We start from the raw sequence: 57671 nt of genomic DNA, 5'->3' as shown, positions 1-57671 counted from the left end.
CAGGTCGCGCACCGCCGCGTTGATGAGCTGGGCGTTGGTCTTCCACAACTCGTAGGTGTTCAGCGGCCGGCCGGGGCTGGTGATGTGGCACTTGGCGCAGCGGGCCTCGTGCACGGGCCGGATGTCGCGCGCCCAGCTGGGGACCGTGGTGAGCGGCTGGTAGAGGAAGGGCATCTGCCGGCGCGCCTCCGAGCCGTCCTCGAAGCGGGACACGACGTTCAGCGTGTGGCCGCCCGGCGCCAGGGAGGAGAAGGAGAACGCCTTGAGCGTCTCGCCGTCCGCCTCCAGGCCGCCCATGCTGAACGCGGGCCCGGTGGCTTCGACATCCTGGTTCTCCAGTTGGAAGTGGACGCTCTTCGGCGCGGTGCCCGGCGGCAGGCGGGCCTGGACCACCAGCCCGTCCTCCACCACCAGCATGCCCTGGTGCATGCCCGTCACGCGCGGCGCCGGAGTCTGGCTGATGGACAGGGACTGCTCGCCCACGCGCACCCACGCGCAGCCGCTCTCGTCCGCGGCCAGCAGCACCACCGAGCCGGACGGCAGCCCCTCCGCGGAGCCCCAGACCTTCGCGTCCGCGTCGTAGGTGAAGAGCCGGTCCCCGGCGCGGGCCCAGAGGAAGCGCCCCGCGCTCATGAGTTGCTCGGGCAGCGCCGGCAGCGACACCGTGCTCCAGCCGTCCGTGTTCCGGCGCAGCAGGCGGGTGCTGGTGAGCACCCAGGTCTCCCCTGCCGTGCCCGTGCCCGCGCTCAGCCCCGCGAGCGCGCGCACCGTCTCACCGCCCGCGAGCGGCGCGTCCGTGCCGCGCACCTGGTAGACGCCCGGCGCGGACGCCACCACCACGTTCAGCTTGCCCTCGCGCGCGAACCACAGGCCCGCGAGGCCGTCCTCCGCGGGCGCGGCCGCCATGGTGGTGATGCCGGAGAGCGGCTGCCCGGACAGCTTCAGCGACGCGAGCACCCCCCCCTGGATCTGGAACAGGCCCGTGGGATGGGCAATCCAGGCGGCGCCGTCCGCGGTCTGCGCGGTGGCGACGATGCCGGTGCCCAGCACCTCCTGCCACAGCGGTTCGATGAGCCAGCCCTGGTCCGCGAGGAACAGGCCACGGTCGGTCTCCACCAGGGCGCTGTGCGGCCCCAGGCGGAAGGTGGCGCGCACGGAGCCTGGCGCCGCCGTGTTCTTCGGGTGGGCGGCGAGCGCGGCCTTGGTGCCATCCAGCCGCAGGCGCACGGCCTCGCCTGTCGCGGTGGCGAAGATTCCGCCGCCGGACTGGTCCGCGAAGCCGGGCACCGCGGACAGGGACTGCGCCGTGGTGACCTGATGGGCCTTGAAGACCGCGGGCTTCGCCGGGTCGCTGCCCGGGGGTGCGTCCTCGCCGCATGCGGTGGACAGCACCGCGGACATCAGCAGGAGCGAGGTGGGGAGGAAGCGCGCCACGGTGGGGGAACCGTGGCGCGGACGGGGACGCATGAGGGGAGTGCTCATCAAGGTTCAGGCAAGGATGAACCGCAGCGGGTCCACCCGCGTGATGCTGTAGTCCAGCTTCGCCGAGGCCAACACCGTGGCGATGATGTGCTCGGGGAAGATGTTGGAGCCGTTCGGATCATTGGCGCCCGTGCGCAGGTCCACCAGACCCGGCGACATGCCGATGTCACCGCTGCGGCCCACCACCAGGTTGTGCTTGATGCCCGCGCCCATCATCAGGCAGCTGTTGGACAGGTGGTGGTCACGGCCGCCCGTGGCGTTGATGGTGGGCGTGCGAGCGAACTCGCTGAACACCAGGATGGTGGTGTGGTCCATGAAGTTGCCGCCGCCCGGGTGCTGGGTGGCGCGCAGGTCCGTCACCAGCAGGTTCAGCGCGTTGAAGCCCGCGCGCTGGTTGGTCGCGTGCGTCTGCTGCGTGCCGAAGTGGGTGTCCAGGCCGCCCGCCAGGTTGATGGACACGCACTGGCTGATGCCCTTCTTCAGGGCGGTGGCCACCATGGCCGCGCGGCCCGCGGCGCTGTTGTACGGGTAGGACTGGCCGTTGAGCCCGTAGAAGTCGCGCACGGTCTGGTTGGCCGCCAGCTGGAAGCGGAACGAGTCCGACAGCTTGTTCTCCATCACCGTCTGCATCTGGCCGCGGCTGCTCTCGTAGGCGGTGCCCACGCCCCGTGCGGTGAGCGCCTGCTCCTCGCAGGTGATGGGCATGCCGTTGAGGTCGATGAGGCTCTTCTCGATTTCGCTGTCCAGCTGGCGCGCGGCGACAGGCGGATCCAGCGTGAGCACCAGGTCCGCCAGGCCGCTCACGCGCAGCGCGTTGGCGTAGCCGCCGTAGCGGTCGTTGTAGGACTCCACGCCCTGGGCAATGGACGGGATGGGCACCGTGGGCTTCATCTGGCCCACGATCTCCGTGGCGGTGGAGGAGCCGCGCGCCGCGCTGCCGATGGGCATCTTCCCGGTGAGGAAGTAGCGGTAGCCCACCTCGTGGGTGAGCGTGCTCATGTTGATGCCGCGCACCACCGTCATCAGGTCGTAGTGGTCCGACAGGTTGGGCACGCGCGGGTCGCCGATGGCCGGCCCGAACGCGATGTTCGACGGGGCCGCCCCTGCCCGGTCCTTGGGGATGACGGGGATCTGCGCGTAGGCCCCGTCGGTGAGCAGGTTGTAGCCCGGCATGATGCGCGTCTCGGAGACGCGGTCGGCGGTGAACACCGCCGGATCACGCGGGTCGAACGCGAGCAACTGGTCCCACCCTCCGCTGAAATACACGAACACGAAGCAGCGGTCGGGCGGCGCCATGTTCGTCGCCTGGGCCACGGCCTTGAAGGGGATGCCTCCCAGCAGGAGGGAGCCCATGAAGCCGGCTCCGGCCTTGAGGAAGTCGCGGCGCTCGGGGGAGCTGAGGTCGTCTTGGCGTGTCTTCTTCATCGCAGGCACCGTCAAGGTCAGTAGGTGATGAAGCGCGAGTCCGTCAGCATGGCGATGCACACCACCGCCAGCGCCTGGTCGCGCTTCTTGAGGGTTTCGGCCCGAGCGGAGGCCTTGCGGAAGAACGTCGCGTAGCGCGTCAGCTCCTCACCGGCGAGGGGCGCGCCCCAGAACCGGGTGGAGAGGTACACGAGCGTTTCGTTCACCTGCGCGTCCGTGAGCTTGGTCAGGTCGCTCATGGGCGTGGGCAGCGTGCGGCCCAGGGTGCGCAGGCTCAGGTCCGCCTGCGCGATGTCCTTCTGCGCCTGGGCGATGCAGACCTTGCGCGCGCCGTCGTCCAGGAAGCGGGCGAAGACGAGGTTGGGCTCCGTGTTCTCGGAGGTGATGAGCGCGTAGTCGGCGCGGCCCAGCGACTGGGCGCGTGCCTCCAGCTCATCCCACTCCATGCCCACGGCGACGCGGATGGACTCCTTGAGCTGCGCGACGGTGAGGCGGCGGGGCGCGCGGCCCACGCTGCCACCCTGGGCCTCCGGGTCCGGCAGCGGGTCGATTTGATCCGTGTTCCCGTGCGGGTTGGGCACGGGGTCCAGCTGGGCGTCCAGCGGGACGGGCTTGGCGGGGACGTCCACGGAGCCCTGGGTGCAGCCCGTGGCGAGCGCGAGCAGCGCGGTCAGCAGAAGGCGGCGCATCAGTCGATCCTCCGGTACGCGTCGGACATCACCACCTGCTCGATGAGGCCCTTGAGGCTGTGGTTGTTCTTGGCGAAGTCCTGCGACAGCGTCTGCAGGTACATCCGCTGCTCCTCGACCGTCATGGCGCGGCCCAGGAACTCGTTCCAGACGCGCTTGACGGTGCAGCGCTCCAGGTCGCCCGTCTCCATCATCCGCTTCACCAGCGTCTGCGGGCCGCCCTCGATGTTCTTCTCCTCGTCCGCGGTGCGGTAGAGGTAGGTCTTCAGGAGGCCCAGCGAGTTGGCGCCGTCGCCGTCGAAGGCCTGCATCACGTACTGGCTGCACTCGTTGTCGCAGCTGGTGTTACCGGCGAGGGCGCAGTCGCGGCACTTCACGTCCAGCTTGGGGAACTGATCCGGGGACAGGAACAGCGCGGAGCGCTCCGCGTAGCGGCCCCAGTGCGCGCCCGTGGGCTCGATGGTGGCGTGGCAGTAGTTGCAGCCGCAGCGCGTGGCCAGGTTGTTACTCCGGTTGCAGATGTCGTCCGGGGACGGCAGGTTCGCGTCCGCGGCCGGGGCGAAGTGCTTGCAGAGGAACGCCTCGTAGAACTCGTTCACGCGGGCGCGCTGGGTGGGGAAGCGGTAGAGGAACGCGGGCGTGGTGAGCACGCCGGAGTGGGTGCCCTCACGGACGTACTCGCTCCACTGGGTGGCGTTCGCGTACGTCACGGCGGGCAGCGTGGCCGCGTCCGCGGGGGACTTGATGCTGAAGACGCCCGCGCCCTGGCGCTGCCGGTAGAACTCCGACAGCGTGCCGTTCACGAAGGAGCGGCGGGTGGTGAGGATGTTGAAGTAGGGCTCGTCGTTCCGCACCACGGAGTCCGTGATGTAGAGCGGCTCCTCGTTGAAGGCAGCGACGCGCGCGGTGTGCACGTCGGTGATTTCGCAGCGGCGCATCTTGTCGCCGCAGCCGCAGCTGCGGTCGCTGTTGAAGCGCGACGTTTCACAGGACGCACCCGTGTAGGGGTTCGTCGCGCGGTCCTGCGCCTCCACGGCACACACCTTCACGGTCTCCGTGGTAGTGGACCAGTAGGGCTGCACCGTGGTGGTGACGTAGCCGTCGCGCTGCACGCACCCTGTTTGCGCCTTCCAGACGCCCTTCTGGTTCGTGGAGATGTCGAACCCGCAGCGTTCCAGCCTCATGCTGGTCGTCGGGGTGGTGGGATGCTCCCAGGCGGTGATGACGCCCGTGGCCGGAAACGGCACCAGGATGTTGGTGGTGTTCTTGTTCGGGTCCGGCAGGCAGAGGTAGCCCACGGACTTGCTCGCGGAGGCCAGGTAGCGGTTGTCGCAGAAGTTCACGTACTTGCCGTACGTCGCGTCGGCCTTCAGCGCGTTGCAGTCCGCGAACTTCAGCTCGGGCGACGTGGAGGCCACGTCCAGTTGGCGGCACTGGTAGAAGTTCGTGTCGTAGTCGTAGCTGACCGGCAGCGGGATGCCCTGCTCGTCCCGACAGGCGGGGGCCGTGGAGTTGCTCTGGTGGGGGTCCTGCGGGTTCGCCTTGCAGCTGTCCTGCGCGATCTCCCCATCACAGCGCTGGCTCTGGCCGCCGCGCAGGGTGTTGGAGTTGTTGCCCGCGAAGCTCAGCGGCGTGCCGGACACGCGGTAGTCGCCGTTGCCCTGCACGCTCGAGTTGATGTTCGAGCGCAGCAGTGCGCGGTGGTAGTTGCGCATCCGCGCGTAGAAGGACTCATCCTTCATCATCGCGCGGACGTCTTCCGCCGTGACGGAGCCCTTGGCCTGGAACGCCTTGTACTCCTCCATGGTCGGAGGACGTCCCAGCAAATCGAGAGAAAGCTGACGGAGATGCCGCTCCAGGGGAACTTTCGCCACGGGCGCGCACACCGCTTCTTCAGCGGCTGCGGGCAGGGCGAGCAGGAGGGCGGCGCTCGCCAGGGGGGCAAGGCAACGCACGCTGAACACGGGGAACCTCCGAGAGGGGGGGTCGGGGGTGACGCAGTGAACCGAAGTATGAAGGAATTTCCGGTTTGAGATCTAGTTGACCTTACCGATTCCATTCAACCGACATGTAGGTATTAGCAGGATTCCGCTTGGAGACCCTGTTGCAAGCCGCCCGGACGCGGTCCACAAGGGGGACATGTCCAACGCTGCTTCCGGGCTCACCCCGTCGTCCTCGTCCGCCAACGACCGCTCCTTCTTCATCGCGATCGGCGTGGTGTCCGCTGGCGCGCTGGCGCTGCTGGCGTGGCTGCTGCTCATCCGGCGCGGAGGCGCGGGCATGGGCGTGGACCTGCGCTTCATGCCGGCGGTGAACGCGGGGCTCAACGCGACGGCGGCGGCGCTGCTGCTGGGCGGCTGGGTGGCCATCAAGCGCGGCGCGCGGAAGGTGCACCAGAATCTGATGGTGAGCGCGTTCGCCGCGTCCGCGCTGTTCCTGGTGGGCTACCTCGCCTACCACTTCGTGCACGGCGACACGCGTTACGTGGGCGACTTCCGCGGGCTGTACCTGACGCTGCTGGCCAGCCACGTCATCCTGTCCATGCCGGTGCTGCCCATGGCGTTGGTGGCCTTCTACTTCTCCTGGCGGCAGCAGTTCGCCCGGCACCGCAAGGTGACGCGGTGGCTGGCGCCCATCTGGCTCTACGTGTCGGTGACGGGCGTGGTGGTGTTCTTCATGCTGCGCGGCGGCGTGCCCGCCGTCTCCTGAAGCGCCGCGCTACCGCGCGGTGTGCTCGGACGTGGACCGCGCGGGCCCCGCGGCGAGCGCGATGCCCCGGGGCAGGCGCACGGTGAAGGTGGAGCCCTGCCCCTCCACGCTGCGCACGGCGAGCGTGCCGCCGTGCAGCTCCACCATGCGGCGCGCGCTGGCCAGGCCCACGCCGCTGCCGGAGACGTCCTGGGATACGTTGCGCCCGCGGTGGAATCGCTCGAAGACGAAGGGCAGGTCCTCCACCGGGATGCCAATGCCCTGGTCCGTCACGGACAGCAGCACGAACTGCTGCGTCTCCCCCTCCTCCATCGCCAGTTGCACGGTGACGGTGGAGCCCGCGGCGCTGTACTTCACCGCATTGCCCATCAGGTTCTCCAGCACGCGCTCCAGGGCGTGCGCGTCCCATTCGCCGGTGAAGTCGCGCCCGTCCGGCGCCTCCAGGACGAGGTGGTGGCGTGACGCGTTGGCCTCCAGCTCGCGCACCTTGCCGCGCACCATGGCCAGCAGGTCCATGGACTCGCGCTTGAGCGGGCGCTCCTGGCCGCGCGTCACCTCCAGGAAGTGGTCGATGAGCTCGCCCATGCGGTGCGCCGCGCGCACGATGTGGCCCAGGCGTGTCTCCAGGGCGGGCGTCATCGCGGCGGCGGGAATCTGCCGGCGCAGCACCTGGGCGTTGAGCGTCATGATTTGAAGCGGGCCCTTCAAGTCGTGCGTCGCCAGCGAGAAGAGCTCGTCGCGCACGGCCAGGGCATCGCGGGCGGCGGCCTCGGCGCGCTCGGCGCGCAGGCGGCGCTCCTCCAGCTCGCGCGTCATCAGCACCGTGTCCACCGCGGCCCGCAGGCTGCGGCGCAGGCGCTCCGGGCTGAAGGCCTCCTTCACCAGGTAGTCCTGGGCGCCGGCCTTCATGGCGTCCACCGCCACGCGCTCGTTGCCGCTGCCGGTGAGCACCACCACGGCGGGCACCCTGGGCAGGCCCAGCTCCGCGAGCTTCTGGAGCATGCTGACGCCGTTCATGCCGGGCAGGTGGTAGTCGAGCAGCATCGCGTCCACCGCGTTGCCGGACAGGTACGCCAGCGCGTCCTCCGCGGAGGACACCGGCACCACCTCCCATTGCATGTCCGGGTCACGCGCCAGCGCGCGGCTGACCGCGAGGCGGTCCGCCATGCCGTCGTCCACCAGCAGCACGCGCAGGCTCATGCTTCCGGCTCCTGGGGCTCGGGCAGACGCGCGGCCTTGAACCAGAAGGCATGGAGCGCTTCGGCGGTGGCCTGCAACTGGGGACCGACCTCCGGCTTGAACAGGTAGCTGTTGGCACCGTCCGCGTAGGCGCCGTCCACATCCTCCGCGGCCACGGACGAGGAGAAGATGATGACGGGGATGGAGCGCAGGTCGGGGTCCGCCTTCAGCGTGGCCAGCACCTCGCGCCCGCCGATGCCCGGCATGTGCAGGTCCAGCAGGATGAGCACCGGGCGCTCCGCGTCCGCGTGGACACCGCGCCGGTAGAGGTAGTCCAGGGCGTTCTCGCCGTCGCGCACGCGCACCACCGGCACGGGCAGCGGCAGACGCTTCGCGATGCGCATCAGCGCCTCCGCGTCCGGATCACTGTCCTCCACCAGCAGGAGCGGCTTCATGATCGCGGTGCCTCGCCCAGTGTGAAGAAGAACGTCGAGCCCCTTCCCAGCGCGGAGTCCACCCAGAGCATGCCGCCGTGCAGCGACACCAGCCGGCGCGCGATGGCCAGCCCCGCCCCCGTGCCGCCGCCGTAGGCCTGCGCGGGGTGCAGGCGGCGGAACAGCTCGAAGATGGCTTCATGGAATTGCGGCGCGATGCCGATGCCGGGGTCCTTCACGTAGAAAAGGTAGGGCACGGTGACATGCCGCGCCGCCTCCGGGCGCGTTTCTCCTGGCCCCAGGAAGCCCACCTCCACCCAGCGCGGCTCGGCTGTCTGGTACTTGGCCGCGTTGCTGATGAGGTTGGCCCACACCTGACGGATGCGGACGGCGTCACACGCCACCGTGGGCAGGCGGCGGGGCAAGCGGACCTCCACCCTGCCCTCCTCCAGCCGCGCGCCCAGCGTCCTCAGCACGTCCTCCACCAGGGCCTGCTGATCCGTCTCCTCCCACGACAGCTCCAGCCGGCCCAGGCGGCTGTACTCGAAGAGGTTGTCGAGCAGTTCGTGCGTGCGCTTCGCCAGCCACGCCAGGGACTCCAGCTGCCCGAGTCCGTCCGCGCCCAGCGTGGGGCCGAAGTCCTCCTGGAGGAAGGAGCTGTACTGGAGGATGCCGCGCAGGGGCTCCTTGAGGTCGTGCGCCACGGTGCCGCCGAACGCGTCCAACTCCGCGTTGGAGCGGGCCAGCTCCCGCGACAGCCGGGCCAGCTCCTCCGCATGCCGCAGCACCACGCCCACCAGCGCGCCCTTGAGCGCGCGCGCCGCCTCCAGGTCCTGCGCGGACCACGGGGTGCAGGCGCCCTTCATCTCCTCACGCCACACGTCGAAGGACGTGCGGGGCCGCAGCCGCGCATGGCCCGGCTCCGGACGCACGGGCTTGTTCGGATTGCCGGCCCACGACACGGTGCGCGCCACCTCCGGGCGGAACCACAGCGCGAAGTGCGGCACGGAGGGGTCCAGGCGCACCGCCAGCAGGCCCGCGGCCACGTCCGCGCGCGAGGCCAGCGGCGGGTACACGGCCCCCAGCCGGTCCACGTGGAAGGCCTCGTCCGGCAGCTCCCGCTCCGAAAGCCACGCCACCAGGGCGCGCACCTCCTCCGCGGACGGCGTGGTGCCGAGCAGCAGGGGCGACGCCTCCGGACCCGCGCTCGCGCCCAGCACCAGCGCCACGCCGTGGGAGCCCGTGAGCTCCATCAGCAGCGGGGCCTGCGCCTCCAGCGCCTTCGCGGGGCTGCGCTCGCCCATGTTCGGAAGAACGAGCGCGTTGAGCAGCGACGCACGACGCGCCTGGGCGGCGGACTCCAGGCTCCGCTCCTCCGCGGAGAGCTGGAGCGACAACAGCCGCGCCAGCACCTCGCACGCCTGCCGCCGCGCGGCGGACACCGTGCGGGGCGCCAGGTGATGGCAGGCCATGAGCCCCCAGAGCTGTCCGTCCTTCAGGAGCGACACGCTGAAGGACGCGCCCACGCCCATGTTGCGCAGGTACTCCAGGTGGATTTCCGACACGCTGCGGAGCGCGGAGCCGGACAGGTCCAACGGGCGCTGGGTGCCGGGCAGCACCGGCGGCACCAGGGGCACGGCCTTCGCGTCCACGTCCGCGATGAGGCGCATGGGGTTGCGCGTGTAGAGGGCGCGCGCCTGCGCGGGGATGTCGCTCGCGGGGTAGTGCAGGCCCATGAAGGAGTCCACGCCCTCGCGCACGCTCTCCGCCACGACCTCGCCGTGGAAGTCCGCGTGGAAGCGGTAGACCATCACCCGGTCGTAGCCGATGAGCTCCCGCACCGCGTCCGCGGCCTCTTGAAGCAGCGCGACCGTGCCCTTCGCGCGAGCCAGCGGCGACACCAGCCGCTGCACCGCGCCCAGCGCGGTCTCCTCCGCGCCCACGTCCTCGTCCGCCAGCGGCTCCAGCTCCAGCACGCGCAGGCCGTCGCTGTCATGCAGGAGCGCGGAGCAGCGCTGTCCCGACACCTCCACGGTGACGGGCCCCGGCCCCGCCTCCACGCGCGCGAGCAGTCCGTGCGGAAGCACTCCGGACAGGGGCTTGCCCACGAGCGCATCCGGCCCGGCGCCGAGCAGCACCTGGACGTTCGCGCTCACGACCGCGACGGCCTCCGTGTCCCGGTGGAAGGCGACGAGCACACCCCGCGGCTGGATGCCGCCCAGCAGGTGGATGGGCTCGCGATCACAGACGCTGAGGTCCGCATCAGAGACGGACGGGGACATCGTGCTCTCGCATCAACCAGGCGGAGAAGGTGTCGAAGGTATCGCGGGCGCCCTGCACGACGGCCGCGTCGAAGGTCTCGGAGGCCGCCCGTTCGGACGCCCGGGTGAGGGCTTCACCGAACGCACGCCACATGGGGCCCACCTGGTCGCCATAGGCCCGGAAGAAGGCGAAGTTCCCCACGCGTGCGTCCGGCCCGAAGTGGCGCGTCAGGTGGCGCAGGATGAGCTGGCCCCCCAGCGTGGAGCCCTCCAGCACGTACGCGCAGCCCAGCGCCTCCGCCAGGCCCGGCAGCGCCGGCAGCGAGGAGGCGCGCGGCAGCCGCGCGAGCGAGGCCATGTCGTGCCCCATGGCGCGCAGGTCCGCGTCCAGCAGCGGCGTCTTCCAGCGCGCCCCCAGGTCCAGCGCTGGCTCCAGGGCCGCCAGGGGACCGGCGAGCAGCGCCTCCAGGGGCAGATAGAGGCCGTAGAAGGCCTCCAACTGGCGCTGGTAGTCCCCGGGCGTCAGGTGCGCGTCCATCAGACGCACCACGCCCTCCGTGCGCTCGTGGTGGGGGCGCGTCTCCGTCTTCAGCCGCTGCATCAGTTCCAAAGTGGCCGGAGGATCGGGAGCGGCGCGGCGGGGGGAAAGAACCAATTGCGCTGAATGTTGGCCGTTCATCGCAGGCGACTGTCGTCCGTTCACTCAGGCATGCGGCGGGGGGGCGCACGGAGCGTGAGGCTTCACGGGGTGCCTGTTTCCCCGGCACCACTCCACGCGGTGACTCAACCCCCTGGACCACCCTGTCTTTACGGGCTGCGACACGACGCGTTAGCCTGGAGGCTCAACAGCTTGGCTTCCCGCGTCATGCGGGAAAGGGGTCCTGACGATGCCGTTCACCCTCCCTCCGCGCTACGGGCTGTATGAGCCGGAGACCGAGCACGACGCCTGCGGCGTGGGATTCGTGGCCCACATCCGGGGACAGCGCTCTCGGGGCATCGTGGAGGACGCGCTGGAGCTGCTCAACCGCCTGAGCCACCGCGCCGCGGCAGGGCGCGACCCGGAGACGGGCGACGGCGCCGGCATCCTGGTGCAGTTGCCGCACCGCTTCTTCAACCATGAAGCGCCGCGGCTGGGTTTCGAGCTGCCGCCGCGCCGCCAGTACGGCGTGGCGCAGGTGTTCCTGCCGCAGGAGCCGGAGGCGCGCCGCGCGTGCGAGGCGCTGTTCGAGGACGTGGTGGAGGAGGAGGGGCAGCGGCTGCTCGGCTGGCGCGACGTGCCAGTGGCGCCGGAGGAACTGGGGCCGCTCGCGCGGGAGGCCGCGCCGTTCATCCGTCAGCTGTTCATCGCTCGGCGCCGCGTGGTGCCCAGCGCCTTCGAGCGCAAGCTCTACCGCATCCGAAAGCTGGTGGAGAACCGCGTGCTGGCGCGCGGCGTGGATCCGCAGGGGCGCTTCCACGTGGCCAGCTGTTCGTCGGAGACGCTCATCTACAAGGGGCTGCTGTTGCCCCGGCAGCTGCCGCGCTTCTACGCGGACCTGCGGCACCCGGAGTTCGTCAGCGCGCTGGCGCTGGTGCACTCGCGCTTCTCCACCAACACCTTCCCCACGTGGGAGCTGGCGCAGCCGTTCCGCTTCATCGCGCACAACGGTGAAATCAATACACTGCGTGGCAACCGCAACTGGATGACGGCGCGGCGAGGGCTGCTCCAGACGGCGAAGCTGGGCGGGAGCCTGGAGCCGCTGTGGCCCATCATCGTCCCGGGCAAGAGCGACTCCGCGCAGTTCGACAACATGGTGGAGCTGCTCTACCTGGGCGGCCGCACCCTGCCCCACGCGATGATGATGATGATCCCGGAGGCGTGGGAGGGTCACAAGGAGATGGGCGACGAGCGCCGCGCCTTCTACGAGTACTCCGCGTCCCTGCTGGAGCCGTGGGACGGCCCCGCGGCCATCGCGTTCACGGACGGACAGCTCATCGGCGCGACGTTGGACCGCAACGGCCTGCGCCCCGCGCGCTACCTGGTGACGGAGGACGACCGCATCATCCTGGCGTCGGAGACGGGCGTCATCGACGTGCCTCCGTCGCAGGTGCGCCGCAAGGGCCGGCTGACGCCGGGCCGCATGCTGCTGGTGGACACCACGGAGGGGCGCATCCTGGAGGACGAGGAGGTGAAGCATGAAATCACCTCGCGCTGGCCCTACCGCCGCTGGCTCCAGCGCAACGTCTTCACCTTCGAGGACCTGCCCGCCGTCCCCGCCCCCGCGCGCCTGAAGGGCGAGACGCTGTGGCGGACGCAGCGCGCGTTCGGCTACACGGATGAAGACGTGCGCACCACGCTGGTCCCCATGGCGGAGACGGGCAAGGAGCCCACGGGCTCCATGGGCACGGACACGCCGCTGGCGGTGTTGAGCGACCAGGCACCCACCCTCTTCAACTACTTCCACCAGCTCTTCGCGCAGGTGACCAACCCGCCCATCGACCCGCTGCGCGAGGCGCTGGTGATGACGCTGGCCACCGCGCTGGGCCCGGAGGGCAACACCTTCGAGGAGACGCCGGAGCAGTGCCACCGGCTCTCGCTGCCCGGCCCCATCCTCACCAACGGGCAGCTGGCGCGACTGGCGAACCTGCGCGGCGACACCGGCCTCTTCGAGCCGCGTCCCTTGAGCCTGCTGTACCCGCACGCGGGCGGCGCGGCGACAGCGCTGGAGGTCGCGGTGGAGCGGCTGTGCACGGCGGCGGTGGATGCCGTCGACGCGGGCGCGAGCATCCTCGTGCTGAGCGACCGGGGCGTGGACGCGGCGCACGCGGCGATTCCGGCGCTGCTGGCCGTGTCCGCGGTGCACCAGCGGTTGGTGCGCGACGGCACGCGCATGTACACGGGCATCGTGCTGGAGACGGCGGAGGCGCGCGAGGTGCACCACTTCGCGTGCCTGTTCGCCTACGGCGTGTCCGCGGTGAACCCGTACCTGGCGCTGGACACGCTGCGCGCGCTGGCGGACGCGGGGGAGCTCAAGGCGGACGCGGACAAGGCGCAGGCTCAGTACCTCCACGGCCTGGAGGAGGGCCTGCTCAAGGTGATGTCCAAGATGGGCATCTCCACGCTCCAGTCCTACCGCGGCTCGCAGCTCTTCGAGGCGGTGGGTCTGCAGCGAAGCCTCATCGAGAAGCACTTCACCGGCACGTCGTCGCGAGTGGAGGGCGTGGGTCTGCCGGAGCTGGGACGCGAGGTGGCGGAGCGGCACGCGCGCGGCTTCGGCGTCGGCGCGGACGGCGAGGAGGACCTGCTGCCGGTGGGCGGTCAGTTCCGCTGGCGCCGGCAGGGCGAGCGCCACAAGTGGAACCCGGCCACCGTGGCGAAGCTCCAGGCGGCGGTGCGCGCGAACGACGCGGCGCAGTTCCAGGAGTACTCGAAGCTGGCGGACGACGAGACGCGCGAGCACAGCAACCTGCGCGGCCTGTTGGACGTGGTGACGGACGGCTGCACGCCGGTGCCGCTGGAGGAGGTGGAGCCCGCGCTGGAGCTGGCGCGGCGCTTCGTCACCGGCGCCATGTCCTTCGGCTCCATCAGCGCGGAGGCGCACGAGACGCTGGCCATCGCGATGAACCGGCTGGGCGGCAAGTCCAACAGCGGCGAGGGCGGCGAGGAGTCCCGCCGCTACACCCAGGACCCCAACGGCGACTCGCGCCGCAGCGCCATCAAGCAGGTGGCCAGCGCGCGCTTCGGCGTGACGGCCGAGTACCTGGTCAACGCGGACGAGCTCCAAATCAAGATGGCCCAGGGCGCCAAGCCCGGCGAGGGAGGCCAGCTTCCGGGCCACAAGGTGGACGAGCGGATTGCGCGCGTGCGCTGGAGCACGCCGGGCGTGACGCTGATTTCGCCGCCGCCGCACCACGACATCTACTCCATCGAGGACCTGGCGCAGCTCATCTACGACCTCCAGTCCGTGAACGCGAAGGCGCGCGTGAGCGTGAAGCTGGTGAGCGAGGTGGGCGTGGGCACCATCGCCGCGGGCGTGGCCAAGGCGGGCGCGGGCTGCGTGGTGGTGGCGGGCTACGAGGGCGGCACGGGTGCCTCTCCCCTCTCCAGCCTCCAGCACGCGGGCCTGCCGTGGGAGCTGGGGCTGGCGGAGACGCAGCAGGTGCTGGTGCACAACGGCCTGCGCTCGCGCATCCGCGTGCAGGTGGACGGCGGCCTGCGCACCGCGCGCGACGTGCTGGTGGCGGCGCTGCTGGGCGCGGAGGAGTTCGGCCTGGCCACCGCGAGCCTCGTGTCCGTGGGCTGCATCATGCTGCGCAAGTGCCACCTCAACACCTGCTCGGCGGGCATCGCCACGCAGGACCCGGCGCTGCGCGAGCGCTACCAGGGCACGCCGGAAAACGTCGTGAGCTTCTTCCTGCTGCTGGCGGAGGACCTGCGCCTGCACATGGCGAAGCTGGGCGTGCGAAAGCTGGATGAACTGGTGGGCCGGGTGGACCTGTTGCGCCAGCGCGCGGCGGTGGACCACTGGAAGGCGCGCAAGCTGGACCTGTCCGCGCTGCTCGCCGCGCCGTCCGCGCCAGCCACCGAGCCGCGCCACTGCCAGACGCCGCACCGCAAGGACGTGGCGGACCACCTGGACCACGAGCTGCTCACCAAGGCGCAGTCCGTGCTCGCGGGCGGGCCGCCGTTGATGCTGACGCTGCCGGTGGCGAACACGCACCGCGCGGTGGGCGCCATGCTGTCCGGTGAGATTGCCCGCCGTCACGGCGCGCAGGGGCTGCCGGACGGGAAGCTGCGGGTGAAGCTGAAGGGCTCCGCGGGCCAGAGCTTCGGCGCGTTCCTCGCGTCGGGCGTGACGCTGGAGCTGGAGGGCGACACCAACGACTACCTGGGCAAGGGGCTGTCCGGCGGACGCATCATCGTCTACCCGCCGGAGGGCAGCCGCTTCACGCCCGAGGAGAACGTGCTCGTCGGCAACACGGTGCTCTACGGCGCCACGGCCGGCGAGGTGTACCTGCGAGGACTCGCGGGTGAGCGCTTCGCGGTGCGCAATAGCGGCGCGCAGGCGGTGGTGGAGGGCGTGGGCGACCACGGCTGCGAGTACATGACGGGCGGCGTGGTGGTGGTGCTGGGCCAGACGGGCCGCAACTTCGCGGCCGGCATGAGCGGCGGCACCGCGTACGTGTTGGACCGCGAGCGCTCCTTCCGCGAGCGCTGCAACCTGGAGATGGTGGAGCTGGAGTCGCTGGTGGACGAGTCCGAAATCTGGCTCGTGCACGGGATGATTGAACGCCACCTGCACCACACCGGCAGCGCGCTCGCGCGGCGGGTGCTCGACAACTGGGAGCTGATGGTGCCGCAGTTCATGAAGGTGATGCCGTCCGACTACAAGCGCGTGCTCCAGGCGCGAAGGGCGGCGCGCAGGCCGCCACCGGCCGCGGGTGTGCAGCAACTCCACGTCGTTGGCGGGGGGGCCTGAACCATGGGCAAGCCCACGGGTTTCATGGAGTGGCAGCGCGTCCACGCACCCAAGCGGGACAAGGTGGAGCGCCTGGAGGACTGGCGCGAGCTGCACCTGCCGCTGGCGGCGGACGAGGCGAAGCGGCAGGCGGGACGCTGCATGGACTGTGGCATCCCCTTCTGCCACCAGGGCTGTCCCCTGGGGAACCTCATCCCGGACTTCAACGACGCGGTGTACCGGGGTCAGTGGAAGGAGGCGTACCAGGTGCTCAGCCGCACCAACACCTTCCCGGAGTTCACCGGACGGCTGTGCCCCGCGCCGTGCGAGGCCGCGTGCGTGCTGGCCATCGACCGGGACGCGGTCACCATCGAGCAGATGGAGAAGGAGATCTCCGAGCGCGCCTTCGCGGAGGGCTGGGTGAAGGCCCGGCCTCCGGCGCGGCGCACGGGCAAGCGCGTGGCGGTGGTGGGTTCCGGGCCCGCGGGCCTGGCGGCGGCGGCGCAGCTGAACGCGGCCGGGCACAGCGTGACGGTGTACGAGAAGGACAGCCGCGCCGGAGGCCTGCTGCGCTACGGCATCCCGGACTTCAAGCTGGAGAAGGCGGTGCTGGACCGCCGGCTCGCGCTGATGGAGGCGGAGGGCATCGTCTTCCGCACGGGTGAGGATGTGGCCGTCACGCCGGGCTGGCGCGCGCTGCGCGAACAGTACGACGGCGTGGTGCTGGCCCTGGGCGCGCGCAAGGCCCGCGAGCTGGACGTGCCGGGCCGCGAGCTGTCCGGCGTGCTGCAGGCCATGGACTACCTGGAGCACCAGAACCGCGTGGTGACGGCGGGAGCATCGCCGGACGCGCGGCTGGAGGCCCAGGGCAAGAGGGTCATCATCCTGGGCGGCGGCGACACGGGTTCGGACTGCCTGGGCACGGCGCTGCGCCAGGACGCGGCGAGCGTGATGCAGGTGGAGCTGCTCCCCGCGCCGCCGCAGCTGCGCGCGAAGGAGAACCCGTGGCCGCGCTGGCCGCTGGTGTTCCGCACCTCATCCAGCCAGGAGGAGGGCGGCGAGCGCGCCTTCGCGATGATGACGAAGCGGCTGGAGGGCGAGGACGGCCAGCTGAAGCGTCTGCACGCGGTGCGCGTGGAGGTGCAGCGCGAGCCGAACGGAGCACTGAAGCTGGTGGAGGTGCCGGGCTCCGAGGAGGTGTTCGAGGTGGACCTGCTCGTGCTCGCCATGGGCTTCACCGGCCCGAACACGGACCGGCTGGCGGAGGAGCTGGGCGTGACGCTGTCGCCGCGCGGCACGGTGCAGGTGGACGCGAAGTTCGCCACCTCCGCGCCGGGCGTGTACTGCGCGGGCGACGCCAGCCGGGGCGCGAGCCTCATCGTCTGGGCGCTCGCGGACGGACGTGAGGCGGCGCGCGCGCTGGACACCTGGTTGTCCGGCACCGCCTCCGCGCTGCCCACGCGCGGTCAGGATTGCGCGTTCTAGACCTGGGTCAAAGTCAGACGCCTCACAGGAAAACGGGGCGTCTGGTTGCTTTTCCATTCCAGACGCGTCGGACTCCCGACACGGCCCTCGTCCTGGAGGGCCGATTGGGAGGCAGCATGCGGAAGCTGGGATTGGCTGGAGTCCTGACGGCGCTGTGGGCCGTGGCGGCGCTGGGCTGTGGGGGTGTGGCGCCCGCGGAGGAGGATCTCGCGAGCACGGAGCAGGGGCTGGAGGCGTGCGTGCCGAACGCGACCTATTGCAGGCCGGACGGCTCGCGGGTCTGTGACTACGACGGCTTCTGCCGCCTCCCATGTACTCCGGGAGGCCCGTCGTCCCAGTGCGGGAGCCGCGAGCAGTGCTGCCTGGGCTACTACGACCCCTCGGAGGACATCCTCGTCCTCCCCCACTGCGCGCCCTCCTGCAACTACCCGCAATGAGCCCGGGGGCGCGGGCTCGCCGGACCTGAGGGTCAGTGGACGCGGGCCGCGGGCGGCTGGAGGAAGTCGAGCGGCAACTCCCGCAGCTGCGTCCTGAAGCCGGGACGCAGCTCCAGCAGCTGCTTCACCACGCCGATGTCACGGATGGGGCCCACCGTGAGCGCCGGCGCTGGCGCACCGGGGGGCACGTCCAGGGGCACGCTCCCAGCGAGCGCCTCCATCCGGGACAGGAAGCCCAGGTCCAGGTCGATGAACCATCCGCACGTGGTGCAGCTGGCCAGCTCCTGCAGCCGCTGATGCCGGCGCAGCAGGTCCGCGAATGGCCACGACGCCACGGCGGACCCGAACTGGGCATCCGGCACGGTGAACATGAAGCCCGGGCCCCCACCCGTCAGGAACTTGGACAGCCGGGCCGGGATGCCCGACGTGGGGCTGACGTGCACGAAGGCCAGGTTGTCCGTGCCCGAGAAGTCGTTCGTGCCCGTGTCCTTGAAGTGACAGCCATTGCACGTGTTGACGGAGAACTCCTTCCGCGCGCAGACCTCCGTGGCATCCGTGGGCACCACGCTGAAGCCTTCCCAGTGGGTCGGCGGCGCCACCAGCGCGTTGGCGCCCAGGAACGGTCTGCCATTGAGGGTGCGAGGCACCGTGAAGTGCGCGGTGCACCGGGTGGGGACGGTCACCGGCTGCTCGACGCCGTTCTTGACCTGCGTGCGGACGAAGGTGTCGATGTCCGGATCCGTCTGGGAATCATGGGTCGCGTCATCGGGAGTCAGCGCCATCGTGTGGACGCGAAGGGGCCCGTTGGAGGGTTTGTCCTTGCCGGTGACGGGGTGCTCGTCCGCCAGCCGGAACTCCCGCATCTCCCACGGAAACGCCAGGGCGACCTCGTTGGTGCGAATCTGGTTGAGCGCGTTCGCGTTGCCCTTCCCCGGAGCCCGTCCCCGCAGGACGACGCTCTGGGTCATCTGCGTGAGCTGCGCCTTGTAGGCCACGTTGAAGGACGTGAACGTCCCCAGCAACGCCCACTGCCGTGCCCAGGCGACGACCGGCGCGCACCCCTCGCCGGGCACGCCGTATTCGAAGATGACGGTGAAGGGCTTGAGGTTGCACGTCGCCTCCGTTCCACCTCCCCAGGATGAGGGGCGCGTCAGCCCGAAGATGAAGCGCAGTTCGCCCGGGTCGTTCGGCTTGTCGTCGTAGTCCCGGATACCGGCCAGGTCGATGCGGTTGACGATGGCCAGCAGCCGGAAGGGCGCGATGTCCAGGTCCAGCGGATTGCTCAGCACCACCTCCCAGCGGCCCGTGGAGGTGTTCTGCTGGAAGGCCGAGGTCGCGCCGCTGGCTGCGGCCCAGGGGGCAATCACTTCGTCATACATCTTGCGGCGCGCGGGCACCGTGTCGCCGTTGGATTGGAAGTCATTGAGCCAGAGCGACAGCCAGTTCAGCACGAAGGCCTCCGGCCGAGCGCCGGACCCCTGGGCCATCTCCCGCATGAGGTGCGCGAAGGTCCATACCCCGCCCTTCGTCCCCGCGCCGGTGCACGGGTCCCACGTGCGCGCCGGGTCGAGCACCACGGCCGGGTCGCGGATCATCTGCGTCCGCTCCCACTGGGGCTGGGTGGAGGTCGGCACCAGCGGGCAGTTCGTGACCGGCACCTGCCTACCCCACCCGAAGGCCTCCGCGTCCACGGGGAGCCCCTCGTAGCGGGCGACCGGGTGGCGGCCGTTGAACAGGATGGACTCCCGGGTGGTCGGACCAAGCTCGCCCGAAGCCAGGCGGCGCTCGTTCTCCTGGCGTCGCTCCAGCTCCGAGTCCGGGAGCCGCGTGAAGAGCGTGAAGAAGTCCGGACCGGGGCTCGAGGGAATCGCGCCCAGCCGCGCCAGGGTGTCGGAGTGGAACAGGACCGTGGGCCGAGCCGGATCTCCCACCACGCGCACCAGGCTGTCCGAGAGCAGCCGGTTGGCGGGGGGCGGCAGCTTCACGTGCACCGCCGTCGTCTCCCCCAGCGGCGTGGGCTGTTCCAGCTTCTGGACGAAGGTTCCGGCGACGGACAGGCCCGGCACGAGGGGCAGTTCACCCAGGCTCGTGCTGCTCCCCCGCGACTCCTCCGCGGCACCCTGCCGCGAAGGCTCCTGCGCCGGATCCTTCGCGCAGCCACTGACGGCCAGCACGGCTCCCAAGACGGCGATTCTCAACTCCTCGCACTTCCGAAACATACATGTCCCCCGGTAATGCCAGCCTTTGCATGAACTGGATGGCATTGACTCAACGCCGCAGGGGTGAAGTGCGCGCACGGACGTCCGACCCATGACGGGGCGCAGTCTCGCCCCGGACAAGGTGCTGCCCGCGCGAGTGAGCAGCAGGGGCTCCACCCATTCCCTTCCCGACAGGCGCACGGCCTCGCGGGGTCCACACGCTTGGAGGCCCAACGCATCACGGAGCCCACCCGCGTGAAGCGAGGGGCCCCGTGTGCACCGGCGTCGGTGGGGAAGAGCGCTACGCGGGAACGGGCTCCGACGGAGCGGCGTGCTCCGGGACGGAGGGCGCGCTGCTCGCGGCGGGCGCGGGCGGCGTGGGGACGGCGAGTGCGGCGGTGGGGACCTCGCCCACGGTCTCTCCGTGCTGGCTCAGGTCCAGGCCCTCTTCCTCCTGCTCAAGGGTGACGCGCAGCGGGACGATGCGGTCGACGATCTTGTACAGGATGTAGGAACCCACGAAGGAGAAGACGGAGACGACGACCAGCGCCAGCAGGTGCATGAGGAAGGTGCGCGTGGTGCCGTAGATGAGGCCCACGTCCTTGGCGAGCACTCCGGTGAGCACCATGCCCACGATGCCGCCCAGGCCATGGCAGGGGAACACGTCGAGCGTGTCATCCAGCGCGGTGCGGCTCTTGAAGTGGACGGCGGCGTTGCTGACGAAGCTGGCGACCAGGCCCACCACGATGCTCTGCCCCACGGTGATGAAGCCGGCGGCGGGGGTGACGGCGACCAGGCCCACCACCGCGCCCACGCAGGCGCCCATGGCGCTGGGCTTGCGGCCGCGCAGCCAGTCGAAGGCGATCCACCCGAGCATCGCGGCGGCGGAGGCCGTGTTGGTGGTGGCGAAGGCGAGCGTGGCCAGCGACGACGCGGACAGCGCGGAGCCGGCGTTGAAGCCGAACCAGCCGAACCACAGCATGCCCGTGCCGAGCATCACGAAGGGAACATTGGCGGGAGCATGCGTGGCGTGCGTCAGGTGCACCTGGCGGCGGCCCAGGACGATGGCGCCCGCGAGCGCGGCGAGGCCCGCGGACATGTGCACCACGGTGCCACCGGCGAAGTCGAGCACGCCCCACTGGCGCAGGAAGCCCTCCGGGTGCCACGTCCAGTGGGCGAGCGGCGCGTAGATGAAGACGCTGAAGAGCACCATGAAGAGCAGGTACGCCTTGAAGCGCACGCGCTCCGCGAACGCGCCGGTGATGAGCGCCGGGGTGATGATGGCGAACTTGAGCTGGAAGAGCGCGAAGAGGAGCAGCGGCACGGTGGGCGCCAGGTCCGGATGCGTCTCGCCGCCCACGCCGCTGAACATGAAGAAGGTGCGCGGATCACCGATGAGGCCGTGGAAGCTGTCGCCGAAGCAAAGGCTGAAGCCCACCACGACCCACAGCACGCTGATGACGGCCATGGCGATGAAGCTCTGCATCAGGGTGGAGACCACGTTCTTCAGCCGCACCATGCCGCCGTAGAAGAACGACAGGCCGGGCGTCATCAGCAGCACCAGCGCCGTGGCGGTGAGCAGCCACGCGGTGTCCGCCGCGTTGATGGGACCGCCCTGCTTCACCTGCGCCGCCGGGGCCACCAGCAGTCCCGCCACCCCCACCGCCACCAGCAGGGCCATCGCCATCCACTTCTGCATCGCCGCACCTCTCGAGAGAGCTGACGCGATGCATTGTGTGTTCTAAGCGGGCTAGTTTCAACCCTCCGGAAGCTAAACTCCATCGAATTAAGTCTAAATTTTTATTCTATAGGCCCAGCGCACAACATTTCAGCAGCAACCACCAGGACGGCGGCCTGGTCGCTACCTCCTGTCCAACGTGGATCAGTCCTCAGAGTCGTCGGTGCCGAGTTCTTCAGGCAGCGGGTTGTTCATCAGGGTGAGCCGCCCTGGGAGTCGGACCACCAGGAAGCCCTTGCCGTCGATGCGGATCTGCATGCCATCTTCAGCATCCCCGCTTTTGAGCCAAGACTCTGCTTCGGCCCGTGTTGCGAAGTCCCGTTCAACCTTGATCTTGAAATCGGGATCGAGACGTTCCCGATAGTAGTGCGCGAACTCCTTCAGCTTCCCGAGATGCTGAACGTAAAGCAGGCAGAACGCCGCCGCTTCGAAGGCGTTCCATTCTCGAGTTCCCCGTGTGTGGTGTTGGCTCGCGGCATCAAGGACCTCAAGGATGCCTCGTACATCGATTTCTGGGACCTCACTCACGGCATCCCCCTTTCGCTCAGATAGGGCTCAATACAAGTAGGCCCGCAGGTACCACCACGAGCGTGAACGCGACGCCTGCGACAATGACAACGGCTCCCAAGGCCACTTCGGACTTGTGCTCCCTCAGCCATTCCAGCGCTGCAGGCATGTTGGGAAATCGCAAGTCCCGCCTGACATCCTTACGTTCCAGTGCCTCCTGCTCCTCGACGCACTTCATGAACTCCTCACGGCATGTCTTCGTGCAGTACTCATGGTGCGTCGCTGAATGCTTCGGGATGCTGGTGACAGGGGGCTTCCGTCTCCAGCACGTCTGGAAGCACTGCTTCTGGACCTCCGCACAGTAGGCCTCCACCCCAGAACCGCCCGTGCCAGGCCCTTCGGCTGTCCCGACGCCTCGTGCATCCTCGGAGACGACATAGGTCTTCCGCTCGGGACGTTGGGTGTGTCCACAAGCGATAGCCATCATCATCGTGAGAACGAAGAAGGCCCCGGCATGAGAACCGGGGCTTCCGTGCCGGACGCTGGGGCTCATGGGAGTCACTCCACTCCCGAGCTCCAACCGCCTTCAAGTCGCGACGAGACTCTGTCCTGCGCAGGTCAGTTCACCTGCGCGAGCGAACCATCGACTTCCGCGTCCTCGTTCTCCGACGCGTCCTCCACCGCGTCGACTCCCTGCGGAATCCCATCCACGTAGGTGACGACGTTGTTCGGCAGCGCGGCCACGCGCGGGCCCGGTGTCACCACGCCCGTGAGGTTCAGCGGATCCACTCCGGACAGCTGGATGCGCACGCCGGACGGAGGTGCTCGCCGCACCGCTCGCGCCATGTCCACGGCTTCCGGCAGCGCGAACTGCTCACCCACGAAGCCCGAGACGAAGCGCCCACCGCGCAGCTCGCCTCGCGCTTCCATGCGCCGGTAGACGAACAGCAGGTCGCGCCACGTGGGCGCCAATGACTCGCGCATCACCAGGTCGCGCCAGACGATGCCGTAGCGCTGGAGGAACAGCTTCGCCAGCGACTCCGTCACCTCTTCCTGCGACTTCGGCTCCGCTGGCGCCAGCAGACTCCAGCGACCCGGGCCGCCCCGGTTGAGCAGCTTCTGCCGCTTGCGGTGCGCCGGGCTCTGCAGGATGCGCAGGTTCTGCACCGCGTCCGCCGTCACGAGCCCCTTCGCCACCAACTCCCACAGCGCGTCCTCCACCTCCGCCGGCAGCCGCCGCGCTCGCGTCACCAGGTCCTGGAAGAAGCACGCACCCCGCCGCTCCAGCACGCCCACCACGTCCTTCGCCGCCGCGCTCAGGTCCGGCGGCGTCCACACGCCTCCGTCCGCAAGCACCGCGTGCGGACGCGCCGCCGCGAGCATCCACTCCAGGTCCTCGCGCACCGTGAACGTCAGCGGCGCGTTGCGCGTCGGTGAAGACCGCTTCGCCACCACCGGCTCTGGCGCCTCCACCGGCGCGCCCCGGCGCGGGCCCGCGGGCTTCGGCGGATCCTTCAGCGTCACCCGCCCCCACGCCACCTCGCCCGCGTAGCACGCGCGCTCCATCAGGTCCGGCGTGTAGCCCCGCATGCGCGCGGGCAACAGGAAGCGCTCCCACGCGGAGGCCGGCGCTTCGTACCCCTGCAGCAGCCGCACCGCCTTGAGCAATCCCGTGGAGCCTCGCAGCGCGTCCATGTCCTCCAGGTGGTGCCACCGGAAGAGGAAGCGCATGAAGTCCTGCGGGCTCAGCGGTTCAATCTCACGGCGCAGCCGCCCCACCGTCAGCCGGTGGATGCGCTGGAGCAGGCGCCGGTCGCACCACTCCAGCACCGGGCTTCCGTCCGCGTCCCGAGGCACCGGCACGTCGTCCTGCGCGCGGAACTGGCCTCGCAGCACGCTGCCCTGACTCTCCAGGTTGTGCAGCGCCAGGTTGATGTCATCCGGATCCAACAGCGTCAGCCGCGCCAGCTCCGTCACCGTCGTGGGCCCCACCAACTCCATCCGCCCACGCACCACCTGGAGCACCGCCGCGTCGCGCTCCACCGGCCGGTCGTACTCCAGCACCGGCAACACCGGCTGCGTCCGCGCGTCCGGGAAGAGCGCTCGCACCGCGTTGCCCCGCTCCGCCGACACCAGGAACCGCCCGCCCTGCCGCTCCAGCCAGGCCACGCGCCCCTGCTTGAAGAGCCCTGTCTCCAGGCCTCGCGGCACCTCCGACGCTCGCACCAGCACCAGCTGCAACAGCGCGTCGTGCAGTTCGTCCTCGTCGCGCATCGGCTGCGCGGCGTCCTCCACCACCTGCCGGATGGCGTTCGCGTCCAGCGCCCCGAACGCCGCTGCGTCCTCCGCGGGCATCGCGCGGCGCAGGGCCACGTTGCGCACGCGGCGCTCCTCGGCCGGCGCGTCGTCCAGGAAGGTGTAGGGCTGGCTGTTGATGAGCGCGTGCGCGAAGACACTCGGCTCCGGGACGTCTCGCGCGACCAACTGGATGCGCCCGTCCTTCATGCGCCGGAGCACCTCGCGCAGCCCGTCGATGTCCATCGCCTCGCGCAGACAGTCGTCCATCGCCTGCTTCACCAGCGGATGGTCCGGCAGCTCCACGTCCCCGCCGCCGTGGTTGTCCTGGCAGCCCACCTGCGCGGGGAACACCGCCGCCAGCAGGTCCTCGCTGCGCGCGCGCTGGAGGTTCGGCGCCACGCGCTTGCCGCCCATCATCCGGTGCAGCGTCAACGCTCGCGACGCCACCCATCGGAAGCGCGTGCCAAAAATCGGCGCCTGGAGGATGGCCTGCACCAGCACCTCCTCCACGTTGTCCGGGTGCAGGAAGTCGAAGATGTCCGCCAGCGGGAACGAGTGCTGTTCCCCCAGGCTCAGGAGGATGCCGTCCTCCGTGGCCGCCGCCTGCAACTCGAAGTCGAACGAGCGGCAGAAGCGCTTGCGCAGCGCCATGCCCCACGCGCGGTTGATGCGGCTGCCGAACGGCGCGTGGATGATCAGCTGCATGCCGCCGGCCTCGTCGAAGAAGCGCTCGGCGACGATCTGCGTGTGGCTGGGCACCACGTCCCCCAGCATCTTCTTGCCCAGCCGCAGGTAGCCCAGCAGCGCATCCACCGCGGGCGGCGGCACGCGCAAGAGCTTCTCCAGGAAGCCCGCAGGGTCGTCGTGGCGCAGTAGCTCTTCGCGCAGCCGGCCCACCTGGAGGCTCAGCTCGTCCGTGCGGCCCGGGGCCTCGCCACGCCAGAAGGGCACGTTGGGCGGCGCGCCCTTCGCGTCCTCCACCATCACCGTGCTGCCCATGACGCGCTGGATGCGCCACGCGGTGCTGCCCAACAGGAAGATGTCTCCCGGCGAGGACTCCACCGCGAAGTCCTCGTCCAGCGTGCCCACCACCTTGCCTTCCGGCTGCGCGGTGACGCTGAAGTTGAACGTGTCCGGGATGGCGCCGCCGTTGGTGAGCGCGGTGATGCGCACGCCCCGGCGCCCCTTGAGCCGCTGGTTCACCCGGTCCCGGTGCAGGTGGATGCTGCCCCGGCCCCGGCGTTCGGAGACGCCTTCCGACAGCATCTCCAGCACCTGCTGGTACTCCTCCCAGGTGAGGTCCTGGTACGGGTACGCGCGCTGGAAGATGCTGAAGAGGGCGCGCTCGTCCCATTCCTCGCACGCGCACGCGGCGACGATCTGTTGTGCCAGCACGTCCAGCGGCTTCTTGGGGATGCGGACCGCGTCCAGGTCGCCTTCGCGCACGGCGTTGAGGAGCGCGACGCATTCCACCAACTCATCGCGCGTCATCGCGAAGAGGATGCCCTTGGAGATGCCCGCCTTGTGGTGGCCCGCGCGGCCCACGCGCTGGAGCAGCACGGAGATGGCCTTGGTGGTGCCCAGCTGCACGACCAGGTCCACGTTGCCCACGTCAATGCCCAGCTCCAGTGACGCGGTGGCCACCATCACGCGCAGCTGCCCGGCCTTGAGGCGCTCTTCCGCGGACAGGCGCATCTCGCGGGACATGCTGCCGTGGTGCGCGGCCACCAACGCCTGGCCCAGGCGTTCGCCCAGGTCGTGCGCCACGCGCTCGGACATCTTGCGCGTGTTGACGAAGATGAGCGTGGTGCGGTGCTCGCTGGAGAGTTGGATCAGCCGGTCATAGACCTGTCCCCACATCTCGTGGCTCGCGATGGAGGACAGCTCCGCGTCCGGGATCTCCACCTTCAGGTCCCACGGGCGCTGGTGGCCCACCTCCACGCGCTTGCACTCGGTGAGGGACGCGCCGGTGAGGAAGCCGGAGATGGCGTCCAGCGGCTTCTGCGTGGCGGACAGGCCCAACAGCTGGGGGCGCACGTCGGTGAGGGCCTTGAGGCGCTCCATGGACAGCGCGAAGTGGCTGCCGCGCTTGTCACGAGCGAGCGCGTGGATTTCGTCCACGATGACCGTGCGCACGTGGCGCAGGGTGGCGCGGGCGCGCTCGGCGGTGAGGTAGAGGTAGAGGGACTCGGGCGTGGTGATGAGGATGTGCGGCGGGCGGCGCACCATCTGGGCGCGCTCACCAGCGGGCGTGTCGCCGGTGCGCACCTGCACGCGCAACTGCTGGGGTTCGTAGCCCTCCTCGCGCGCCAGGGTCATCAGCTCCTCCAGCGGCTGGAGGAGGTTCTTCTGCACGTCGTTGCCCAGGGCCTTCAGGGGCGACACGTAGAGGACGCGCGTGTGGTCGGGCAGCGTGCTGTCGAGCGCCATGCGAAACAGCGAGTCCAGCGCCGCGAGGAACGCGGTGAGCGTCTTGCCGCTGCCCGTGGGCGCGGCGATGAGCACGTCGTGGCCGGCCTGGATGAGCGGCCAGCCTTCAATCTGCGGACGGGTGGGTTCGCCCAGGCGTGAGGCGAACCAGCGCCGCACCACCGGGTGGAAGGCGGCGAGCGCCGGGTGGGCCGCGAACTCCGACGTGAAGGCGAGGGCGATTTGAGGGGACATGGCGGGCTCCCAGAGGGCCAGCCTGAACACAGGTACAGCGCGTCGTCAACGGACGGGGGGTGCCGACTTCGGCATCCAGGGCAGGGGATCTCGGAGGGACCGCGTATCCCCCTGAACCCTCGGAGGATTCGTCTCCCAGCAGGACGCAGGGTAATCAGGCGGGCAGGCTTCGTGTCGTCGCCGGACACCACCCCCGTCAGAGCCGCTCCGTCACAGTCATGGACCCAAAACATCCGATGCTTGCAGAGGACGACTCACCCTCCCTCTGGAACGAACGCGAGGAAGTCCGCGTGGTGCTGCCTGACAGTGATTTCGATCGGCTCGTGGATGCGTTGGAGAAGCCAGCGAAGCCTCTGCCCCGGCTGCTGGAGCTCGCGCGCAAGAAGGCCCGCTGACGTTCTGGAAGGACAGATGCGCTTCTACCAACTCCAACGTCCGGCCCCTTCCACTCCGAGACACTGGAGCGGCAGCATCTCCGCCGAGCACGTCTGGAGCTTGCCCGGGGTGGAGTGCCCCACCTGCCATGAGACGTGGAGTGGCCAGTTCACGCTTCCCAGCGTCGATCTGTCTTCGTTACCCGGACGCGACCTGCTGGTGGAGCCGCGTGTCGAACCCCACGCGGAATACGCGCGCCTCGCGTCCCGCGTGCAGCCGTTCCTCCCAACTGGAGTGTCCCCGGAACCCGGCATGCAGTTCGGTCCGCTTCGTGGCACGGCACACGGAACCTTCGGACCTTTGAGCGCGCGCTACGGGTGGGAGGCGCTGGTCACGCAGGAAGCATTGCGACACCTCCAGGCCGTGGGGATCCGGGGGCTCGCTCCCGTGCGCGCGGAGCTACAGGGACTCGATGCCGGGGTCGTGCTGTACGAGTTGGAGATTCCCTTGCGCGGGCTTCTGCACCGGGACGCGGTCCTGACCGGCCCCAGGTGCCCGACCTGCGGATGGTACGAGGTGCGAATCTCGCCCGAACCCTGGCTGGATGGAGATGCCCTCCCTCACGACGTGGACCTCTTCCGCCCCGCGAACGGAACCACGTACACCTTCGTCACCGAACGCTTCGTCGAGGCACTCGAAGCCTTGGGCCCATCGGACGTGACGTTTCGCGAAGCCGGTGTCGTGCCGGCATCCCGCACGGGTTCGGTTCACTGAGCTCAGCGCCGGACCGCCCAGGCCAATCCGTCCGGCCTTCCTCCGACATCGATGTGGCCCGTGACCTCCAACCTCTTGAGGTCGATGACGGCGACGTCGTTGTCAGGCGTGCACGACACGGACGCCGGGTGCCCCCACCCGGGGCCCAGGCCTCCCTCCAGACGGGGGGCTGTGCCAAGGAATGTGGCGCGGTAGCCTCGTTCGGATGACCCGAGTCTTCTTCTCCGACCTGGAGACACACTCGCCCAGCGGGCGCTTCACCCTGACGGCCCGCTCGCCCCACAACGGGGCGATCCTCCGCCGCGGCGGGCGGAAGGCTTCCTGGTGGTGGGGCAGGCGCACCGCGTTCCAGAACGAGTTCCGCTTCCAGTTGCTCGAACACATCCCCGGGAGCGCCGAGCCTCGCCTTGTCTGGGAGCGGTGGCAGAAATGGAACGAGAGCAGTCCGCACCAACTGTTCGTCTCGGACACGGGCTGGTCCATCCTCCGGACCCACGGCCCTCAGCTCATCGCCGTGTCTCCCTCGGGACGCGACGTGCTTCGGGTGGACATCCTCGGTCCCAGGGAAGGGAAGGTGGGACGCAATGCGTGGCAGGCCGACCACGCCACGTACACGACCGCGGGGCTGTTCTGGTCGAAGCATGCGTGGCCCTACTTCTTCCGCGACGCCGAGACGGACTTCTTCATCTGGCGGACGCACAGAGGGCAGCGGCTGGTGCTCGACCTCACCCACGCGGCCATCCTCCCGGAGGCGGATGTCCGGGCTCGCGAATGGGATGCCGCGGAGCAGCGCGATGCGTCCGCGCTGCTGGCGATGCTGACGGAGCAACTCCAGGAGGTTCAAGCGCTCCTGTCGAAGTCATCCACTGCTCCGCAGAAGGAAGTCCCCAGCGAGTTGCGGAAGCACCTCGACAGGGTGGTGGGCGCCGTCGTGCTGGTGGGAGCACACCGCATCCACGCGTGCCTGCCACTCCTCCAGCAGTGGGAATCCGTGGAGGATTGGAGCAGCGTCTCGCGCAGCTCCGTGTTCCGCGAGGCGTCCCTGGAGGAGCAGGCCTTCCGCCCCATCGTCCAGCAGTCCCTCCGGCGGCTGGGGGTCCAGCCCCGGGGCTTCGCGGCCTATTCCTTCCTCGACGCGAAGCATGAACGGTACGCGATCCCAGAGTGCCTGCCGGACCGGCGCGAGCGGGCAGCGACCCTGGAGAAGACGATGTCGGCATGGGAAGTCCTCCAACGGGTGGGAGCACCGGACCTCATCCATCACGGGACCGAGCTCTCCGACGACGTGGAGCGCGCGTTCGAGCACTGGGAATACGACTTCCAGGCCGACGGCCAGTGGACGACGCTTCAGTTGCGCTGGGAGCTGAACTCGCGCCCGCCCTTCATCGCCGAGCTCCAGGAACGCCCTTCCTCCTGGCTCCAGTCGAACGCGCGCGAGCAGGCACTGCTGGAGCGCTAGGCTGGAGCCACGGCTCACCTCAGCCAGACATCGCAGTGCGGACAGCGGTCCAGCGACAGGGTGGGCGATCCGTCCGAATCCGTGTTGTCGAAGTCCTGCAGGTTGTTCCCGCATCCCGGACACAGCAGGTGGAAATACCTGCTGACCATGGAGGTCAGGCTGGCGCAGATGAAGCCCGCCGCGAAGGGGACCCCCGCCAGGTCCCACCCGTCCGGAGGAGGCGCGCGCCGCAGGAAGAGCCAGAGGCCCCCGCCCAGCAGCCCCACGACACCGCCCGCGAACACCACGGTGTTGTGCAGCGCCAACCGCCTGCTGAACTCCTCGCGGATCCTGACGAACCGCTGGGAGTCCAAGTCCCTCCGGGCGGACACAGTCAGCACCGTCCCCGTGGCGGGCGAGCTGTCCTGGACCGCTTCCCGCGCCGACGCCGCCAGCGCGCGGTGGTTCTCCGCCGTGGACTGGAGCGCGGAAGCGACCCCCGCGAGGTCCCGCAGGAGCTCCCGGATGGACTCTTCGGAGAGCGAGCCCCTTGGGGAGGCGATGAGCTCCTGCCCCTGGAGCTGGAACGGAGCACCGCGAGCCTGGAGCTGGCGCAGCGCATCGCGGACGACGGGTTCGCCCAACAGGCGGATGACCGCCGCTGGATTCGCGCCCCGGATGAGGAACGCCGCATCCAGCGCGGGCTGGCCCACCTGGATGTCCCGTTCCTTCGAGGCCCCGCGCCAACGCAGCCCCCACCCCTGGGGGAGCAGCGCGAAGTCCTGAGGCAGCTTCACCCCCAGCGTGAGACGAAGCCGTGAGGCTCCCGTGCGCAACAGGGACACCTCCACCGGATGGCCCCGGTAGCGCCCCGCCAGCAGCACGCGCGTGGACGACGGGAACGGTGACAGCTCCAGGATGGGGCCCAGTGCCCGCCAGCGACGCCGGGCCCATGCGCGGCGCCACGCCCGGAGCGTCAGGGGTGTCAGCGCCAGTACGGTCGCGACGGCAAGCCCGAGGAACCCAGGGGACATTGTGAGGCCCAGGCTAAACGCGGATCCAACACGGAGAAAGCACGGCGTCCAACGGTGCCTCCCCACCCCGGTCCGAGTGAAGCGTCCGAGCGCGGAACGTCCAGGAGAAAGTGGCCGCGCGGGACGGGAACCCAGGCACACTGTGCCCCCTCGAAAAGGAGAGACACCATGAGCTGGGAAGAAGACCTGCAGGGCCGTGAGCCCCCGCCCTCCCTGGAGACGCTCATCGTCCCGCGCGTGCGCGACCTGGGCGACGGCTTCCACGTGCGCCGCGCCCTGCCCTCCGCGCGCCGCCGCATGGTCGGCCCCTTCATCTTCCTGGACCAGATGGGCCCCGCGGACTTCGACCCCGGCCGCGGCCTGGACGTGCGCCCCCATCCGCACATCGGCCTGTCCACCGTCACCTATCTCTTCGAGGGCGAAATCCTCCACCGTGACTCGCTGGGCTTCGTGCAGCCCATCCGCCCCGGCGCCGTGAACTGGATGACCGCCGGCCAGGGCATCGCCCACTCCGAGCGCACCGGCCCCGAAACCCGCTCCGCCGGTGGCCGCCTCTTCGGCATCCAGGCGTGGATCGCCCTCCCCAAGCAGCATGAAGAGGTCGCCCCCGCCTTCGTCCACCACCCCGCGGACACGCTCCCCATCATCGACGGCGAGGGCATCCACCTGACCGTCATCGCGGGCCAGGTGCATGGCGGCAAGTCCCCCGTGCGCGCCCACTCCGACCTCTTCTACGCGGACGCGAAGATGGAGGCGGGCTCCCGCTTGAAGCTCTCCGCCGAATACGAGGAGCGAGGCCTCTACCTCGTCGAGGGCACCGTGGAGGTGGAGGGCACGCGCTTCCAGCCCGGCGAACTGCTCGTGTTCAAGCCGGGCAGCGAAATCATCCTCAAGGCGGAGTCCTCCGCGCGGATGATGCTCCTGGGCGGCGAGCCCATGGACGGCCCGCGCTACCTCTTCTGGAACTTCGTGTCGTCCTCCAAGGAGCGCCTGGAGGCCGCCAAGGCGGACTGGAAGGAAGGCCGCTTCGCCGCCGTGCCCACGGAGACGGAGTTCATCCCCCTGCCTCCGGATGATCCGCCGGCGCCCGTGCGCTACCCGTAGAGCCGGCGCACCGGCGCGAGCGTGCCCGCGGGCCGCTGCGACTTCGCCTGCGACCACGTCAGCCGGTACGTCGCCGCCGTCCCGTCGAAGGCGATGGGCTTCACCTCGGGTGAGCCCGCGCCCGACGCGCGCAGCGTCTCCGCCAGGAAGCCGCAGGCGAAGAAGGGGTTGTCCGCCAGCACGTCCTTCACCCACAGGGTGGCGTCCTGCTTGGACAACTCCTCCACCCGCACCTCGTTGAAGTTGTTGCCCGCGCGCAGGTTGTACGGCACGCGCTCCAGCGTCTTCTGCGGCCCCAGGTGCGTGACCAGCTGCATGCTCGCCCGCCCCACGGACGTCTGCTGGAAGCCCTTCAGGTAGCGGGCGCCCAGCTCCAGGTAGGCCGACTCCAGGGACTGGCCGGGGAAGACGTCCCGCGCGGCCACGTCCAGGAAGACGCGCCACTGCTCCAGCGAGTAGTGGGGGCGCAGCGGCTCGGACAGGTTCAGGCCCGCGGCCTTCAGCTTCTGGCGCCCGTCACGCGTCAGGTACGGCCCCAACGCACGCACGAAGAGGGCTTCCACGCTCTGGGCGAAGATTTGCTTTTCGGATGGGACCATGCCCCCAGGGTGGGGGCGCGCCTGCGCATCCGGAAGCGTGGCCGCAATGCATCCGTCCACGAGTCGTCAAACCCGTAGGATTTTCAGCCTCGCGGCAGACGCACCGTGAAGGTCGTCCCCTGGGCCTCGGTGGAGGTCACCTTCACGGTGCCGCCGTGGGAGTGGACAATCTGGCCGGCGATGTAGAGCCCCAGGCCCAGCCCTCCGGCCGCGCCGCGCTCCCGGTCGCTGCGGCCGGCGCGGCGCCACGCGGCGAAGAGGTGCGGCACCTGCTCCGCCGGAATGGGCGCACCCAGGTTGTGCACCCGCAGCACGGCCTCGCCGTCCAGGCCCTCCGCGCTCACGCGCACGGGTGAGTCCGGCGGGCTGAACTTGAGCGCGTTGGACACCAGGTTGCCCACCACCTGCTCCAGCCGGTCCGCGTCCCACGCGCCGCGCCCGTCACCCTGCACGTCCAGCATCACCTCGCGCTGGGGCTGGCTGGCGCGCGCTTCCTCCACCGCGCCGCGCACCACGTCGAACAGGTCGCACCGCGAGCGCACCACCGGCAGCCCCGCGCCCAGCCGCGCCCGCGCGAAGTCCAGCAGCTGGCGGATCATCCGATCCATGCGCACGGCGCTGGTGAGGATGCGCTCGGTGAAGACGCGCTGGCGGTCGGACAGCTCGCCCTGGCGCTGGAGCTGCTGCGCGGACATGGACAGCGCGTTGAGCGGGTTGCGCAGGTCGTGGCCCAGGATGCCGATGAACTGCTCGCGGAAGTCCTCCGCGTTGCGCAGCTCCGTGACGTCCTGCCCGGTGGCGATGACGGCCTCCACCGCGCCCGTGGGCCCGGTGGCCGGGGACATCGTGTACTCGAAGTGCCGGGGGCCCTGGTCCGAGGACAGGCTGACGCGGCCGCGCTGCACCTGGCCCGTGCGCCGCGCCGCGTCCAGCGCCTTCGCGTAGGGCTCCAGCTGCGGATCCATCACGCGAATCGCGTCCATGCTCCTGCCCGGCACGTGCACGTGATGCGAGCCACGCGACGCGGCCACGGCCTGGTTCGCGTAGATGAGCGTCCCGTCGCCGTCATAGAGCGCGATGGGGTCCGCCGCCGCGGCCATGGCCAGCTCCAGGAGACGGCGCTGCTGCTGCACCTGGTCGGAGAGGACGCGCACCTCTCGCTCGGCGCGGCGCAGGCGCAGGAGCGCGTGCACCTGGGCCACCAGCTCCTCTGGATCCACCGGCGCCACCAGGTACGCATCCGCGCCGTGCTCCAGCCCCTGCGCCCGGTCCGCGGCGCCCACCGCCTGCGCGGACAGGTGCAGCACCAGCGCGCTGCGAGTGCGCGGGGAGGCCTTCAGGCGCCGGCACACCTCCAGGCCGCTCATGTCCGGCAGGCGGACGTCCAGGATGACCAGGTCGGTGTGCTCGTCCGCGAGCGCCAGCGTCTCGACGCCCGTGCCCGCCTCCAGGACCTGGAAACCCGAAAGGGACAGCACGCGAGACGTGACGTAACGGCTGGCCAGGTCGTCGTTGACGTTGAGGATGGTGGGCGAGGAAGGCATGCAGGCGGATGAAACCGTGGCCCTTCTTCGTAATGGCTGCCCCTGGATGCGCCAAGTGTTGCACGTGGGAAAATGTCTTCTCCGACGGAACAGCCAGGGGAACGGGCGTCCGCCGCCGCTCGCTGGACGACAGGGTGGCTCCCCCGCTGGCGCGTTTCGCGATAGGGATGACCCATGCGCCCTCCCTGCCGCCCGCTTCCCGCTGATGGTCGCTTCCTCCAGGCCGTGGGGCCCACGCCGCTCGTGCCCGTGCGGCTGGACCCGGAAGGTCCGACCATCTGGTGCAAGTTGGAGTTCCTCAATCCCAGCGGGTCCACGAAGGATCGCATCGCCCGGTACATGCTGGAGAAGGCGTGGCGTCTGGGGGACCTGAGCCCGGGCGGCGACGTGGTGGAGGCGTCCAGCGGCTCCACCAGCATCGCCATGGCGTTGGCGAGCGCGCAGATGGGCTGCCGCTTCACGGCGGTGATGCCGGAGGGCGTGACGGAGGAGCGGCTCATCGCCATCCGCGCCTACGGCGGCGAGGTGGAGCTGGTGCCGCGCTCGGAAGGCATCCGGGGAGCCATCGCGCGGGCGGAAGCGCTGGCGAAGGAGCGCGGCGGCTACGCGCCCCGCCAGTTCGAGAACCCGGACAACGCGGAGGCGCACCGCGTGTGGACGGGGCAGGAAATCCTGGCGCAGGTGCCGGGCGGGCTGGTGCACGGCGTGGTGAGCGGCGTGGGCACGGGCGGCACCATCGTGGGCCTGTTCCAGGCGTTCGCGGAAGCGGGCTGTCCGGTGACGCCCTTCGTGGCGAGGCCCATCGCGGGGCTGGGCTGCGACATCGAGTGTTGTAGCTTCAGCGCGCGCGTGCCGGGCGTGGTGGACGGCCTGTCGAAGCTGTACCGCGAGGCGGACATGCCGGGCCGCGTGGAGCTGGATATCTCGGATGACCTGGCCATGCGCACCGCGCGGGCGCTCATCCGCCGGGGCTTCCCGGTGGGCCCGTCCTCCGGCCTCAACTACGCGGCGGCGGTGGAGGCGGCGAAGCAGCTGGGCCCGCAGGCCCAGGTGGTGACGGTGTTCCCGGACCGCATGGAGCGCTACTTCTCCACGGAGCTCGTGCAGCCCCGGGCCGCGCCCAAGGCCGGCTGAAGGCCCCTACGTGCGCATGCGCACGCGCGTCTCGTGCACCGTGTCCGGAGGCGGCGCGGTGCGCTCGCGCTCCTGGGCGCGCATCAGGCGCAGGATGCTGGGCCCCAGGACGTCAATCTCCGTGGAGGCGTAGGCCTCCGTGCCGAAGCGGCGGATGGAGTCCGTCTGCCGCTCCAGGATGCGCACGTCCTGTCCGAAGATGTGCAGGCCCACCGGCAGCACGAAGGGCACCGCGGCCTTGAGCAGCCAGCGCGGCACGGGCAGCTTCACCGTCACCACCGCGTACACGAGCGTGTCCCAGTCATCCACCGGCGTCATGGCGGAGTTGACCAGGATGTGGCTCTTCTCTCCGATGCGGTACTCCACTTGCGCGATGGACGGCATCAAGAAGCGGTCGAAGTGCTGCACCACCCCACCGCCCGGCGCGAGCAGCCGCCCCACGAGCCCCTTGGGCGCGGGCTCGCCCAGGTACTCCGCCTCCACGCGGTCCGCGCTCCTGCGCACCACCACGTCGATTTCGTTCTTCTTCTCCGCGGTGCGGAACAGGCCACCGTGGAGGAATGCCGTGTGCGGCACGTCCAGCGTGTTCTCCAGCACCGCGTGCAGCGACCCCGGCGCGCGCAGCACCCGGCGCACGGTGGTGTAGTCCGCCGCGTCCAGCAGCGGGAAGCGGAAGGGCTCCGACGTGGGCTCCACGCCGGGCGTGGAGTAGACCCAGACGAAGCCGTCCTGCTCGCGCGTCGGGTAGGAAGCGGCGCAGCGGGAGCGGGCCTCGGGCTCACCCACCAGGCCGGGGATGAGCCGGCACTGGCCTCCGGTGTCGAAGCGCCACCCGTGGTAGCCGCACTCCAGCTGCCCGTTCTGCACGCGCCCCAGTGACAGGGGCACGTTGCGGTGCGGACAGCGGTCCATCAGGGCGCCAGGCTTGCCGCCCTCGCCCCGGAAGAGCACCAGGGGCGTGCCCTGCAGCGTGCGCGCGAGCGGCTTGTCCCCCAGCTCGCGCGACGTGCAGAGGATGAACCAGGAGTGCGGAAGCCGGACGACGGAGATGTGACTGGGGGACGCACCTGGGGTGCGCCCCTCCTCGCGGGCGGTCATGCGCCCAGTCTAATGGGCCCGGGCCTCCGTGCACGCCCCCTTCAGGCGGGCAGGTCGGCGAAGCGTTGGGCGGCCTCCGGGTTGAGGGGCTGGGGCATCACCCCGCCGCTCATCCTCCGGCAGGACTCCTCGCAGCGGCGGCACGCGTCCGCGCAGGCCTCCATCATCCCCTCGTCGCCCATCTCCTCGCAGGCGGTCGCGCAGGCGGCGCACACCTCCGCGCAGGCGAAGCATGTGCGCGAATGCAGGTCCGAACCGCGCAGCATGAAGCGCGCGCTCGTCTCGCAGATGTCCGCGCAGTCCATCAGCAGCCGGAGGTGCCCAGGCTCGGCGAGCCTGCCTCCCCGCTTCAGACAGTCCGCCAGGGTCTCCAGGCAGACGCGGCGACAGGCCGTGCAGTTGTCGATGCACTCCCGAATCGCGTCGTCGCCTCGCATCACTTCGGCATTCGCCATGGTGGGGGTCCTTTCGGGCCTCACGGTGGGCACGCGCGGGGACGCCACCATCCCGCCGCGCGCGCCCGACTGGCCGGTTGCTTCCGGACTAGAGCTTCAGCCGCCGCAACCGCAGGGCGTTGCCGATGACGGACACCGAGGAGAGGCTCATCGCCGCGCTCGCGAACAGCGGGCTCAGGAGCAACCCGAAGACGGGGTACAGCACGCCCGCCGCCAGCGGCACTCCCAGCAGGTTGTAGACGAAGGCGAAGAAGAGGTTCTGCCGGATGTTGCGCAGCACGGCCTGGCTCAACCCACGCGCCCGAGCGATGCCTCGCAGGTCGCCCTTCACCAGCGTCACGCCCGCGCTCTCCATCGCGATGTCCGTGCCCGTCCCCATGGCGATGCCCACGTCCGCTCGCGCCAGCGCCGGTGCGTCGTTCACGCCGTCGCCCGCCATCGCCACCACGCGCCCCTGGGCTTGCAACGCCTTCACCGCGTCGCCCTTCGCGTCAGGCTGCACGCCGGCAATCACCTCCGTGATGCCCAGCCTGCGCGCCACCGCGTGCGCCGTCGTCGGGCTGTCTCCGGTGAGCATCACCACGCGCAGGCCTTCGTCCCGCAGCCTCGCCAGGGCCTCCGGCGTGGACGGCTTCAGCGGATCCTCCACCCCCAGGAGCCCCGCCGCGCGGCCATCCATCGACACCAGCACCACCGTCTGGCCCTCCTGGCGCAGCGCCTCCGCGCGCTCCGTCAGCGCCTCCACCTCCACGCCCAGGCTCCGCATCAACGCCGCGTTGCCCAGCGCGACCTCGCGGCCTCCCACGCGGCCCCGGACGCCCTGCCCTGGCACGGACTGGAAGTCCTCCACGCCACCGGGGGACACGCCTCGCTCCCTCGCGCCCGAGACCACGGCGGCGGCCAGCGGGTGTTCGCTGCCTCGCTCCAGGCTCGCGGCCTGGCGCAGCAGCTCGGAGGCGTCCACGCCCGGCGCGGGCTCGACCGTCACGAGCCGCGGCTTGCCCTCCGTGAGCGTGCCCGTCTTGTCCACCACCAGCGTGTCCACCGCCGCCATCCGCTCCAGCGCCGCCGCGTCGCGGATGAGCACGCCCATGCGCGCGCCCTGCCCCGTTCCCACCATCACGGACATGGGCGTGGCCAGGCCCAGCGCGCACGGGCAGGCGATGATGAGCACCGCCACCGCGTTCACCAGCGCGTGCGCGAGCCTCGGCTCCGGACCCCACACGCCCCAGACCACCGCCGTCACCACCGCCACCGCGATGACCGCGGGCACGAAGATGCCGGCCACCCGGTCCGCCAACCGCTGGATGGGCGCTCGCGTGCGCTGCGCCTCGGCCACGCGCTGGACGATGCGCGACAGGAGCGTGTCCTGTCCCACTCGCTCCGCGCGCATCACGAGCGTGCCCGTGCCGTTCAGCGTGCCACCCGTCACCTTCGCGCCCGGGCCCTTCTCCACCGGCACGGGCTCTCCGGTGACGAGCGATTCATCCACCGCGCTCGCGCCCTCCAGCACCTCGCCGTCCACCGGCACCTTCTCACCGGGGCGCACGCGCAGGCGCCATCCGGCGTGCACCTGGGACAGCGGCATGTCCTCTTCGTGGCCGTCGTCCGAGATGCGCCTCGCCGTGGCGGGGGCCAACGACAACAGGGCCCGCAGCGCACCAGACGTCGCGTGGCGGGCGCGCAACTCCAACACCTGCCCCAGCGCCACCAGCGTGAGGATGATGGCCGCGGCCTCGTAGTAAACGGGCACGGTGCCGTCGTGTCCCGTGCGCGCGCCTTCCGGCAACAGGTGTGGGAACAGCGTGACGCCCACGCTGAAGACGTACGCCGCGCCCGCGCCCAGCGCGATGAGCGTGAACATGTTCAGGTGCCGGTTCTTCACCGACGCCCAACCCCGCTGGAAGAACGGCGCCCCCACCCACAGCACCACCGGCGTCGCCAGCGCGAACTGAGCCCACGCGAGCGCCGAGGGCGACAGTCCGTGCCGCACCGGCAGCATGTCCGACATGCCCAGCAGCATCAGCGGCGCGCTCAGCACCAGGCCCACCCAGAACCTTCGCGTCATCGAACGCAGCTCTGGATCCGGCGGCTCCTCCACCGTCACCGTGCGTGGCTCCAGCGCCATGCCGCACTTCGGGCAGGTGCCGGGCCCGTCGCTCACCACCTCCGGGTGCATCGGGCAGGTGTATTCGACGCGCGTCTGGAGGACGGGCGGCGCTTCGGACTCCAACGCCATGCCGCACTTCGGGCACGCCCCTGGCGCGTCCTGCCGCACCTCCGGATCCATGGGGCACACGTACACGGCGCCCGGCGCGGCGGGTGGTGGCGGCGTCCGGGGCTGGAGGAACCGCGTGGGGTCCTCCTGGAAGCGCTGGCGGCACTTCGGGCCGCAGAAGAACCAGGTGTGCCCCTCGTGCTCCCAGCTCCCGCCCTTCGGTGCGCGAGGGTCCACCTCCATGCCGCACACGGGGTCGATGGCGGGCCCCTCCCCGCCCACGGAGGGCGGCGACCGGGGTGAAGGCGGAACAAGGTGATGCGGATGGTGATGCGTCATGGGGAAGCCTCCTTTCCCCGGGCCAACGCGGCACCCGGCGCGCTCTTACACATGCGTAACCCTCCCTCCCGAAGCCCGTGCCGCCCGCGCTCGTCCCACTGGGAGGCAGGGCGCCAGGCGGGCCCGGGGGTTTGTCCGCGCGGGGCCTTTTCCGGTAGGACGCGGCGGGCCCGACGCGAAACGGCCAGGAAGATCCGCTCGCTCCGTGTGGCCAGGGAAGCAAGGTCGGGGCCCGACCAGGGAGGGCATCGAATGCGACGCATGTGGGGGACGTGGGGGGCGCTGCTGGCCCTTCTCACCGGCGGCTGTCCCTGCCCGCCCTGCGCTTCGTGGGCGGCGACGTGACGGTGAGCGCCAACGCCCGGCTGGACTCGCTCATGCTGGGCACGGCGACGGCCTTCCCCCTGTGGGTCGAGCGCAGCCTGTTCGTGGAGGACAATCCGAAGCTGCCCACGTGCCGGGCCACCGCGCTCGCGGCGAGCGTGTTCCAGGGCGAGGCGTGGGGCGTGAACATCGACCGGAACGACGATGCGGCGACCTGCCCCTGAGGCCCCGGAGCCGCAGGCGCCTCAGCGGCGCGGCTTGCAGGAGCAGTCCAGGCAGCCGTGCGCCGCGCACGCGCCGCAACCGCGCTCCAGCGAACGCTTGAGCGCGAGCCGCGCACGGTGCAGCCGCACGCCCGCGTTGTTGGGGGTGATGCCCACCTCGCGCGCCACGTCCGGCACCGCCCGCCCCTCCAGGTCCACCTGGCGCACGAGCCGGGCGTACTCGGGCTTGAGCGTGGGCAGCAGATCCGCGAGGCACGCGCACACCGCGCCCTTCAACTCCGGGTCCTCGGTGGCGGAGTCCGCGTCGCGCGCCTCCACCTCCAGCGCGCGTCCTTCCGCGGCCTGCCGGCGGTGGTGATCCACGAGCGCGTTGCGCAGCAGGCGGTAGAACCACGCCACCGCGCTTTCGCCGTCCTTCAGCGCCCCACCCTTCTCCAGGGTGCGGGCGAAGGCCGTCTGGAAGAGGTCCTCCGCGACGGCCCGGCTGCCCACCCGCCGCTCCACGAAGGCGAGGAAGCGGCGCTGATGGGCCAGGAGCGCCGCCACCACGTCCTCGCGGTCCGGGGGCAGCCCTGCGTCTGGCCCTTCAGCCTCCATGCGACTCCCTGACGACTACGGAGGGCCGTTGCCCTGGCGCACCGAGTTCAGCTCCACCGCGGTGGCGTAGATCTGCGCCCACGCACGGTACTTGAACTTCGACAGCGTGCCCTTCTGGTCGTTCGCGTAGTCGAACATGTCCGAGCGGAACTGCGCGTCCGCGGCCTTGCGGGCCTCCGGCTTCAGCGGCGTGCCCTTGCGGTCGTAGTAACGCAGCAGGTCGTAGCCGTAGTCGTGCGTCTTGGCCGCCTTGTCGAACTCCTTCACCGGGCCAATCTGGCCGGGGACAGAGGCGTAGCCGAGCGGATCCTGCATGCGCTGGCCGTGCGGCGTCTGGATGGCGTAGGGCTTGTAACCCATCACCTGCTCGAAGTCCGCCGGAGGCGGGCGCGCGCCGGTGAGGTACTCGTTCATCAGCTTGCCGTGGTCGCCCGGGGGCGCCTTGCTGATGGCGCCCGTGCGCTGGGCGGCGGTGGTGCCAGGGGAGAAGGAGTCCTTCACCACGTTGCGCGCGGCAGGGGCGGCGGGACGCGCGGTGGGGGAATCCGTTCCGGAGGTCTGCGGCTGGCGGACGGGCGAGTTGCGGATGATCATGGGGGCCTGGGGGAGAAGTCTTCTCGATTTTTCGGAAACCGCCGCCCCAAAGTTGCGGATCCCCAACCAAAGTCGCGCAGAATGCGTGCAACGCACCGCGTGGTGCACTGGGAGACACTGTGAAGAGCTACCCGTATTCCGAAGGAATCAAGGAACTGCGCGCCGGCAACTTCGAGAACGCGCAGCGTCTGGTCGAGCAGGCGAAGAAGCAGGGGGACGCTTCCGTGGAGGAGCTCACCGCCATGGCGTTCGCGATGGACGGTCACAACCAGCGCGGGTTCGCCACGGAGCTGCTGCAGGAGGCGCTGAAGCAGCAGCCCTCGGCGGTGGATCCGGCCTGTGCCCTGGCCATGTATCACCTGGAGAAGCAGGAAGACGCCCAGGCCGCGGCCGTCCTCAAGCCCGCGCTGGACGCCACTCCGGATCACCCCAAGGCGAACCTGTGTATGGCCATGGCCCTGGCGAAGACGGAGGCCGCCAAGGCCCGCGCTCACGCCGCCAAGGCCGCGAAGGACACCGACGCGGACGTCCGCGCGCAGGCGGAGGCGCTGGACAAGGTGCTCTCCGAGCACGAGCCCCGCTAAAGGCCTCAGTCGCCGCGCTTGAAGTCCTCCGTGCGGACGCCATAGCGCTTGAGCAGGCGGTGCAGGCTCTCGCGTTCCATGCCCGCGCGCTCGGCCGCGTGGGTGACGTTGCCGGAGAACTCCTGCATCAGCGCGGTGAGGTAGTCGCGCGACACGGCGTCGCGCACGCGGTCCACCGCCTCTCGGTAGGGCTGTTTCGCCAGTGCCTCCGCTGGCAGCGGCCCCGGGGCCGCGGAGGTACGGGCGGCGGTGAGCTCGGGCGGCAGGTCCTCCGGAGTGATTCGGGGGCCCGCCGCCACCGCTACCGCGCGCGCCACCGCGTTCTGCAGCTGCCGCACGTTGCCGGGCCAGGGCGCGGCGGTGAGTGCCTGGAGTGACGGGGGCGTGAAGCCCTCCAGCTCCGGCCGTTTCGCGCCAGCGAGGAAGTGCATGGCGAGCAGCGGGATGTCCTCGCGGCGCTCGCGCAGGGCGGGCATCCGCACCGTCACGCCGCCCAGCCGGTAGTAGAGGTCCTCGCGAAAGCGCCCCCGAGCCACCTCCTCGGCGAGGTCCCGGTGCGTCGCCGCCACCACGCGCACGTCCACCGTCACCGGCGTGGTCGTGCCCACGCGGCGGATCTCCTTCTCCTGGAGCGCGCGGTTGAGCTTCACCTGCACGGGCAGCGGCAGGTCGCCCACTTCGTCCAGGAAGAGCGTGCCGCCGTGGGCCTCCTCGAAGAGGCCGGCCTTCGCGCCGGTCGCGCCGGTGAAGGCGCCCTTCGCGTGGCCGAAGAGCTCGCTCTCCACCAGCTCCGCCGGCAGCGCGCCGCAGTTCACCGCGACGAAGGGCTTGTCGCGGCGAGGGCTCTCGCGGTGAAGCGCGCGGGCGGCCAGCTCCTTGCCGGTGCCCGTCTCGCCAGTGAGCACCACGGTGAGGTCGCGCGCCGCCACCTGCGCGAGCAGCGCGTGCGTCTTCTGGAGCGCGGTGCTGGTACCGCGCAGGCCGTGGAAGTCCGGCATGCGCGCCACGCGGGCGGCGAGTCCCTGTGCATCCCGCCGTTGGCGCTGGCGCTCCAGGGCACGGGCGACCACCAGGGCCACCTCGTCCGGGTCGAAGGGCTTGGACAGGTAGTCGTATGCGCCGTCCTTGATGGCCTCCACGGCCTTGGGGATGCTCGCGTAGGCGGTGACGAGGACGACCTCCGTGTCCGGCGCGCGCCGCTTCACCTCGCGCAGCACCGTGAAGCCGTCCGCGCCCGGCATCTGGATGTCCGTGACGACCACGTCGAACGTGCGCGCGGAGACCAGGGCCAGCGCCTGCACACCGTCGGGCGCGGTCGTCACCGCGTACGCGTCCCCGAGGATGCGCGCGAACAGCTTGAGCATGTTCTCCTTGTCGTCCACGACGAGGACCGAAGGCTTCGCGCCGCTCATGCCGCCGCCTCCTGTTCACGCGACGGCGCGGGCAGGGACAGCGTGAAGCGCGCACCGCCCAGGGCCCCGGAGTCCACGTCGATGCGGCCGCCGTGCGCCTCCGCGATGGCCTGACTCACCGCGAGCCCCAGCCCCGTACCGGAGGGCTTCGTCGTGAAGAAGGGCTCGAACAGCCGGGCCCGCGCTTCCGGCGTCACCCCGGCCCCCGAGTCCGACACCGCCACGCGCGCGCTCCCGTCCGCGTCCACCGCGATGCGCACCTCCACCCGTCCTCCCTCGCCCGCGGCCTCCGCCGCGTTCTTCACCAGGTTGAGCAGCACCTGCCGCAGCCGGGGCGCCTGCACCCAGGCGGTGCCCTCTCCGTGCACGTCCACCGTCACGGTGCCCAGGCGCGTGGCTTCACGCAGGCGGGAGACGACCTCCTCGCACGCGTCGCGCAGCGCCACCGGCTCACGTGGCCCGCGGCCCGGACGCGCCAGGTCCAGCAGTCCCTCCACGATGTCCTGGCAGCGCACCGCCTCCTCCTCCACCACGCGCAGGTCCTCCGCGAGCGTTCCCTCCGCCCGCCGCTGCAACAGCCGCACGTACCCGAGGATGACGCCCAGCGGGTTGTTGATTTCATGCGCCACGCCCGCCGCCAGCCGGCCAATGCCCGCCAGCTTCTCGTGCTGGACGAGCCGCGCCACCGCGTTGCCGATGTACACGCCCACCCCGGCCGCGAACAGCGTGGCCCCACCCAACAGCAGCAGCGCCCAGCGGAAGCTGTCGCGCTCCACCGCGCCCACGTGCGACTCGAAGGCGTCCATGGACGCGTCCGAGTCCGCCGTCAGCGCGTCCACCCGCGCCTGGATGCGCGACACCCACTCCAGCGCGCGCCCATGCGCCGCCTCCACCGCGCCCGCGTCCTTCGCCATCACCGCGGGCAGGAGCGTGTCCCGGTAGAGCGTGTCCAGCGCGTCGCCCGACGCCTGGATGTCCGCCACCGCCGCGCGCTCGTCCGCGTCGCGCGCGTGCTCCGCCAGCCGCCGCGTCAGCGCCTCCACGCGGGCGCGGGCCTCGGTGTGGAAGCGCCGGTGGCTGTCGTTGCCCAGGATGATGGTGTGCGCCAGGTGCGCGTACTGGTCCCTCACCGCCGTGGCCAGCTCCCGCGCCTCCCGCGCGCGGCCGCCCACCTCGCGCAGCGCACGCGTGCCCTCGTGGATGTCCGCCAGCCGGCCGAGCGCATAGCCCGACGCCGCCGCGAACAGCGCCACCAGCGCGCCGAACGCGAGCAACACCCTGCGGGTCGTGGTGCCGGAGACAGGTCCCATGGGAAGCCCTCTTATACGGCGCGCGCCCCTTTTCGGCCGCGCCTGGCGCATGTCCTCCCCAGGCCATCCAAAGCCGCATTCCCCTTGCACCCCTCCCCTCCGGCCGAGCATGACTCGCACGAGGCGGCGCGGGCCCATCCTTGGGGGACACACCCGTTGCCGGGAGCCACTCATGGCGATGCGCTTCAAGAATCTGGATGGCAGCGGACCGCAGGCCTTCACCCGCGTCTTCAAGTGGGCCGTCACGGACAAGCTCGCGGGCAAGCGCCGCAGCGCGCCCGCGCGCGCGGTCGTGCCGCACGTGGAGCCGGACCTGGCGGTGCTCGCCACCCCACCCGCCCCGGGCGAGGGCGCCCGCCTGACGTGGCTGGGCCACGCGAGCTGGCTGGTGCAGCTGGATGGCGTGTCGCTGCTCATCGACCCGGTGCTGCGCGACGCCATCAACGTCGTCATCCGCCGCAACGTGCCGCCCGGCGTGCCGGTGGAGAAGCTGCCGCGCATCGACGCGAGCCTGGTGAGCCACAACCACTACGACCACCTGGACCTGCCCACGCTCAAGCAGGTGGGCGCCCGCATCGTCACCGGCCTGGGCCACGCGCCGGTGTTCCAGGGCCAGGGCCTGCCCTTCCACGAGCTGGACTGGTGGGAGTCCACGCAGGTGGGGCCCGTGCGCGTGCACTACGTGCCGTCCCAGCACTGGAGCCGCCGCGGCCTCAACGACGCCAACCAGATGCTCTGGGGCGGCTTCGTGGTGGAGGGCTCCAGCGCGCGCGTCTACCACTCCGGTGACACCGCCTACTTCCAGGGCTTCAAGGAGATTGGCGCCAGGTTCCCCAAGCTGGACGCGGCGCTGCTGCCCATTGGCGCCTACGACCCCGCGTGGTTCATGCGGCTGCAGCACATGAACCCGGAAGAGGCGGTGCAGGCCTTCGAGGACCTGGGCGCGATGGCCTTCTTCGCCATGCACTGGGGCACTTTCAAGCTCACGGACGAGCCGTTGGACGAGCCGCCCGCCCGCCTGGACGCGGAGTGGCTGCGCCGGGGCTGGCCGCGCGACCGCGTGCACGTGCTGCCGGTGGGCGGCACACACACCGTGCGGCAAGGTTGAGCGCTGGCGGGGCTTGTGGTCTCAAGCGGGCATGCTCCTGCCCACCCTCGCAGCCCTGGTCCTCACGCAGGCCCCACCCCCACTCACCACCGTCTCCGAGCAGAGCGGATGGAAGCGCACCGGCCGCTACGCGGAAGCAGAGAGCCTCTGCCGCGCCTTCCCCAAGGCGTTCCCTGGCAAGGCCCGCTGCGACACGCTGGGCACCACGCCGGAGGGCCGCCCCATGGTGGCGCTCGTCGTCAGCCAGGACGGCACGCTCACCGCGGACGCCGCGCGCAAGAAGGGGCGGCCCGTCGTCTTCTTCCAGGGCGGCATCCACGCGGGTGAAATCGACGGCAAGGACGCGGGCTTCTGGCTCCTGCGCGACGCGCTCCAGAACCGGGCGTCCACGCCGGACCTGCTCAAGGGCGTCACCGCCGTCTTCGTCCCCGTCTTCAACGTGGACGGCCACGAGCGCTTCAACCCCAACCACCGCCCCAACCAGGTGGGCCCGGAGGAGATGGGCTTCCGCGTCACCGCCCAGAACTTCAACCTCAACCGCGACTACGTGAAGGCGGACGCACCGGAGATGGTGCTGCTCTTGAAGTACCTCAACGCGTGGGACCCGCTCGTCTACGTGGACCTGCACGTCACCGACGGCGCCAAGTTCGAACCCGACGTGTCCGTGGGCCTGGAGCCCCAGAAGTCCGGCCCGCCCGCGCTTCAGGCGCTGGGCACGAAGCTGGTGGACGAGCTCTTCACCGGCCTCACCCCCCAAGGGCACCAGCCGCTGCGCTTCTATCCGTCCTTCCTCGTGGACGACGACCCCACCAGCGGCTTCGCCTACGGTGTCCCCCCGCCGCGCTTCAGCCATGCCTTCTGGTCCGTCCACCACCGCTTCGGCGTGCTCGTGGAGACGCACTCCTGGAAGAACTACGAGCAGCGCGTGAAGGCCACCCGCGACGTGCTGGAGGGCCTCTTGAAGCTCGTGTCCCGCGACGGCGCCGCGCTCCTGGCCGCCGTGAAGGCGGAGGACCAGAAGGCCGTGGCCGGCGAGGTGCGTGAGGTGGTGCTCGGCTGGAAGAACACGTCCAAGCGCGAGGCGATTGCGTTCAAGGGCTACGCCTACGAGCGCCTGCCGTCGGACATCTCCGGCCAGCCGCACATCCGCTACGACGACACGCAGCCCCAGACGTGGAAGGTGCCGTACCTGCCGGACGTGCAGCCCTCCGTCACCGCGAAGCTGCCCGAGGGCGGCTACCTGGTGTCCGCCGCGCACGCCGCGTGGGTCGCGCCGAAGCTGGCCGCGCACGGCATCGCGTTCCAGCGCCTCACCCGCGCGGTGCCCGCGGCGAAGGTGGAGTCGTTCCGCTCGAAGGACTTCCAGTTCCAGGTGCGCTCCAACGAAGGCCACCAGGGCCTCACCGCGAATGGCGAGTGGACGCCGGACACGCAGGACCTGCCCGTGGGGACGCTCTACGTGCCGGTGGCGCAGAAGAACGTGCAGCTGGTGGCGCACCTCTTCGAGCCCGCGGGGCCGGACTCGCTCCTGTCGTGGGGCTTCTTCAACGCCCACTTCGAGCAGAAGGAATACATCGAGGACTACGTGCTGGAGCCCTACGCCCGCGAGCTGCTGGCGAAGGACCCCGCGGTGAAGGCCGCGTTCCAGGAGCGCCTGAAGGACGCGGGCTTCGCCAAGGACCCGCGCGCCCGCCTGCGCTTCTTCGCCGAGCGTCACCCGACCTGGGATGAACGCCTGGGCCTCTATCCCGTGTACCGCGCCGCCAGCGCGCCACCGAGCCTGGTCCCGGCGAAGTAGAGGGGAAAGAAGAAGCCCCCGGCCCGCTTCCCCCGTGAGGGGGCGTCGCGGAGCGGGGGCTTCGGATTCAGCACCGCGCTCCCGGTCCATGCGGCACCGGGAGCGCGTTTTCATTTCCGACTAGCCGATGGGCTTCTCGCAGACGCACGCGCTGACGTTGCACGTGAAGCCCGGAGCGCAGCCGCCGCAGTCCGGCTTGCAGACGCAGGCGCACAGACCGGGGTCCGCGCCGAAGCCGGTGCCGCAGTTGAGCGCGCCCGTGTCGCAGACGCAGCCGCAGGCGTTGTTGTCGAACTTGTAGCCCGCGGCGCAGGTCGCGGACTGCACGCAGCTGCACGTGCAGGAGTTCGTGTTGCACGTCTCGAAGGTGCCGCACGTGCCGCCGCAGTCCTGGGCGCAGGTGAAGTCACACACCGCGCGGTCGGTGTTGCACACCTGGCCGGCGGGGGCCGTGCCACCGCAGTCCGACGGGCACTCGCACTTGTCCGTGGTGCGGTTGCAAGCGAGCTTGCCCTTGCAGAAGTCCGGGTCGTTCGGGTCGTAGTACTGCGTGTCGGACGCGCACGGCGGCGGGTTGCCGTCCGGCTTGACCGTGCGGTCGATCCAGTAGCGGTACGACAGCGCGGCCTGCGTCTTGCCGGACTCCTTCGGACGGCACGCGCCGTAGAAGGACACGGTGCGGTTGATGCCGTCCACGTCGAAGCCGTTGGTGCGGCTGCGCGGCAGGTCCCCGATGCTGGGGCAGATGGCCGGATCCACCACCGCATCCACCGCGACCTTCAGCGACGCGCCAATCGGCGGCTTGAGCGTGCGGTAACCCACCGACGCGATGACGCTGTCCACGATGGCGTTGATGGTGTTGGTGATGGAGGTGTTGTCCCGGATGCTGCCGGACACGCCGCCCGTGGCCTGGATGACGTCCAGGTGGCGCGGGGTCTTGTTGTCCTCACCCGCGTAGCACGGGGAACCGTCCGGCGGGCAGATGATGCCGTGCACCTGGATGGACTGGTTCGTGGGGTTCTTCGTGGTGCCGGACACGGTGCCGGTGTTGAGGAAGTACGCGGAGTAGTTGGCCACCGTGTCCGTGGACTGGTCCTTCACGTCCGTGAGGATGACCACCACCACCTTGGCGCCCGGACGGATCTTCGTCTCCGGGCCGCCCGTGGACGCGGCCATGTCGTTGATGGCCTTGCGCGCGGCCTCCAGCGGACGCTCGCTGCCGTCACCGCCCAGGGCCACCCAGCAGTTGGTGTTGGCCGTACAGGTGGTGTTGGGCAGCGGCGTGTACGTGGGGTTCTGGGTGGTGCCACCCTTCACGGCGCACACGTTGTTGTTGCACACCGCGTTCTGGGTCAGCCACGCCTTGAACTGGTCGATGTTGGTGGTGAAGGGACGGATGATGTTGCGGTTGGCGCTGTTGCCCACCGTGTAGCTGGTGGTCACCATGGACACGCGCCAGTCCAGCGTCGCGTTGCCCAGCTTGTTGGCCACCGCCGTGCCCGCGTTCGCCAGCGACGTCTGCGACGACGCCATGGAGCCGGAGTCGTCCACCACGAAGAGGAAGTCCACCACGGCCGTGTTGCCGGTGAAGACCTCGCACTGCACCGCGTCCGCGTCGCCGAACTGCGCCAGCGCGGAGCCGCCCGCCGTGTCCGCCATGGTGAAGAGGCTGCCCGTGGCCGACTCGTTGTAGCGGGCCGCCGGCGTGATGGCGAGCACCACCACCACGCTCGCGTTGGAGCGGTGCACGTACTGCGCCTGGATCTTGAACGGGCCGTTGATGCCCGCCGAACCGCCGAGCGACTCGGTGCTGTTGGGCACCAGCTGGCGCGCCAGCGAGTTGGTGAACGACTTCAGCTCCGTCGTGCCGGCGAGCCCGTAGCGGGAGACCGCCGCGGGGAAGCCGTCCCAGGTGGTGAACGTCTGCGTGAACTCCACGTCCGCCGGCGCCAGGAGCGGCGTGCCGGTGCGGATGCCCGACTCGTCGGTCGAGGGCGTGGTGGAGCCGCTCAGCGGAGCGCGCTTGTACGCGATGAACGTCACCTGCTTCGTGTCGTCATAGCCCATCACGCCCACGGTCTGGCCGTTGGCCTTCAGGTTGAGGAGGTTGGCGTCCTTGAACGTGTTGGGCAGCGCGAGCCGGAGGTCCGCGCCGCTGTCCTCCTTGAAGGTCACCGTGCGCAGGTTCTGCACGCTGCACGCCTTGCCGGCGGGCGTGGTGGCCGCGCCGTCCGCGGGGTCCAGCGGGTTGAGCTCGCCGGGGTCCACCTTGCCGTTCTGGTTGGAGTCCTCCGCGCCGTCGGGGATGCCGTCGCCGTCCGTGTCCGGCTTGTTGGCGTCCGTCTTCGTCGTGGGGTCCGCGTCGCCCACGTAGCCGCAGTTGTTGCGCGGGGCCGCGGCCGTCGTCACGCCACGCTCCACGCCGTCGAGCAGGCCGTCGCCGTCGGTGTCCGGGTTGGTGGGGTCCGTCTCGCCGGGATCCACCTGGCCGTTGGAGTTGGGGTCCTCACCGAGGAAGCCGTTGCGGCCGGCGCCGTCCTGGAGCCCGTCGCAGTCGGTGTCGGTCAGGCGCGGGTCGGTCTCACCGGAGTCCACGCGGCCGTTCTTGTTCGTGTCCTCAACGCCGTCCGCCACGCCGTCGCCGTCCGTGTCGGCGCTGTTCGGGTTGGTGCCGGTGGCGATTTCAACGGAGTCCGGGATGCCGTCGAAGTCCGCGTCGGGGATGGACGCGGCGCAGTCCGCCTTGCGCGGATCCGTCTCGCCCGGATCCACCTTGCCGTTCTTGTTCACGTCCTCGGCGCCGTCCGAACAGGTGTCGCCGTCCGAGTCGGGCTTGAGCGGATCCGTGCCCGTCTGCTTCTCCAGGCCGTCCGGCAGGCCGTCGCCGTCCGTGTCGCGCAGGCGGGGATCCGTCTCGCCGGGGCTCACCGAGCCGTTCTTGTTCGCGTCCTCCACGCCGTCCGGGATGCCGTCACCGTCGGAGTCCGCCGTGTTGGGGTCCGTCTCCGTGAGGTCGCGCTTGCCGTTGCGGTTGGCGTCCTCCAGGCCGTCCGGCAGCCCGTCCTCGTCCGTGTCCGCCTTCACCGGCGAGGTGCGCGTCGTCGGATCCTGGTCCGCGCGGAAGTTGCAGTTCGGGTCCGTGCTGACGCTGGACGTTCGTCCGACTTCCACGCCGTCACGGATGCCGTCGCCGTCCGTGTCGCGCAGGCCGGGGTTCGTCTTCAAGCCGCCGGCGTAGACCGTGGAGAACTCCTCCTGGTCCGTCAGGCCGTCGCAGTCCGAGTCCTTCGTGGCGTTGTTCGGATCATACGGGTCGACGGGGACTTCGCCGGGGTCGGGGTCGGGGTCGATGATGACGCCGGCGTCCTCGACATAGCCGGCGTCGAAGCCCGCATCGACGACGCCTGCGTCGGAGCCTCCGTCGGTGGGGATGGGATCAGGGCCAGGGCCGGGGTCCGGGTCGGTGCCGCCACACCCCGCCATGAGCGTGGCGGCAAGCAGCGTGCCGGAGAAGAGTCGGATCCAATTGCGCATAACGGGTCAGCACTCCGGGAAGGGGGGTTACGGAGAACACCCGCAGCATAGAGGGATGCGCGCCCGATTCCGATGTAGGTGCGCCCTGGGGCGGAGAGGGAATCACGATTCGTAAACTTGGCGTCCACCACTGTCGCCTGTTTCCGACTGCACTGTCTTTACGGGAGCCAGGAGGGCTCGGTTATCGTCCGCCCCGTGCCTGTGTTCGGTCTTGCGGCGGTATGGGGGGAAGCGGCTTCGCCTGAGAAGGCGGCAGCCGTCGTGGAGGGCCTGGGTGCGCTCTTGCCGTCCGCGCAGTCGATGCAACTCGTGGTGGCGTTTCGCGACGAGGCCGGCGCGCTGGAGGTGAAGGTGGAGGTGCCCGGCTATCCGCGCGCGGCGGTGGAGCGGCTGGGCGAGGAGGTCCGCAAGAGCGGCGGCACGTTCGTGGAGCTGTGGCGGCTGCCCAAGGCGGAGCGGGATGCGCTGCGCTCGCGCACGCTGTCAGGCGGCACGCCCTTCGCCGGCAACGAGCGCACGCAGGCCGCGCAGGAGCTGCGGCAGCACCTGGAGGATCTGGCCGCGCGAGGTCCCCTGCCCGCTTCGTCCGCGCCGAAGACTCCACCGCCATCCGAGGCACCGCCCGCGCCCCAGGCTGCTCCCGCCGAAAGTGGAGGCGCGCCGGAGACCGGAGCGTCCGAGCAACCATCGCCGTCGGATCCGCCCGCGCCATCCCCCGTAGCATCCGGCGATGAGTCCCAGCGCCGCGCCCGGCGTTTCGCGGTGAAGCTGGAGATGGAGTTCCGCACGGAGCTGGACTTCGTGCGCGAGCACGCGCTGAACATCAGCAATGGAGGACTCTTCGTGCGCACGGCGCACCGCCCGCCGCAGGACAGCGTCGTCATCGTGGACGTGAAGCTGCCCAACGGCCAGCGGCTGCAGGGCGAGGCGCTGGTGGTGCACGTGGTGGACGAGCAGTACACCGGGGGCGTGGGGCTTGCCTTCCTGAGCGACGACGCCACCTTCTCCGCGACGCTGGACGGGTATCTGGCGAGCCTGGCCGGGGAGAAGGCGTGACGTTGGAGGAAGACCCGACATCCGAGTGGCCGCGCGACCTGGGCCGCTTCCAGCTGCTGTCGCGGCTGGGACGCGGCGGCAACGCGGAGGTGTTCCGCGCGAAGATGATCCGGGGCCCCTATGCGGGAGAGGAGATGGCCCTCAAGCGCGTGCGACCGGAGCGCCTGCGGGACCCGGAGGCGCGCGAGCAGCTCCTGCACGAGGGGGAGCTGGCGCGGTGCCTGGATCATCCGCACATCGTGGGCTTCCGGGAGTACGGCGAGCTGGCGGACGGGCCCTATCTGGCGATGGAGCTGGTGGAAGGCACGGACCTGGGGCGCGTGCTGGCGCAGTGCCGGCGCCGGCGCATCGAGCTGCCCATCGACATCTCCGTGATGATGGTTCGCCACGTGCTGGAGGCGCTGGCGTACGCGCACAAGGCCACCAACTCCAAGGGCCTGCCGCTGGCGGTGGTGCACTGCGATGTGTCTCCGCACAACGTGCTCCTGTCGCGCGGCGGAGAGGTGAAGCTCGCGGACTTCGGCGTGGCCCGCTCGCGCGCGGGGCTGGAGGTGGATCTGCGGCGGGTGGGCAAGCAGAACTACCGCTCGCCGGAGCTCCTGGCGGGCGAGGTTTCCGTCGCGGTGGACCTGTGGGCGGCGGCGGTGTTGCTGTACGAGCTGCTGTCCCTGGAGTCGCCCTACGAGGAAGGGACTGCCGAGGAGGTGGAGGCCTCCATCCGGGGCCTGCGGTTGACGCCCGTGCGCATGGTGGCGCCAGAGGTGTCGGATCCGCTGGCGCTGGTGTTGGACCGGGCGCTCGCGCCGCACCCGTCGCAGCGCTTCTCCTCCGCGGAGCAGTTCGCGCGGGCGCTGGCGGCGCTGAGCGACGACCGCGTGGCGACGCCGCTGGCCGTGGCCGCGGTGGTGCGCGGCCTGATGGGCGCGGAGCCGGTGACGGGCTGAGCCGTCACGCCACCTGCTGATCCGAGGGCGCGATGATCCCCGCGTCGCCTTCGACGACGAGCTTGCTGCGGCCGCCGCCCTGCTTCACCACTCGCACCTGCACGCCGATGCGCTCGGCGAGCCCGCTCACGTGGGAGATGATGCCCACCTGGCGGCCGGTGGCCTGGAGCGCGTCGAGCGTGGCGAGCGCGACCTCCAGCGTCTCCGGATCCAGGGTGCCGAAGCCCTCGTCGATGAAGAGGGTCTCCACCTGCGTCGTCTCCGACGACAGCGAGGCCAGGCCCAGCGCGAGCGCGAGCGACACGAGGAAGCTCTCGCCGCCGGAGAGGCTGGCCACGCTGCGGACCTCGTCGCCCATGTCGCCGTCCACCACCTGGAGGTCCAGGTCGTGGCCGGGCACGCGCTCCAGGCGGTAGCGGCGGGCCAGCTCGCGCAGGTGTGCGTTGGCGTGCAGCAGCAGCGCGTCCAGGGTGAGGCTCTGGGCGAAGACCTTGAACTTCTTTCCGTCGTGCGAGCCGATGAGGTCGCCCAGCGTCTTCCACACCTCCGCGTCAGCGCGGCGCAGCTCCAGGGCCCGGGCCTCCGCGCCATGGCGTGCGCGGGAGGTGTCGTCGTGGTCCAGCTTCGCGCGCAGCAGGGCCACGGCGCGGTGGCGCACCTCGACATCGGTGCGCAGGCGTTCGCAGAGCTCCGCGACGTCTGCTTCCGCGAGCGTGGGAAGCCCGGAGGCCTCATGGCGGACGCGGCGCTCACGGCGCTCCACGAGGACGGCGCGGGCCTGGGCCACGGACTCGCGCAGGGCGTTGAGCGCGCGGGCCTCCGAGTCGCACCAGGCGGCACCGCGCGACAGCAGGGCCTTGAGTTGCTCCAGGGTGGAGCCATGACCGGCGAGGCGTTCCGCGAGGACGGCCTGGGCGGTGTCGAGCGTGCGGGCGGCCTCGGTGCGCAGGCGCACGGCGTCCTCGGCGCGGGCGGTGGCCACCTTCTCCGCCTGTTGGAGGGCTTCGGAGTCCTCGCGGGCGCGCTCGTAGGTGGACTGGGCGGCGTCGATGCGCGCCTGGACCTCCGCGCGCACCTCCTGCGTGGGGCGGCCCTGGAGCAGCCGGGCGCGGGCCCTGGATGCATCCTGGAAGGCCGCGTCCTTGAGGCTCGCGCGGTGGGCGGCGGTCTCCGCGTCCTCGTGCCGGGACTGGAGGCGGACTTCTTCACGGGCACGCAGGCCCTGCTGTTCCTCCAGGCGCTTGCGAGAGGCCTCCAGCTCCGCGAGCTTCTCGCGCCACTTCGTCACGCGCGCCAGGCACTGGCCCTGGAAGCGCACGGGGTCCTCCGCGAGCTTGTCCTTCCAGGGGGCAGCCTCGCTGGCGAATGGAGGGGACACTTCGGTGAGGGCGCGCTCGCGGGCATCGCGGGCGGTGTCCCGGCGCAGGAGCGCATCGCGGTGGGACTGGGACGCGCGGGACCAGGAGTCCTCGGCCTTGCGCAGGGCATCGGCCGCGCCTTCGCGCCGGGTGCGCCGGGTCTCCAGCTGGGCCCGGGCCTCGCGAGCAGCGCTGGCGCGGGCTTCCGCGGAAGCCTCTTCGTCACGAAGGGTCGCGAGCCGCGCGCGCGCGTCTTCCTGCGCCGAGCGGATCCACGCCTGAGTGGTGGTGGCCTCCGCGTCGTCGGGCGGCGACGCAGCGGCACTGACACCCTGTTCGGCGTGCTCCACGCGGGACCACCGTTCGCACGCCGCGCGCCAGGCTTCACGATGCGCCGTGCGCTTGCGGGCTGCCGTGTCGCGCCGTGATTCGGCCTGGGTCGCGGCGGTGTCCGCGGTCGCCTGCCGCACGCTCGCCGCGCTCTCCTGCTTCGCCGCGGCATCTCGCGCGGTTTCCAACTCCAGCACCCGGGCCGCGGCCTCCGCGACCAGCCCCTCCAGCGCGGAAGCCTCCCGGGCATACGGATGTTCGAGCGCGCCGCACAGCGGACACGGCTCACCTTCGTGCAGCGCGGCCCGGTGCGAAGCCAACCCCTGCGTCGCCTCCGCGCGCGACTGCGCACGACGAGCCTCGTGGAGCATCGCATCCTGCGTCGCCCGCCGCGCCGCCGCGTCCTTCGCCTCCTCCGCCGCGCGCAGGGAAACCTCGCGGTGCGCCTTCACCTCCGCCGCCGCGTCACCTTCCGCCGTGCCCTCCGCCCGAGCGCCTTCACCCGCGAGCGTCAGCGCCCCCAGAACATCCTGTCGCGCCAGCAGCGCATCCCGGAGCGCCCGCCGAGCCGAGCCGCCATCCTCGCCCAGCGCGGCTTCCGCATGCGTCGCCAGGGCCTGCGCCTGCGCTTCCAATTCGACCGCGCCCTGGTGCTCCTCGCGGCACGACTGGGCCTCGTTGCCCAGACGGTCCGCGTCCTTCCCCAACCGGTCCGCGTCCGCGCCCGCCGACTGTTCGTCCTTCAGCGCCCCCGCGAAGCGCTCCAGCTCGCGCTGCCAGCGGGGCCACTCCGAGGCCAGGGACTCCCAGCTCGCATGCGACACGCGCCACGCTTCGGCCGCGTCCACCAGCACCTGGGCCTTCGCTTCCGCCGTCTGCACCAACTCCAGCGCATCTCGGGCTGACGCTTCCGCGGTCTTCGCCTGCTTCGCCAGCTCCGCGGCCTCACGGGCCTCGCGCTCCGCCTCCGCGCGGCGCGTGTCCAGCGTCGCGGCCTCCTCCAGCGCCGGACGCACCGACGCCTCCGCATCCAGCGCCGCGGCCCGCGCGGCCTCCGCCTGCATCCGCACCTGCCGCTGCGCCGCAGCCGCCGCGAGCGCCGCTTCCGCCTGCGAGGCCCTCTCCAGTTGCTCGGCCTCCGCCCTCACGCAGCCCTGCTCCGCGGCCTCCACCGCCGACACCACCGCGCGGAAGCCCTCCGCCGCGCGCACCGACTCCAGCAGCGCCTCGCGAGGCGCCGCCGCCTCCCGCTCCGAGTCCGCCCGGGCTACCGCGCTTTCGGCCTGATGCTCCTGCTCCACGAACTCCGCGCGCTGCGCGTACCAGGACCGGGCCGCCTCCGCCTCGCGCGACCGGGTCTCCTCGCGGACCCGCGCCGCCTCCTCCTCGCCCAACTGGACGCGCACGCCCTCTCGGTCCGCGTCCGACATCAGCGCGATGGCCGCGAGCCCCAGCGACAGCCGCTTCAGCTCCTCCTGCTCCTTCGCGTTCTTCTCGTGCGCGGCGATGGACACGCGGCTGTACACCTCCGTGCCCGTCATCCGCTCCAGCAGCTCCGCGCGCTCGTTCGCGTCCGCGCGCAGGAACGCCGCGAACTCCCCCTGCGCCAGCAGCGCCGAGCGCCGGAACTGATCGAACGACAGCCCCAGCCGCTCTTGGATCGCGTGGAGCACCTCGCCCTTGGTGCGGCCGAACAGCTGCCCCGAGACCACGTCCGTCAGGCTCAGCTCCTGCGGCCGGAATCTCCCTTCCGCGCGCTCACGCGCACGCCATACGTTCCACCGCGCCCGGTAGCGCCGCCCGTCCTTGCCCAGGAAGTCCACCTCCGCGTGGCCCTTGCCCGCCCCGCGCCGCAGCATGCCGCGCACGTCGTACGCCGACAGTCGCGCCTCTTCCTCCTCGTCCGCCCGGCCCACCAGCACCTTGCTGGGCCCGCCCAGCCGGGGCGTGCGGTCGAACAGCGCCAGGCACAGCGCATCCAGCAGCGTGCTCTTGCCCGCCCCCGTCGCGCCGGAGATGGCGAACAGCCCCAGCCGGTCCAGCGGCGCCCGGTCCAGCTCCAGCGCGAAGTCCCCCGCGAAGCTCGTGAGGTTGCTGCCGCGAATCGCCAGGATCTTCACGACGCGTCCTCCTGCACCTGCGTGAGCAGCGCATGGAACGACTCCAGCAACCCCGGCGAGGGCGCCTCCTTGAAGTCCCGCGCATACCGGGCGAGGAACACGTCCTCAGGAGTGCGCTCACGCAGCGACAACCCCGGCCGCACGTCCGCAAGCGCCCCGCCCGTGCCCGTATAGAACGGCGTCAGCTTCACCAGCCGCGCCGCCCGGCCCTCCAGCGCCTTCTCCACCTTGTGGCGCAGCGCCGGCTCCGGCCGGGGCAGCGACACGCAGACCTCCAGGTACGGCCGCATCGACTCCGGAGCCTCCGCCTCGCACGCGGGCAGCGCCGCCAGCAACTCCAGCACCTCCGACAGCGGCGCCGCGTCCCGCGCGGGCACCCGCATCATGTCCGTGGTGCGAGGCACCGTCAGCGGACGCACCTGCGTCAGCGCCCCGTCCTCCACGTCCAGCACCAGCACCTGATGCCGGTAGTGCGCCTCCGACAGCGACAGCGGCAGCGGAGACCCGCTGTAGCGCACGCCCTCGCGGCCGCCCACGCGCTGCGCCTTGTGCAGGTGCCCCAGCGCCGCGTACGCGACGTCCTCCGGGAACAGCTCCACCGGCAGCGCATGCTGGTTGCCGCCCAGGATCTTCCGCTCGCTCAGCTCCGACAGCTCCGAGCCCGTCATGTAACAGTGGCCCATGGCCACCAGCGCCTGCCCGGACCTGCGCCGCCTGCGCGCCGCCTCCAGCACCTCCGTGTAAACAGAGCGCACGCCCTCCACCAGCCGGTCCCCTTCGCTGTCCGGCACGGACGGCAGGTCCGAGGGCCGCAGGTACGGGACCGCCGCCACCCACGCGCCCACCTTCCCGCGCGCGTCGTGCACCGGCACCACCAGCCGCTCCATCTCCAGTCCGCCCCGGTGGCGCGGCAGGCCGCCCACCACGCGCACGCCCAGGGCGTGGAAGAGCGGATCCGGCGCGTCCAGGCGCGCGGCGGAGTCGTGATTGCCGCCCACCACCACCACGTCCAGCTTCGGCAGCGTGCGCCGGGCACGCGCGATGAAGTGGTACCAGGCCGCCTGCGCCTCCGCGCTGGGGTTGGCCGTGTCGAAGATGTCCCCGGCCACCAGGAGCGCGTCCACCTCCTGGGACTCCAGCGTGTCCAACAGCCACGTCAGGAACGCGGCGTGCTCCGCTTCGCGTGAGACGTCATACAGCGTGTGGCCCAGGTGCCAATCCGACGTGTGCAGCAGGCGCATCCGGCGTTCACCCTCCCTCGTGGCCCGGTGGCGGGTGCGAGCCGGGCAGCCTCCCCCGGTCCCATCCCCGACTCCAAGCGG

41 protein-coding genes (1 of these 41 running past the window's edge) are annotated in these 57671 nt (G+C 70.8%); 15 read left to right on the top strand and 26 right to left on the bottom strand.

The window, feature by feature from the left end; translation table 11 throughout:
- The 4 genes in view from D7Y15_RS04215 to D7Y15_RS04200 are tightly spaced (at most 21 nt apart) and all read right to left on the bottom strand, a layout consistent with a single transcriptional unit that may run on beyond the window.
- Positions 1–1467: the 5' portion of a hypothetical protein gene (locus D7Y15_RS04215; protein WP_121751772.1), read on the bottom strand. Its footprint begins 81 nt before the window's first position; the window shows 1467 of its 1548 coding nt (coding positions 1–1467); it begins with the start codon at positions 1465–1467; its stop codon lies off the left edge, out of view.
- 21 nt (positions 1468–1488) lie between these two features.
- Positions 1489–2907, bottom strand: coding sequence for a DUF1501 domain-containing protein (locus D7Y15_RS04210; RefSeq protein ID WP_121751771.1), 1419 nt, complete (start codon positions 2905–2907; stop codon positions 1489–1491).
- Between the two features lie 17 nt (positions 2908–2924).
- Entirely contained in the window at positions 2925–3596 is a 672-nt protein-coding gene (locus tag D7Y15_RS04205) for a hypothetical protein (RefSeq protein ID WP_120574405.1), read from the bottom strand.
- Positions 3596–5560, bottom strand: a complete 1965-nt coding sequence (locus tag D7Y15_RS04200) for a DUF1585 domain-containing protein (protein WP_120574404.1) — start codon at positions 5558–5560, stop codon at positions 3596–3598. Before D7Y15_RS04200 ends, D7Y15_RS04205 begins: the two co-directional genes overlap by 1 nt.
- A 175-nt stretch (positions 5561–5735) precedes the next feature.
- Between D7Y15_RS04200 and D7Y15_RS04195 the strand changes: the two genes are divergently transcribed.
- Positions 5736–6305, top strand: a complete 570-nt coding sequence (locus D7Y15_RS04195) for a DUF420 domain-containing protein (RefSeq protein WP_120574403.1) — start codon at positions 5736–5738, stop codon at positions 6303–6305.
- A 9-nt stretch (positions 6306–6314) separates the two neighbouring features.
- Here D7Y15_RS04195 and D7Y15_RS04190 read toward each other — a convergent pair whose 3' ends face one another.
- From D7Y15_RS04190 to D7Y15_RS04175, 4 genes are read right to left on the bottom strand one after another with little or no spacing between them, the layout of a single operon-like run.
- A complete protein-coding gene (locus D7Y15_RS04190) occupies positions 6315–7505 on the bottom strand; it encodes a hybrid sensor histidine kinase/response regulator (protein WP_120574402.1) in 1191 nt (396 codons plus the stop codon).
- On the bottom strand, positions 7502–7939 hold the full coding sequence (locus D7Y15_RS04185; protein ID WP_169819688.1) for a response regulator: 438 nt from the start codon (positions 7937–7939) through the stop codon (positions 7502–7504). The genes D7Y15_RS04190 and D7Y15_RS04185 overlap by 4 nt, the downstream gene beginning before the upstream one ends.
- Positions 7936–10200 carry an ATP-binding protein gene (locus D7Y15_RS04180; protein WP_121751770.1) on the bottom strand — a complete coding sequence of 755 codons (2265 nt, stop codon included), beginning with the start codon at positions 10198–10200 and terminating at the stop codon, positions 7936–7938. The genes D7Y15_RS04185 and D7Y15_RS04180 overlap by 4 nt, the downstream gene beginning before the upstream one ends.
- Positions 10181–10780 (bottom strand): biliverdin-producing heme oxygenase, encoded by a 600-nt coding sequence (locus tag D7Y15_RS04175; RefSeq protein WP_121751769.1) that lies wholly within the window; start codon positions 10778–10780, stop codon positions 10181–10183. The genes D7Y15_RS04180 and D7Y15_RS04175 overlap by 20 nt, the downstream gene beginning before the upstream one ends.
- Positions 10781–11066: 286 nt before the next feature.
- Between D7Y15_RS04175 and gltB the strand changes: the two genes are divergently transcribed.
- The 3 genes from gltB (at position 11067) to D7Y15_RS04160 (ending at position 17539) form a co-directional block, all read left to right on the top strand.
- Positions 11067–15638: a glutamate synthase large subunit gene (gene gltB / locus D7Y15_RS04170; protein ID WP_121751768.1), complete on the top strand. Its 4572-nt coding sequence runs from the start codon at positions 11067–11069 to the stop codon at positions 15636–15638.
- Between the two features lie 3 nt (positions 15639–15641).
- Positions 15642–17102 (top strand): glutamate synthase subunit beta, encoded by a 1461-nt coding sequence (locus tag D7Y15_RS04165; RefSeq protein ID WP_121751767.1) that lies wholly within the window; start codon positions 15642–15644, stop codon positions 17100–17102.
- A 116-nt stretch (positions 17103–17218) separates the two neighbouring features.
- Positions 17219–17539: a hypothetical protein gene (locus D7Y15_RS04160; protein ID WP_121751766.1), complete on the top strand. Its 321-nt coding sequence runs from the start codon at positions 17219–17221 to the stop codon at positions 17537–17539.
- A 32-nt stretch (positions 17540–17571) separates the two neighbouring features.
- On the opposite strand, the gene D7Y15_RS04155 is transcribed toward D7Y15_RS04160, so the two are convergent.
- The 5 genes from D7Y15_RS04155 to D7Y15_RS04135 all read right to left on the bottom strand — a co-directional run bounded on the left by D7Y15_RS04155 (position 17572) and on the right by D7Y15_RS04135 (position 26944).
- Positions 17572–19737 carry a hypothetical protein gene (locus tag D7Y15_RS04155; RefSeq protein WP_233604820.1) on the bottom strand — a complete coding sequence of 722 codons (2166 nt, stop codon included), beginning with the start codon at positions 19735–19737 and terminating at the stop codon, positions 17572–17574.
- Between the two features lie 301 nt (positions 19738–20038).
- The gene (locus tag D7Y15_RS04150) at positions 20039–21436 is read right to left on the bottom strand and encodes an ammonium transporter (protein ID WP_121751764.1); all 1398 of its coding nucleotides are present in this window, start codon (positions 21434–21436) and stop codon (positions 20039–20041) included.
- 183 nt (positions 21437–21619) lie between these two features.
- The gene (locus D7Y15_RS04145; RefSeq protein ID WP_121751763.1) at positions 21620–22003 is read right to left on the bottom strand and encodes a hypothetical protein; all 384 of its coding nucleotides are present in this window, start codon (positions 22001–22003) and stop codon (positions 21620–21622) included.
- A 16-nt stretch (positions 22004–22019) separates the two neighbouring features.
- Positions 22020–22535 (bottom strand): hypothetical protein, encoded by a 516-nt coding sequence (locus tag D7Y15_RS04140; RefSeq protein WP_121751762.1) that lies wholly within the window; start codon positions 22533–22535, stop codon positions 22020–22022.
- A 65-nt stretch (positions 22536–22600) separates the two neighbouring features.
- Complete coding sequence (locus tag D7Y15_RS04135; RefSeq protein WP_199745878.1) at positions 22601–26944, bottom strand: DEAD/DEAH box helicase; 4344 nt, start codon at positions 26942–26944, stop codon at positions 22601–22603.
- Positions 26945–27234: 290 nt separating this feature from the next.
- On the opposite strand from D7Y15_RS04135, the gene D7Y15_RS44610 reads away from it, so the two are divergent.
- The 3 genes from D7Y15_RS44610 to D7Y15_RS04115 all read left to right on the top strand — a co-directional run bounded on the left by D7Y15_RS44610 (position 27235) and on the right by D7Y15_RS04115 (position 29552).
- A complete protein-coding gene (locus tag D7Y15_RS44610; RefSeq protein ID WP_158629004.1) occupies positions 27235–27339 on the top strand; it encodes a DUF1778 domain-containing protein in 105 nt (34 codons plus the stop codon).
- Between the two features lie 16 nt (positions 27340–27355).
- Positions 27356–28093: a double-CXXCG motif protein gene (locus D7Y15_RS04125; protein ID WP_158629003.1), complete on the top strand. Its 738-nt coding sequence runs from the start codon at positions 27356–27358 to the stop codon at positions 28091–28093.
- A gap of 205 nt (positions 28094–28298) precedes the next feature.
- The gene (locus D7Y15_RS04115; protein WP_121776135.1) at positions 28299–29552 is read left to right on the top strand and encodes a hypothetical protein; all 1254 of its coding nucleotides are present in this window, start codon (positions 28299–28301) and stop codon (positions 29550–29552) included.
- Between the two features lie 14 nt (positions 29553–29566).
- On the opposite strand, the gene D7Y15_RS04110 is transcribed toward D7Y15_RS04115, so the two are convergent.
- Positions 29567–30565, bottom strand: a complete 999-nt coding sequence (locus tag D7Y15_RS04110) for a zf-TFIIB domain-containing protein (protein ID WP_147475989.1) — start codon at positions 30563–30565, stop codon at positions 29567–29569.
- 168 nt (positions 30566–30733) lie between these two features.
- Between D7Y15_RS04110 and D7Y15_RS04105 the strand changes: the two genes are divergently transcribed.
- Positions 30734–31669: a pirin family protein gene (locus tag D7Y15_RS04105; RefSeq protein WP_120574386.1), complete on the top strand. Its 936-nt coding sequence runs from the start codon at positions 30734–30736 to the stop codon at positions 31667–31669.
- Here D7Y15_RS04105 and D7Y15_RS04100 read toward each other — a convergent pair.
- Positions 31660–32268, bottom strand: a complete 609-nt coding sequence (locus tag D7Y15_RS04100) for a DUF2378 family protein (RefSeq protein ID WP_120574385.1) — start codon at positions 32266–32268, stop codon at positions 31660–31662. The two genes, D7Y15_RS04105 and D7Y15_RS04100, sit on opposite strands and share 10 nt — an antisense overlap.
- A gap of 83 nt (positions 32269–32351) precedes the next feature.
- The gene (locus D7Y15_RS04095; protein WP_121751756.1) at positions 32352–33812 is read right to left on the bottom strand and encodes an ATP-binding protein; all 1461 of its coding nucleotides are present in this window, start codon (positions 33810–33812) and stop codon (positions 32352–32354) included.
- A 174-nt stretch (positions 33813–33986) separates the two neighbouring features.
- Here D7Y15_RS04095 and D7Y15_RS04090 point away from each other — a divergent pair, with 174 nt between their 5' ends.
- A complete protein-coding gene (locus D7Y15_RS04090; protein WP_120574383.1) occupies positions 33987–34946 on the top strand; it encodes a PLP-dependent cysteine synthase family protein in 960 nt (319 codons plus the stop codon).
- Between the two features lie 6 nt (positions 34947–34952).
- Here D7Y15_RS04090 and D7Y15_RS04085 read toward each other — a convergent pair whose 3' ends face one another.
- The 3 genes from D7Y15_RS04085 to D7Y15_RS04075 all read right to left on the bottom strand — a co-directional run bounded on the left by D7Y15_RS04085 (position 34953) and on the right by D7Y15_RS04075 (position 39056).
- Entirely contained in the window at positions 34953–36044 is a 1092-nt protein-coding gene (locus D7Y15_RS04085; protein ID WP_120593387.1) for an aromatic ring-hydroxylating dioxygenase subunit alpha, read from the bottom strand.
- Between the two features lie 41 nt (positions 36045–36085).
- Positions 36086–36499: a four-helix bundle copper-binding protein gene (locus D7Y15_RS04080; protein ID WP_121751784.1), complete on the bottom strand. Its 414-nt coding sequence runs from the start codon at positions 36497–36499 to the stop codon at positions 36086–36088.
- 88 nt (positions 36500–36587) lie between these two features.
- Positions 36588–39056 carry a heavy metal translocating P-type ATPase gene (locus D7Y15_RS04075; RefSeq protein ID WP_121751755.1) on the bottom strand — a complete coding sequence of 823 codons (2469 nt, stop codon included), beginning with the start codon at positions 39054–39056 and terminating at the stop codon, positions 36588–36590.
- Positions 39057–39328: 272 nt separating this feature from the next.
- On the opposite strand from D7Y15_RS04075, the gene D7Y15_RS04070 reads away from it, so the two are divergent.
- Positions 39329–39604, top strand: coding sequence for a hypothetical protein (locus tag D7Y15_RS04070; protein WP_147475988.1), 276 nt, complete (start codon positions 39329–39331; stop codon positions 39602–39604).
- Between the two features lie 21 nt (positions 39605–39625).
- Here the strand turns inward: D7Y15_RS04070 and D7Y15_RS04065 are convergent, their stop codons facing one another.
- Together D7Y15_RS04065 and D7Y15_RS04060 are read right to left on the bottom strand one after the other, a co-directional pair.
- Entirely contained in the window at positions 39626–40201 is a 576-nt protein-coding gene (locus D7Y15_RS04065) for an RNA polymerase sigma factor (protein WP_121751753.1), read from the bottom strand.
- Positions 40202–40216: 15 nt separating this feature from the next.
- Entirely contained in the window at positions 40217–40795 is a 579-nt protein-coding gene (locus D7Y15_RS04060; RefSeq protein WP_120574378.1) for a hypothetical protein, read from the bottom strand.
- Between the two features lie 119 nt (positions 40796–40914).
- Here D7Y15_RS04060 and D7Y15_RS04055 point away from each other — a divergent pair, with 119 nt between their 5' ends.
- A complete protein-coding gene (locus D7Y15_RS04055; RefSeq protein ID WP_120593393.1) occupies positions 40915–41379 on the top strand; it encodes a hypothetical protein in 465 nt (154 codons plus the stop codon).
- Positions 41380–41384: 5 nt separating this feature from the next.
- Here D7Y15_RS04055 and D7Y15_RS04050 read toward each other — a convergent pair whose 3' ends face one another.
- Together D7Y15_RS04050 and D7Y15_RS04045 are read right to left on the bottom strand one after the other, a co-directional pair.
- A complete protein-coding gene (locus D7Y15_RS04050; protein WP_121751752.1) occupies positions 41385–42791 on the bottom strand; it encodes a sigma-54 dependent transcriptional regulator in 1407 nt (468 codons plus the stop codon).
- The gene (locus tag D7Y15_RS04045) at positions 42788–44101 is read right to left on the bottom strand and encodes a sensor histidine kinase (RefSeq protein WP_121751751.1); all 1314 of its coding nucleotides are present in this window, start codon (positions 44099–44101) and stop codon (positions 42788–42790) included. Before D7Y15_RS04045 ends, D7Y15_RS04050 begins: the two co-directional genes overlap by 4 nt.
- Positions 44102–44273: 172 nt before the next feature.
- Between D7Y15_RS04045 and D7Y15_RS04040 the strand changes: the two genes are divergently transcribed.
- Entirely contained in the window at positions 44274–45209 is a 936-nt protein-coding gene (locus D7Y15_RS04040; RefSeq protein ID WP_120574374.1) for an MBL fold metallo-hydrolase, read from the top strand.
- Between the two features lie 31 nt (positions 45210–45240).
- On the top strand, positions 45241–47007 hold the full coding sequence (locus tag D7Y15_RS04035) for a M14 family zinc carboxypeptidase (protein WP_120574373.1): 1767 nt from the start codon (positions 45241–45243) through the stop codon (positions 47005–47007).
- Positions 47008–47127: 120 nt separating this feature from the next.
- Here the strand turns inward: D7Y15_RS04035 and cglD are convergent, their stop codons facing one another.
- Positions 47128–50541, bottom strand: a complete 3414-nt coding sequence (cglD, locus tag D7Y15_RS04030) for an adventurous gliding motility lipoprotein CglD (protein ID WP_120574372.1) — start codon at positions 50539–50541, stop codon at positions 47128–47130.
- A gap of 261 nt (positions 50542–50802) precedes the next feature.
- On the opposite strand from cglD, the gene D7Y15_RS04025 reads away from it, so the two are divergent.
- Together D7Y15_RS04025 and D7Y15_RS04020 are read left to right on the top strand one after the other, a co-directional pair.
- Positions 50803–51597, top strand: a complete 795-nt coding sequence (locus tag D7Y15_RS04025; protein WP_233604819.1) for a TIGR02266 family protein — start codon at positions 50803–50805, stop codon at positions 51595–51597.
- On the top strand, positions 51594–52541 hold the full coding sequence (locus D7Y15_RS04020) for a serine/threonine-protein kinase (protein ID WP_169819677.1): 948 nt from the start codon (positions 51594–51596) through the stop codon (positions 52539–52541). Before D7Y15_RS04025 ends, D7Y15_RS04020 begins: the two co-directional genes overlap by 4 nt.
- A 4-nt stretch (positions 52542–52545) precedes the next feature.
- Here the strand turns inward: D7Y15_RS04020 and D7Y15_RS04015 are convergent, their stop codons facing one another.
- On the bottom strand, positions 52546–56349 hold the full coding sequence (locus D7Y15_RS04015; RefSeq protein ID WP_121751749.1) for an AAA family ATPase: 3804 nt from the start codon (positions 56347–56349) through the stop codon (positions 52546–52548).
- Positions 56346–57590, bottom strand: a complete 1245-nt coding sequence (locus D7Y15_RS04010; RefSeq protein ID WP_120574369.1) for an exonuclease SbcCD subunit D — start codon at positions 57588–57590, stop codon at positions 56346–56348. The genes D7Y15_RS04015 and D7Y15_RS04010 overlap by 4 nt, the downstream gene beginning before the upstream one ends.
- Positions 57591–57671 lie beyond the last annotated feature (81 nt).

The organism is Corallococcus sp. AB030 (assembly GCF_003668965.1).
GTDB classification, from domain to species: domain Bacteria; phylum Myxococcota; class Myxococcia; order Myxococcales; family Myxococcaceae; genus Corallococcus; species Corallococcus exiguus.
This window is presented reverse-complemented; position numbering and strand designations above follow the sequence as displayed.

Coding starts and splice junctions, on each gene's coding strand:
- D7Y15_RS04210 (WP_121751771.1), bottom strand. CDS start 2,907: ATGAAGAAGACACGCCAAGACGACCTCAGCTCCCCCGAGCGCCGCGAC.
- D7Y15_RS04205 (WP_120574405.1), bottom strand. CDS start 3,596: ATGCGCCGCCTTCTGCTGACCGCGCTGCTCGCGCTCGCCACGGGCTGC.
- D7Y15_RS04195 (WP_120574403.1), top strand. CDS start 5,736: ATGTCCAACGCTGCTTCCGGGCTCACCCCGTCGTCCTCGTCCGCCAAC.
- D7Y15_RS04190 (WP_120574402.1), bottom strand. CDS start 7,505: ATGAGCCTGCGCGTGCTGCTGGTGGACGACGGCATGGCGGACCGCCTC.
- D7Y15_RS04185 (WP_169819688.1), bottom strand. CDS start 7,939: ATGAAGCCGCTCCTGCTGGTGGAGGACAGTGATCCGGACGCGGAGGCG.
- D7Y15_RS04180 (WP_121751770.1), bottom strand. CDS start 10,200: ATGTCCCCGTCCGTCTCTGATGCGGACCTCAGCGTCTGTGATCGCGAG.
- D7Y15_RS04175 (WP_121751769.1), bottom strand. CDS start 10,780: ATGCAGCGGCTGAAGACGGAGACGCGCCCCCACCACGAGCGCACGGAG.
- gltB (WP_121751768.1), top strand. CDS start 11,067: ATGCCGTTCACCCTCCCTCCGCGCTACGGGCTGTATGAGCCGGAGACC.
- D7Y15_RS04165 (WP_121751767.1), top strand. CDS start 15,642: ATGGGCAAGCCCACGGGTTTCATGGAGTGGCAGCGCGTCCACGCACCC.
- D7Y15_RS04160 (WP_121751766.1), top strand. CDS start 17,219: ATGCGGAAGCTGGGATTGGCTGGAGTCCTGACGGCGCTGTGGGCCGTG.
- D7Y15_RS04150 (WP_121751764.1), bottom strand. CDS start 21,436: ATGCAGAAGTGGATGGCGATGGCCCTGCTGGTGGCGGTGGGGGTGGCG.
- D7Y15_RS04140 (WP_121751762.1), bottom strand. CDS start 22,535: ATGAGCCCCAGCGTCCGGCACGGAAGCCCCGGTTCTCATGCCGGGGCC.
- D7Y15_RS04135 (WP_199745878.1), bottom strand. CDS start 26,944: ATGTCCCCTCAAATCGCCCTCGCCTTCACGTCGGAGTTCGCGGCCCAC.
- D7Y15_RS04125 (WP_158629003.1), top strand. CDS start 27,356: ATGCGCTTCTACCAACTCCAACGTCCGGCCCCTTCCACTCCGAGACAC.
- D7Y15_RS04115 (WP_121776135.1), top strand. CDS start 28,299: ATGACCCGAGTCTTCTTCTCCGACCTGGAGACACACTCGCCCAGCGGG.
- D7Y15_RS04110 (WP_147475989.1), bottom strand. CDS start 30,565: ATGTCCCCTGGGTTCCTCGGGCTTGCCGTCGCGACCGTACTGGCGCTG.
- D7Y15_RS04105 (WP_120574386.1), top strand. CDS start 30,734: ATGAGCTGGGAAGAAGACCTGCAGGGCCGTGAGCCCCCGCCCTCCCTG.
- D7Y15_RS04100 (WP_120574385.1), bottom strand. CDS start 32,268: ATGGTCCCATCCGAAAAGCAAATCTTCGCCCAGAGCGTGGAAGCCCTC.
- D7Y15_RS04095 (WP_121751756.1), bottom strand. CDS start 33,812: ATGCCTTCCTCGCCCACCATCCTCAACGTCAACGACGACCTGGCCAGC.
- D7Y15_RS04090 (WP_120574383.1), top strand. CDS start 33,987: ATGCGCCCTCCCTGCCGCCCGCTTCCCGCTGATGGTCGCTTCCTCCAG.
- D7Y15_RS04085 (WP_120593387.1), bottom strand. CDS start 36,044: ATGACCGCCCGCGAGGAGGGGCGCACCCCAGGTGCGTCCCCCAGTCAC.
- D7Y15_RS04080 (WP_121751784.1), bottom strand. CDS start 36,499: ATGGCGAATGCCGAAGTGATGCGAGGCGACGACGCGATTCGGGAGTGC.
- D7Y15_RS04075 (WP_121751755.1), bottom strand. CDS start 39,056: ATGACGCATCACCATCCGCATCACCTTGTTCCGCCTTCACCCCGGTCG.
- D7Y15_RS04065 (WP_121751753.1), bottom strand. CDS start 40,201: ATGGAGGCTGAAGGGCCAGACGCAGGGCTGCCCCCGGACCGCGAGGAC.
- D7Y15_RS04060 (WP_120574378.1), bottom strand. CDS start 40,795: ATGATCATCCGCAACTCGCCCGTCCGCCAGCCGCAGACCTCCGGAACG.
- D7Y15_RS04050 (WP_121751752.1), bottom strand. CDS start 42,791: ATGAGCGGCGCGAAGCCTTCGGTCCTCGTCGTGGACGACAAGGAGAAC.
- D7Y15_RS04045 (WP_121751751.1), bottom strand. CDS start 44,101: ATGGGACCTGTCTCCGGCACCACGACCCGCAGGGTGTTGCTCGCGTTC.
- D7Y15_RS04040 (WP_120574374.1), top strand. CDS start 44,274: ATGGCGATGCGCTTCAAGAATCTGGATGGCAGCGGACCGCAGGCCTTC.
- D7Y15_RS04035 (WP_120574373.1), top strand. CDS start 45,241: ATGCTCCTGCCCACCCTCGCAGCCCTGGTCCTCACGCAGGCCCCACCC.
- cglD (WP_120574372.1), bottom strand. CDS start 50,541: ATGCGCAATTGGATCCGACTCTTCTCCGGCACGCTGCTTGCCGCCACG.
- D7Y15_RS04010 (WP_120574369.1), bottom strand. CDS start 57,590: ATGCGCCTGCTGCACACGTCGGATTGGCACCTGGGCCACACGCTGTAT.